This is a genomic window from Streptococcus sp. 9.1(2021) (assembly GCF_030466425.1).
Lineage (GTDB): Bacteria > Bacillota > Bacilli > Lactobacillales > Streptococcaceae > Streptococcus > Streptococcus wuxiensis.
In genome coordinates, this window is record NZ_JAGQFU010000001.1 from 173,015 (window position 1) to 230,685 (window position 57,671).

Below are 57,671 nucleotides of genomic sequence, written 5' to 3' on the forward strand. Positions count from 1 at the left end.
TGGGTGCACACGCTGTTAAACTCCTTAAACAAGGAATCGGTGGTGTTGCTGTCGGTATTCGTAACGAGAAAATGGTTGAAAATCCAATTCTTGGAACTGCAGAAGAGGGAGCTTTGTTTAGCTTAACAGCTGATGGTAAGATTGTTGTTAACAATCCTCATAAAGCTGACCTTGAACTTTCTGACTTGAACAAGAGCTTGTCATAATCAACTTTAACTAATCTGGTAAAATGACCATAAAAGGTCGAATTATATAAAGGAGTCACAAAATCATGAACAAACGTGTAAAAATCGTTGCAACCTTAGGTCCTGCGGTAGAAATCCGTGGTGGTAAAAAATTTGGTGATGATGGATATTGGGGTGAAAAACTTGACGTTGAAGCTTCAGCACAAAACATTGCTCAATTGATCGAAGCTGGAGCAAACACTTTCCGTTTCAACTTCTCACACGGTGACCACCAAGAACAAGGTGACCGTATGGCAACTGTTAAACTCGCAGAAAAACTTGCAGGTAAAAAAGTTGGTTTCCTTCTCGATACTAAAGGTCCAGAAATCCGTACTGAATTGTTCGAAGGGGATGCTAAAGAGTACTCATACAAGACTGGTGAAAAGATCCGTGTTGCTACAAAACAAGGAATCAAATCAACTCGTGAAGTGATTGCTTTGAACGTTGCTGGTGGTCTTGATATCTACGATGATGTTGAAGTTGGTCATCAAGTCTTGGTTGACGATGGTAAATTGGGTCTTCGTATTTTCGCTAAAGACGATGAAACTCGTGAATTTGAAGTAGTCGTTGAAAATGACGGTATCATTGCTAAGCAGAAAGGTGTGAACATCCCTAACACGAAAATTCCTTTCCCAGCACTTGCTGAGCGCGATAACGCTGATATCCGTTTCGGTTTGGAACAAGGTATTAACTTCATCGCGATTTCATTTGTACGTACTGCAAAAGACGTTGAAGAAGTTCGTGCCATCTGTGAAGAAACTGGTAACGGTCACGTTCAATTGTTCGCTAAAATCGAAAACCAACAAGGTATCGATAACTTGGACGAAATCATTGAAGCCGCTGATGGTATCATGATCGCTCGTGGTGACATGGGTATCGAAGTACCATTCGAAATGGTTCCAGTTTACCAAAAAATGATCATCACTAAAGTAAATGCTGCTGGTAAAGTTGTTATCACTGCAACAAACATGCTTGAAACAATGACTGAAAAACCACGTGCAACTCGTTCAGAAGTATCAGACGTATTCAACGCTGTTATCGACGGAACTGACGCTACAATGCTTTCAGGTGAGTCTGCAAATGGTAAATACCCACTTGAGTCAGTTACAACAATGGCTACAATTGACAAGAACGCTCAAACTCTTCTTAACGAATACGGACGTTTGAACTCAGATTCATTTGAACGTAACTCTAAGACAGAAGTTATGGCTTCAGCAGTTAAAGATGCTACAAATTCAATGGACATCAAATTGGTTGTAACTCTTACTAAGACTGGTCACACAGCACGTTTGATCTCTAAATACCGTCCAAATGCTGATATCTTGGCATTGACATTTGACGAATTGACAGAACGTGGATTGATGTTGAACTGGGGTGTTATCCCAATGTTGACAGAAGCTCCATCATCAACTGATGACATGTTTGAAATTGCTGAACGTAAAGCAGTTGAAGCAGGTCTTGTACAATCTGGTGACGATATTGTTATCGTTGCAGGTGTGCCACTTGGTGAAGCAGTTCGTACAAACACAATGCGTATCCGCACTGTACGTTAATCTAACATTAAAAACCTATCATATCAGGCTTTATAGCTTGTATGATAGGTCTTTTTTTGTTTCATAAGGTCCAGACCCTATTCGTTTAAGAAAAGAAAAAACTCTCTGGTTTTCCAGAGAGTGTGAGAGGCATCTCCATGTGAGAAACTGGTTCACACAATTTCTCAAGGTCCGCTCCTGCGTTATGACCTCCTTTGCGCAATTGTAGCTCTTGCTACATATCGACTCATCGCAGACTTTATTGTACTATAGGGGGTAATAGTTTGTCAAGAAAAAAACAGTCCCTAAAAAAGGAACTGATGAATGATGCTAATTGCCGGGATCGAACCGGCGACCTCATCCTTACCATGGATGCGCTCTGCCTACTGAGCTAAATCAGCTTACTTTGAAAGTATACTATAGATTTAAGCTTTTGTCAATATGCTAATTAGTATGCTAACTCATTGGAAAAGCCCAAGTAATAAACTTGGGCTTATGAAAATTAGACTATTGTAATTGCTCTCTCTTTTTATCTGGGTTCCAAACAAAACTTGCAACAAAGGTAAAGAGGATTGTCAGAATTCCGATTATAATTGCTAGAATCAAGGCAGGGATACGGATGAGCCACCACAGTGGATTTGGCTTTTTATTGTTGTGCCACTGTTTTGTTTCCTCATCCAGGCGTTGAAATTCAGATTGGATACGGTCTGCAACCATCTCAATTCCCTCATCATTCATCTTTTTAATATCTGAGATATCAATCGGATTTCCGAAGTTCATATCAATACGTTCACGGCTGACAAGTCCTTTTAGAGTCATAGGGCCAGTATAAGTAACTGGCATGATGCGAACCTTAGCCATCTTCGCGATGAGGGCAACACCACCCTTAACATCGTTAGAATGACGACTACCACTTGGAAACATAATCAGTGAGCGATTGCTCTTTTTTAGAACATTAATTGGATATTTGATAGCAGAAGAACCTGGGTTATCACGGTCGATAGGGAAAGCACCACACATGCGAATCCACCAACCAAAGATGCGATTTGAAAAGAGTTCTTTTTTTGCCATAAAGACAAATTGCTTTGGTTTTGTTGCAAAAGCCATATATACTGGATCCCACCAGGTACGGTGTGGCGCAACAAGGATATAGTTTTCATCTAAACTTGGAATTTTTTCAGTATTGTGAAAGTGAGCATTTCCATTGATTGACCATAGAATCAACATAACCAGCCCACGCAGATAAGTATAAAACATGATGTCTCCTTCAGTTCTCTTTCTTTTATTATACCTTATCATACTAGGACAGGCAAATGTTTTTTGTTTAGGCGGAACAGCTTTTTATATGAAATTAGAAATATTCAAAAAAAAATGATATGATAGAATTTATGGATAAAAATAAAATTATGGGCTTAAGCCAATCAGAAGTTAAAGATCGTCAGAAACAGGGACAGGTCAATGATTTCCAAGCTTCAGCTAGTACGAGTACATGGCAGATTGTGAAGAGAAATGTCTTTACTTTATTCAATGCTTTAAACTTTGCTATTGCCTTAGCGCTCGCCTTTGTTCAAGCTTGGAGCAACCTAGTTTTCTTTGCGGTTATCTGTTTTAATGCATTTTCTGGGATTGTAACCGAGCTACGTGCCAAACATATGGTTGATAAGCTCAATCTCTTGAATAAAGAAAAGATTATCACTATTCGTGATGGACAAGAGATCGCTCTGGATCCTGAGGAGCTTGTTTTGGACGATGTGATTCGCTTGTCAGCAGGGGATCAGATTCCAAGTGATGCCATTGTATTAGAAGGTTTTGCAGAAGTCAATGAAGCTATGTTAACGGGTGAGAGCGACTTGGTGCAAAAAGAAGTAGAAGACTTAATGTTGTCGGGTAGCTTTCTTGCGAGTGGGTCTGTCCTTGCTCAGGTTCATCATGTAGGGGCAGATAATTATGCTGCTAAACTCATGCTTGAAGCTAAGACAGTGAAGCCAATTAACTCTCGTATCATGAAATCGCTAGACCGGTTAGCTGGCTTTACTGGGAAAATCATCATTCCTTTTGGTATTGCTCTCTTGCTTGAAGCCTTGGCCTTAAAAGGTCTGCCACTCAAGTCTTCTGTAGTCAATTCATCTACAGCTCTTTTAGGAATGTTGCCTAAGGGAATCGCCCTTTTGACCATCACTTCTCTCTTAACTGCTGTTATCAAGCTTGGGTTGAAAAAGGTTTTAGTGCAGGAGATGTACTCTGTTGAAACCTTGGCGCGCGTAGATATGCTCTGCTTGGATAAGACAGGGACAATCACCCAAGGGAAGATGCAGGTTGAGACGGTCCTTCCTCTTACTCCAGCTTATAACAAAGATACCATTGCTAAAATACTAACTAGTTATATGGCACACAGTGAGGATAAAAATCCAACTGCCCAAGCTATTCGAAAGCGTTTTGCGGGAGAGGTAGCTTATCAGATGATTTCTAGCCTTCCATTTTCAAGTGATCGAAAATGGGGAGCAATGGAGTTGGAAGGTCTAGGAACTGTTTTCCTAGGCGCACCGGAGATGTTGTTGAATGCTGAAGTTCCTGAAGCTAGAGAAGCTCTTGAACGAGGATCTCGTGTCTTGGTGTTAGCGCTCAGTCAAGAAAAACTTGACCATCACAAGCCACAAAAGCCATCTGATATTCAGGCTTTGGCTTTACTTGAGATTCTAGATCCGATTCGAGAAGGTGCTGCTGAGACGCTAGACTATCTTCGTTCTCAGGAAGTGGGATTGAAAATTATCTCTGGTGATAATCCAGTCACTGTTTCAAGTATTGCCCAAAAAGCAGGTTTTGCAGACTATCAGAGCTATGTAGATTGTTCGAAAATTAATGATGAAGAATTGATAGCCATGGCTGAAGAAACAGCCATTTTCGGACGTGTCTCGCCTCATCAAAAGAAACTCATCATCCAAACTCTGAAAAAAGCGGGACATACTACAGCAATGACAGGGGATGGTGTCAATGATATCCTAGCTCTCCGTGAGGCAGACTGTTCCATTGTTATGGCTGAAGGAGATCCAGCAACTCGTCAGATTGCAAATCTGGTCCTCTTGAATTCAGATTTCAATGATGTTCCTGAGATTCTCTTCGAAGGTCGTCGTGTGGTCAATAATATTGCCCATATTGCTCCGATTTTCTTGATTAAGACAATCTATTCCTTCTTGCTAGCAGTTATCTGTATTGCCAGTGCTTTGTTGGGACGTACTGAATGGATTTTGATTTTCCCATTCATTCCGATTCAGATAACTATGATTGACCAGTTTGTAGAAGGATTCCCACCGTTTGTATTAACTTTTGAACGAAATATCAAACCTGTGGAACAAAACTTCCTCAGAAAATCCATGCTTCGAGCTTTACCAAGTGCCTTGATGGTAGTCTTTAGTGTTCTCTTTGTTAAAATTTTTGGAACCAGTCAAGGCTGGACCGACATTGAAATTTCGACACTTCTGTATTATCTATTGGCATCGATTGGTTTCATGTCTGTAGTTAGAGCTTGCTTGCCATTTAGCTTGTGGCGTGTGCTATTGATTATTTGGTCAGTTGGAGGTTTCCTTGGAACAGCTCTATTCCCAAGAATCCAAAAATTGCTTGAAATTTCAACACTTACAGGTCAAACATTGCCTATCTATGGCATTATGATGCTCGTCTTTATTGTGATGTTCATACTGACAAGCCGTTATCAAGTTAAAAGATAAAGAAAGACTGCAATCCATGATTGCGGTCTTTTTTAGGTGCAGGATAGCCAGATAAAATATGGTATAATAAAGGGAAATAGAGTTTTTGAAAGTGAGAGAAGATGATTTCAAAGAGATTAGAAATGGTGGCCTCTTTTGTCCCCCAAGGAGCCGTTCTGCTAGATGTGGGGAGTGACCATGCTTATTTACCTATTGAACTTGTGAAAGAAGGTCGAATAGATCGTGCTATCGCTGGTGAAGTTGTAGAGGGTCCCTATCAATCTGCAGTTAGAAATGTTGAAAGTCATGGCTTGACTCAGAAAATTCAGGTTCGTTTAGCCAATGGTTTAGCAGCTTTCGAAGAAAGTGACCAGGTCTCTGTTATCACTATTGCAGGAATGGGTGGTCGTTTGATTGCTACGATATTAGAAGAGGGCTTGGACAAACTAGCCAATGTTGAGCGATTGATTCTTCAACCTAATAATCGTGAAGATGAGTTACGTACTTGGTTACAAGAGCATGGATTTCAGATTGTAGCTGAAAGTATTTTAGAGGAAGCTGGAAAATTTTACGAGATTCTAGTTGTGGAAGCTGGAGAAATGAAATTGTCAGCAAGTGACACCCGTTTTGGTCCTTTTCTATCTAAAGAACGTAGCCCAGTATTTGTCCAAAAGTGGCAAAGAGAAACAAGTAAGCTCGAATTTGCCCTTAGTCAAATCCCAGAAAAAAATCATGAAGAACGTCAAGTTTTAGTAGATAAAATTCAAGCAATCAAGGAGGTGCTCCATGAAAGCAAGTGAAGTGATTAAGCGTTATGAAACCTATTGCCCTCAAGAATTTTCTATGGAAGGCGATAATCGTGGACTGCAGATTGGAACTTTGGACAAGGACATCCAAAAAGTCATGGTTGCCCTTGATATACGTGAAGATACAGTGGCAGAAGCTATTGAAAAGGGTGTAGATTTGATTATCGTTAAGCACGCGCCTATCTTCCGTCCGATAAAGAACTTGGTAGCTAGTCGCCCTCAAAATCAGATTTATATTGATCTTATCAAGCATGATATTGCAGTCTACGTCAGCCATACTAACATTGATATCGTTGAAAATGGCCTCAACGACTGGTTCTGCCAGATGTTAGGTGTTGAGGATACAACTTATCTGCAGGAAACAGGTCCTGAACGTGGCATCGGGCGTATTGGCAATATTAGACCTCAAACATTTGAAGAATTTGCTAGTCATCTTAAGGAAGTATTTGGTCTAGATAGCCTTCGTATGGTGTATTATAAAGAGACTGATTTGCAAAAAACAATCTCAAGAGTAGCTATTTGTGGCGGCAGTGGGCAGTCTTTCTACTCTGATGCTTTAGCAAAAGGAGCAGATGTCTATATCACTGGAGATATCTATTATCATACAGCTCAGGATATGTTGTCAGACGGCTTGTTGGCTCTGGATCCAGGTCACTATATTGAAGTTCTCTTTGTTGAAAAAATTGCAGAGTTCCTGAATGAATGGAAGGAAGAGAATGCTTGGTCTCTAGAGGTTATCGCAAGTCAAGCGTCCACCAATCCATTCCATCATATCTAGTTAGAAGGTATAGACAATGAAAAAAGTAGCCATTGTTGGAGCAGGAATTGTAGGGGCCACAGCCGCCTATTATCTCTCTAAAGAAGCTGATGTAAAAGTGACAGTCTATGATCATGGGCTTGGGCAGGCAACAAAGGCAGCAGCTGGTATTATCAGTCCCTGGTTTTCTAAACGACGCAATAAAGCTTGGTACAAGATGGCGCGTTTGGGAGCAGACTTCTATATCGATTTGTTGAATGATTTACAAGAGTCTGGACAGGAGGTTGATTTTTATCAACGCTCGGGAGTCTTTCTCTTGAAAAAAGATGAATCTAAGTTGGAAGAACTCTATAAACTAGCCTTGCAACGTAAAGTTGAATCTCCCTTGATTGGCGAATTAGCCATTTTAGATCAAGCGACTGCAAGTAACTTATTTCCTGGTCTAGAGGGATTTGAACGTTTACTCTATGCTTCTGGTGGAGCTCGAGTAGATGGGCAACTCCTAGTATGTCGTTTACTGGATGCCAGTCAGGTTAAGGTCGTAAAGAAAGAGGTTAGTCTAACCCCTCTATTATCAGGCTATCAGATAGATAATCAAATGTTTGACCAAGTCATCTTATCCACAGGAGCTTGGCTTGGCCACATCTTAGAGCCCTTAGGATATGAGGTAGACGTTCGTCCTCAAAAGGGGCAACTCCGAGATTATCAGGTTGATTCAGACATGGCAAGTTATCCCGTTGTCATGCCGGAAGGTGAGTGGGATTTGATACCATTTCCCGGCGGTAAATTATCTCTAGGAGCTACCCATGAAAATGACATGGGATTTGACCTAGCAGTTGATGAGAATTTGCTCCAACAAATGGCTGAAGCAGCAAGTTCGTTTTATCCTAGCTTAAAAGATGCAATGATAAGTGGTGAACGTGTGGGGATTCGTGCTTATACGAGTGATTTTTCGCCGTTTTTCGGACAAGTGCCAAACTTGTCAGGAGTATTTGTTGCGAGTGGATTAGGATCATCAGGATTGACAACTGGACCCATTATAGGCTATCACCTAGCCCAAATGCTTCAAGGGGAAAGTGGAGTCTTGGATCCAGCGGATTATCCGACTGAAAGATATATTAAAGAGAAATAATCGTAAACTTTTTACCTAGTTTTTACGATAGGATTAGGATAGCAAATGACTTTCCCCATCAAAAATGGTAAAATGAAAAAAATAATTCAAGAATAGAGGAAAAATGATGCAAGAAAAGATTTTGGTAACAGGTGGAGCAGGTTTTATCGGAACTCACACTGTCATTGAACTGGTCCAAGCTGGACATCAAGTTGTCGTGGTGGATAACTTGGTTAACAGTAGCCGTAAAAGTTTAGAAGTAGTGGAAAGAATTACAGGAGTTGAGATTCCTTTTTATGAAGCTGATATCCGAGATACGGATACACTTCGTGACATTTTCAAACACGAAGAGCCAACAGGTGTGATTCATTTTGCGGGTTTGAAGGCAGTTGGTGAGTCAACTCGTATCCCTCTTGCCTACTATGATAACAATATTGCTGGTACAGTTAGCCTTTTGAAGGCAATGGAAGAAAACAACTGTAAGAACATTATCTTCAGTTCATCAGCAACAGTTTATGGAGATCCACATACTGTTCCAATCCTAGAAGATTTCCCACTTTCAGCTACCAACCCTTATGGCCGTACCAAGCTTATGCTGGAAGAAATCTTGACAGATATCCATAAAGCAGATTCAGAGTGGAACGTTGTCTTACTTCGTTACTTCAACCCAATTGGGGCGCATGAGAGTGGTGACCTAGGAGAAAATCCAAACGGCATTCCAAACAACCTTTTGCCGTATGTAACACAAGTCGCAGTTGGTAAGTTAGAACAAGTTCAAGTCTTCGGAGATGACTACGATACTGAAGATGGAACAGGTGTTCGTGACTATATCCACGTCGTTGACTTAGCCAAAGGACACGTTGCCGCCCTTAAGAAGCTTCAAAAAGGCTCAGGACTCAATGTGTATAACCTTGGTACTGGAAAAGGCTACTCAGTTCTTGAAATTATCCAAAATATGGAAAAAGCTGTTGGACGCCCAATTCCATACCGTATCGTTGAACGTCGCCCAGGTGATATCGCAGCCTGCTACTCAGACCCAGCAAAAGCTAAGGAAGAGTTAGGTTGGGAAGCTGGACTTGGTATTACAGAAATGTGTGAAGATGCATGGCGTTGGCAAAGCAAACATCCAAATGGATTTGAAGACTAATCGTTTGATTAAACAAAAAAGAGGAAGTAATTCCTCTTTTTTTATAACTTTATATGTGGTTGAAATAAAAATTTGATTAGTGCTTAAGTGATAGAAAAATGTCTTAAAAGAACAGTTTATTGATTATTGAAATCCTGGAACAAATAAAAGTAAAATTGTATAAAAATAGCTAGCAAAAGACTATAATTTTCTAGAAAAATATGCTAAACTAGAGGGAGTGGAAATTAGAGAACGATGTTCCACCAAATTTTAAGATTCATCTATAATCAGAGCACGAGTAGGGCAATTTTTAACGGCTTCTATAATGTCGTCGTTGCAAGCAATTTCTCGCTCTAATTGCTCAGATTCATCGTAAAAACGGACAATACCATTATCATGGTAATCAAATAATTCTGAATAAGTTTGGCAGAGCCCACAAGCGATGCAACGTTCAGGTATAAGTCTAATCTTCATATTTATATTGTAATAAGAAACTAAAAAAAACTCAAGGAGTAAGGTATGGAAAAGGAACCGTGGCAAGAAGATATTTATGAAAACCAAGAAGAGGAATCAAGAACAGAACGCCGTCAACGAAACAAAAAAGGTTCAGGTGTCGTTGCCAATCGTATTTTAACGGTTCTAGCTATTCTCTTCTTTGTCATTGTTGTTGGGATGGTAGTTGTATTGGTCTACTTGTCATCAGGCGGAAGTGATCGCACTTCAGCTTTGAAAGATTTTTATGATTCTTCAGCTCCAAAAGTAGAAGAAGTTACAACAGTGGCTACTACTGCTCAGTCAACAGAGTCAACAGAAGCAGAGAAAACTCAACAAGAACATACAGAGGCACATACTGATTCTGAAGGAACTATTACAGTCATGGCAGGAGAAGGGGAAGCAGCTATTGCAGCTCGAGCTGGAATCTCTATTGCTCAACTTGAAGCCTTGAATCCTGGTCATATGTCTTCAGGAACTTGGTTTGCAAATCCTGGTGATGTCCTTAAGACAAGATAGGAGTGACAATGAAAACAATTCAGATTGCTATTGATGGGCCAGCTTCCAGTGGTAAGAGTACAGTAGCTAAGATTATTGCTAAGGACTTTGGCTATACTTATCTGGATACAGGCGCTATGTATCGTGCGGCGACTTACATCGCATTGAGAAACCAAATTAGCCCAGATGAGCCATCTCAACTTCTTGAATTATTGGAACAATACCCGATTAGTTTTGGCCGCGCTGAAACAGGAGAACAGCTTGTTTTTGTTGGAGATGTTGATGTAACAAATCCAATCCGTGAAAATGAAGTAACCAACGCTGTTTCTGCCTTTGCGGCGATTCCAGCTGTTCGTGAAAAATTGGTAGCTCTCCAGCAAGAAATTGCCCGACAAGGTGGTATCGTTATGGATGGCCGCGATATTGGAACAGTAGTCTTGCCTCAGGCTGAATTAAAGATTTTTCTAGTAGCATCTGTAGATGAGCGTGCGGAACGTCGTTACAAGGAAAACCTTTCAAAGGGAATCGAAACAGATTTGGAAACTTTGAAAGAAGAGATTGCTGCGCGTGATTATAAAGATAGTCATCGTGAAACTTCACCTCTCAAGCAAGCTGAGGATGCAATCTATTTGGATACGACTGGCCTCTCTATTTTAGAAGTTGTTGAAAAAATTAAATCAGAAGCTCAAAAACATTTATAAGAACTATAGAAACGATGAACTGAATTTCGGTTTGTCGTTTTTTATCATAATTTGTCAAATAGTCTGTTTTAAGGTATAATAGTTGCTGTTGAAGAAAATTTGACATTCAAATAATCATAAATTTTTTTAAGGAGATAAGATGAGTCAATTACCAAATTGCCCAAAATGTAATTCAGAATATGTATATGAAGATGGCGCACTTCTAGTTTGTCCAGAATGTGCTTACGAGTGGAATCCTGCTGAGCAAGCAGAAGTTGAAGAAGGAATTGTTGCTATCGATGCTAATGGAAATAAACTAGCTGATGGAGATACAGTAACCTTGATTAAAGATTTGAAGGTTAAAGGTGCTCCTAAAGACCTCAAACAAGGAACTCGTGTGAAAAACATCCGTATTGTTGAAGGTGACCACAACATTGACTGTAAGATTGATGGTTTTGGTGCTATGAAGCTTAAATCAGAATTTGTGAAGAAGATTTAATCATGATTAAAAATGAAAAAGTAATATTTTATAGTCGTATCTTTTTATTTATAGCAGCCTTTACCGGTGTATACTTGGAGATTACCAAACGCGGTGGTTTAGGGATGTTGCTATACTACACAGTACTTTCTAACCTTTTGGTTGTACTTTTTACAGGTTATCTTTTGTTAAAGATGCGTAGTGGAGGTGATAGTTGGCAGAGTCCTAGTATTCTACGTCTCAAAGGTGGCGTCACTATGAGTATTATGATTACTTGTGTGATCTATCATTTCATGCTAGCTCCCTTGACGACAGATTTTTACCGTTTGGAAAATTTTCTTTGTCATTATATTGTCCCTCTCTGGTTTTTAGCAGATACAATTATTTTTGATAAGAGTCGTCAATATAAGTTAGTTGATCCCATGCTTTGGACTAGCCTTCCTTTGCTTTATATGATTTTTGCCCTTTTAAACGGTTTTGTTTTAAAGATGGATGTCCCTAATGCTAAGGATAGTCCCTTCCCTTATTTCTTTTTGAATGCTACCAAACATGGTTGGGGCTTTGTCTTTAAATGGGCAGCAACTATCTTTGTTGCCTACATGGTTTCAGGATATCTCTTTTATCTTGTGAAAAGTATTAAAAAATCTAAGAAATAAAAGTACCCAATGTGGGTGCTTTTTTTATGATAGAGATAATTGTACCCGGACAAATCGATTTATTTTATCTTGTTATGAAGTCTTTTATACCTTACAATTAAACTGTAGCTACCAATACAACTATTGAGGATGAAAAGAATGACTGAAAATCGTTATGAATTAAATAAGAATTTAGCACAGATGCTTAAAGGTGGCGTCATCATGGATGTTCAAAACCCTGAGCAAGCAAGAATTGCAGAGACTGCAGGTGCGGCAGCAGTTATGGCTTTGGAGCGAATCCCAGCTGATATTCGTGCAGCAGGTGGTGTCTCTCGCATGAGTGATCCAAAGATGATTAAGGAAATCCAAGAAGCAGTCAGCATTCCAGTAATGGCTAAGGTTCGAATTGGGCATTTTGTTGAAGCTCAGATTTTAGAAGCTATCGAGATTGACTATATCGATGAGAGCGAAGTTCTATCTCCAGCTGACGATCGTTTCCATGTGGACAAGAAAGAATTTCAAGTTCCTTTTGTCTGTGGTGCTAAAGACTTAGGTGAAGCCTTACGTCGTATCGCTGAAGGAGCTTCTATGATTCGTACAAAAGGGGAACCAGGAACAGGAGACATTGTTCAGGCGGTTCGTCATATGCGTATGATGAATCAAGAAATTCGCCGCATTCAAAACCTCCGTGAGGACGAGTTATATGTTGCTGCAAAAGAACTCCAAGTACCTGTAGAATTAGTTCAATATGTCCACGAAAATGGGAAATTACCAGTTGTCAACTTTGCAGCTGGAGGGGTTGCAACACCAGCGGACGCTGCTCTTATGATGCAGCTAGGAGCAGAAGGTGTGTTTGTTGGCTCAGGGATTTTCAAATCAGGTGATCCTGTTAAACGTGCAGCAGCAATTGTCAAGGCTGTTACCAATTATCAGAATCCTCTAATTCTGGCTCAAATCTCGGAAGACTTAGGAGAAGCCATGGTTGGTATCAATGAGAATGAAATCCAAATTCTCATGGCGGAGCGAGGAAAATAGATGAAAATCGGAATCTTGGCCTTGCAAGGTGCCTTTGTAGAACACGAGAAAATGCTTGCTCAACTAGGAGTTGAAAGTATTGAACTGCGAAACCTAGAAGATTTTCAGCAACATAGAAGTGACCTGTCGGGGTTAATCTTGCCAGGGGGAGAGTCTACAACTATGGGGAAACTGTTGCGAGATCAGCAGATGCTAGTTCCTCTAAGAGAGGCTATTCTAGGTGGGTTACCGGTCTTTGGAACTTGTGCGGGTTTAATTTTGCTAGCAAAACAAATCACTTCTCAAGAGGAAAGCCATCTAGCGACCATGGACATAGTAGTAGAGCGCAATGCCTATGGACGTCAGCTAGGAAGCTTTTATACAGAAGCTGACTGCAAGGGCGTTGGTAAAATTCCAATGACCTTTATCCGTGGCCCGATTATCAGTAGTGTTGGTGACAGTGTTGATGTTCTAGCGATTGTGAACAATCAAATCGTAGCGGCACAAGAAAAAAATATGCTGGTAACCTCCTTTCATCCTGAATTGACAAATGATCTTCGCCTACATCAGTACTTTATGAATATGTGTAAATAAAAAAAAGAAGTTGGGATTTTTCCCAACTTCTTTTTTACATGTAATAAACAATAGCAATGTATTGGAGAGCAGAGGCTGCTAGAATGAAGAGATGCCAAATCATATGGAAGTATGGTTTCTTTTTAGCGTAGAATCCAGCGCCAACTGTATAGCAAAGGCCACCTGATACCATAAGACTCCAAAACATTGGACTTGTCTGACTGATGATTGCTGGTAAGATAGCCAATACAAGCCACCCCATGATGAGGTAAAGGATGAGACTAAATTTTTCATTGACCTTCTTGGCAAAGATTTTATAAAGAATACCGAAAATAGTTGTCCCCCATTGGATAGCAATAATGAGATAACCAAACCAATTATTCATCAGGGTTAAAACCACCGGGGTATAAGAACCTGCAATCGCAACATAAATCATAGAATGGTCAATAATTCGTAACACATATTTATGAGTTGAACCATAAGCCATAGAATGATAAATAGTTGATGATAAGAACATGAGAAAGAGGCTGATGACGAAGATGGAAACACCGACAGACGATAAAAACCCATGGGTCTCATAACTGTAAGTAGATGAAATGGGAAGTAGGATGAGCATGATAAATGCTCCTACAGCATGGGTGACACTGTTGGCAATTTCTTCTCCAAAACTAAGTCGTTTACTAAGTTTGAAACTAGTATTCATTTGTTTCCTCCTCTTCGATTTCTGTATAGACTAGTGCAAGTGTTTGATGATAGAGTTTGACCGTTTGGCAGCTTGCCTGGATAATGGGATTAGCTGGATCAATATCTTTATTCATATAGTCCACAAAAGCATTGTAAAGTTCTTCTGAATTAGTGTCTGTATGTAGGGTATTAAGGGTTTGAGCAATTTCTTGGATAGAAAAAACAGACTTGAGAGTGGTAATAGCAATCAATCGTGCGATTTGTTTGCGTTGGTATTTTTTCTTTTCAGGTTTACTGATATAACCGTGTTTAACATAGTTGTTCACCATGGATGCTGTCAAACCTTTCTCCTTGTCAGGAGAAGCGGGAGGACAGATTTGATTGACATAAAGCAGAACCTGGTCCAGATAGAGATTGATACTTGGAATTTCTTCCCATTTTGGATAGGAAAAAGTAGTATTCATTTTCAACTCCTTTTTATCTAGTTTTAATAACTAGATTATAAAATATTAGAAATAATAAGTCAAGTTTCAAGTGCTTGTAGAAAGAAATAATTTATGCTATGATGAGAGAAATAGTATGAAAAGAGGATAAATGATGGAGATTCGCTTAGCCTTTCCAAACGAAGTTGACGCAATTATACAAGTGATTGAGGGAGCCAAGCAATGTTTGGCAGAAGCTGGTAGCACTCAGTGGCAAAACGGTTACCCAGATGCAGATACCATTATTGAAGATATCATCTCTGGTCAAGCTTATGTAGCCCTAGACGAAGGTAATCTCTTAGCCTATGCAGCAGTGACTAAGAGCCCAGAAAAAGCTTATGAAGCAATTTATGATGGGAACTGGGAGGGAAATGAAGCAGAATACTTAGTATTTCACCGTATTGCTGTTGCTAGAGACGCGCAAGGTCAAGGTGTTGCTCAGACCTTTTTAGAAGGCTTGGTTGAAGGATTCGATTACCTAGATTTTCGTTCAGATACGCACGCTAAAAACATAGCCATGCAGCATATCTTTGAAAAACTTGGCTTCAAACAGGTTGGTAAAGTTCCAGTAGACGGGGAACGCTTGGCCTATCAAAAATTAAAATCAAATGACTAAGAAGTATGCAAAGATGCTATACAAGTCACCGATTGGCCCCCTATCTCTGGTAGCAGATGACCACTATTTGTTTGGGATATGGATTGAAGAAGAGAGCGATTTTGAGAAGGGATTATCTGAAAATGATGTAACTGTTGTTGAAAGTCATCCCATTTTAAATCAAATTACCTCCTATTTAGAGACTTATTTTAAGGGGCAAGATCAAGACTTATCTGGATTACCTTTAGCTCCTGTCGGTAGTGACTTTGAAAAAAGAGTCTGGAACTACTTGCGAAGAATTCCTTTTGGTCAGACTGTTACTTATGGGCAAATAGCTAAGGACTTGCAGGTGGCTTCTGCTCAAGCAATCGGAGGAGCAGTAGGTCGCAATCCCTGGTCTATCCTTGTACCTTGTCACCGTGTGCTAGGTGCTGGAGGACGTCTGACAGGCTATGCTTGGGGGCTTGAAAAGAAGACTTGGCTCTTGAGGCATGAAGGTGCAAGTTATCAAGAAAATAAAAAATAGAAAGAGAAAAAATGTTAGAATTTATCGAATATCCAAAATGTACAACTTGTAAAAAAGCTAAGAAAGAATTAGATCAACTCGGACTAGAATATAAAGACGTTCATATCGTTGAAGAGACTCCGAGTGAAAAGATCATTTTAAACTGGCTCGAAACTTCGGGATTTGAATTGAAGCAATTTTTCAATACTAGTGGAATCAAATATCGTGAACTCGGATTGAAAGATAAGGTTGGAACATTGTCAAATAAAGAAGCAGCCAAACTCTTGGCCAGTGATGGTATGTTATTGAAACGTCCAATACTAGTTGAAAATGGACTTGTAAAACAAATTGGCTATCGTAAGTCATATAAGGACTTGGATTTGAATTAGTTTTTTTCTATCTCCTTGATAGATAAAATATATAACCTCCCACTTTTAAAGTATGATAAACTAGAAGGTAGATGAAGTCTGATATGCTCGTAGCAAATATTTTTAATTAGAGCATAAGTATGATAGAATGAATCATTATCTTGAGAGGATGTTTCTATGAATGTTACAACGATTTTAGCATCTGATTGGTATCAAAATTTGATGCAATATATCCCAGATGGCAAACTGTTTAGTTGGCGTTCTGTTTTTGATGGGATTCCAAGAATTCTACAGCAATTACCTACAACATTGATGTTAACGGTATTTGGTGCCTTTTTTGGTATCATACTAGCCCTAATCTTTGCTATTGTGAAAATCAACCGAGTTCGGTTTATATACCCAGTACAAGCCTTTTTTGTTAGTTTCCTAAAAGGTACTCCAATTCTAGTTCAACTGATGTTGACCTATTACGGAATTCCATTGGCTCTGAAAGCATTGAATCAACAATGGGGAACTTCTCTAAACATTAATGCAATTCCAGCAGCAACGTTCGCGATTGTGGCATTTGCTTTTAACGAGGCAGCCTATGCTAGTGAAACCATTCGTGCAGCCAGCCTTTCAGTCAATCCTGGGGAGATTGAGGCGGCTCGAAGTCTTGGTATGACACGTGGACAAGTTTATCGTCGAGTCATTATTCCAAATGCGGCGGTTGTAGCAACACCAACCTTGATTAACTCCTTGATTGGCTTGACTAAGGGAACTTCCCTAGCCTTTAGTGCAGGTGTTGTAGAAGTCTTTGCTCAAGCTCAGATTTTGGGTGGTGCAGACTATCGCTACTTTGAACGTTTTATCTCAGTTGCCCTTGTATACTGGGTGGTAAATATCGCTATTGAAAATCTTGGCCGTTTCATTGAAAGAAAAATGGCTATTACAGCACCAGATAATGTTGAGACAGATGTGAAAGGAGAGCTTCGCTAATGATTAAAATTTCAAATTTAAGCAAATCCTTTTCAGGTCAAACCGTTTTGGATCATCTGAATTTAGATATTCAAAAAGGAGAAGTTGTTGCCTTAATTGGTTCTTCAGGAGCTGGGAAATCAACTTTTCTTCGTAGCCTAAATTATTTAGAAACTCCTGATAGTGGAAGTATTCAGATTGATGATTTCAAAGTTGATTTTTCTCAAATTACGCAAGAAGAAATTCTAACTCTTCGTCGTAAACTATCGATGGTTTTCCAACAGTTTAATTTATTTGAGCGTAGAACAGCGTTAGACAATGTTAAAGAAGGCTTGGTGGTAGTTAAAAAACTATCGGATGAAGAAGCGACTGAAATTGCTAAGGAAGAGCTAGCTAAGGTTGGGCTTTCTGATCGTGAACAGCATTATCCGCGTCACTTGTCAGGGGGGCAAAAACAACGGGTAGCTATAGCGCGTGCCCTAGCCATGAAACCAGACGTCTTACTCTTGGATGAACCAACTTCAGCACTGGACCCAGAATTGGTTGGTGAGGTAGAAAGATCGATTGCCAATGCTGCAAAATCAGGTCAAACCATGGTTTTGGTTAGTCATGATATGTCATTTGTTGCTCAAGTGGCTGATAAGGTTTTATTCTTGGATAAAGGAAAGATTATTGAATCTGGAACACCGGATGAGATTATCAACCATCCTAAAGAAGAACGAACAAAAGAGTTCTTTGCTAGTTACAAACGGACCTATATTTGATATAATAGAAGATAAGAAAAACTCAGTTGGCTAAGCTAACTGGGTTTGCTCTTTAAAAATAATAGAAATGAGAGAGAGCATGCTAGTTCAGCTATTTGCTTTGTATTTAGAGAGTTTGGTTTTGACGATTTTACTAGTCTTGGTTGTCTTAGGGATTTGGATTGGTTTAAGAGCTCTATCAGGTGTGGATAAAACTGCCAAGGAGCGTCAGGCTCACCTCTATGATATGATTATGATTGGAGTTCTAACAATTCCAGTATTGTCTTTTGCAACCATGAGCATCTTGTTGGTTCTCAAGGCGTAATAGTTGTCAAATAGGATTTTATCCGTTAGAATAATAATAGTTACAACAAGAAAGAAGGAAATAGAATGTACGATACGATTATTATCGGTGCAGGTCCTGCTGGGATGACTGCAGCCTTGTATGCGGCTCGCAGTAACCTAAAAGTTGCTTTGATTGAAGGTGGCCTTCCTGGTGGTCAGATGAACAATACTTCTGACATTGAAAACTACCCAGGTTATGCTAACATTAGTGGACCTGAGTTAGCAGAAAAGATGTTTGAACCTCTTGAAAATTTAGGGGTTGAGCATCTCTATGGCTTTGTGGAAAATATTGAGGACCACGGTGATATTAAGAAAGTAATCACAGATGGTGAAGAATTTGAAACTCGCACAGTTATCGTAGCGACTGGTTCAAAACATCGCCTCTTAGGAGTTCCAGGAGAAGAAGAACTGAATAGTCGTGGAGTTTCCTACTGTGCGGTTTGTGATGGAGCCTTTTTCCGTGACCAAGATTTGTTGGTTGTAGGTGGTGGTGACTCAGCGGTTGAGGAAGCAATCTTCTTAACACAGTTCGCCAAATCTGTAACCATCGTTCACCGTCGTGATGAACTTCGTGCTCAAAAAGTCTTGCAAGACCGCGCCTTTGCCAATGATAAAATCAACTTCATTTGGGATTCTGTTGTCAAAGAAATCAAGGGTGAAAACCGTGTGGAGTCAATTGTCATTGAAAATGTTAAAACAAATCAAGTGACTGAACATGCCTTTGGTGGAGTGTTTATCTATGTAGGTTTGGATCCTGTTAGCGAATTTACAAAGGATTTACAAATACAAGATGAGTCAGGTTGGATTGTGACAGATACCCATATGAAAACTGCAGTGGATGGTATCTTTGCAGTTGGAGATGTACGTCAGAAAGACCTCCGTCAAATTACAACAGCAGTTGGAGATGGAGCTATTGCAGGCCAAGAAGCCTATAAATATATTACTGAACATAGTTAAAAAGGCGGTGGGACAGAAATCGATAGACAAAGTCTCGATTTCGTAGTCCCAGCCCCGCGAGGATGATTAGGAGCTTTTTGGAGTCTAAAAGACGAACAAAAAGTTCAATCAGCTACCGCGTCAAAGTTTGATTGCTAATAAAAAGTGAGGTCGGGATCTTTTGTCCCAACCTCACTTTTTTATAATCGATTACGGAAGACTTCGTACATAAGAATAGCAGCAGCAACGCTTGCATTGAGACTCTGTACATGTCCATTCATTGGAATAGTGATCATCTCGTCCACTTGCTTTTTGATGTTGCTAGAGATACCCTTGCCTTCATTTCCGATAATGAGGGCGACCTTTCCACTGGTGTTCCATTTATGGCAAGGAGTTCCATTCATATCAGTACCAAAGGTCCAAAAGCCCTCTTCTTTAAGTTTATCCAAAGTTTGGCTGAGATTGGTTACGCGAGCAATGGGGACGTGCTCGATAGCACCTGTTGCTGTTTTTGCAACTACGGGAGTCACCCCAACAGCTCGATGTTTTGGAATAATGACGCCTGAAACATTGGTTGCATCGGCTGTTCTTAGGATAGAACCTAAGTTATGAGGGTCGGTTAGTCCATCGAGGATCAATACTAGTGGGTTTTCTTCTTGACGAGTCTGAGCAAGAATCTGCTCAAGTTCAGTATAGGCAAATTCAGAAACACGTAAAACGAAGCCTTGGTGGACAGCTCCTTCAGTCATCTCGGAAAGTGATTTTTTTGAAGTCCAAGAGATGGATACTTTCTTTTCAGTCGCCAGTTCCTTAACTTTTTCTACATTCTTACCTCGTAAATCATCCTGGAGATAGAGTTTGTTTCCAGTATTTGCTAACAGTGCTTCGGTAACGGCGTGAACGCCATAGACAATATCATTTGTTTTCATGGCTCTATTATAACATAAAACCCCGTCTTTCAACGGGATTTTCTTTATTCCAGAATGAGTAAACCTTCTTTGACTGCGAAAGGATCCTTTTCATTGATACGGTCATAAAACATAACACCATTTAAGTGGTCGATTTCATGTTGTACAACGATGGAGTTGTAGCCTTTTAGCTTGATGCGATGCTTTTCGCCATCTTTGTCAAAGTAGTCGACAGTTACTCGAGCATGGCGGATAACATAACCTGGGACAGTACGATCGACTGATAGGCAACCTTCTCCCTCTCCTAGAGCAGCGTCTTGGACTGAGTGTGAGACAATCTTAGGATTGTACATAACAGCTTGTAAGTCATAGGCTTCTTGAGGTGTTTCACCTTCCTCGGTGATATTAGGAACTAAAACAGCAATGATGCGTTTTGAGATATCTAATTGTGGTGCAGCAAGTCCGACTCCTCCACGTAGACCTAACTTTTCAGCCATAACTGGGTCTTGTGAATGTTTCAAAAATTGCATCATTTTCTCACCAAGGATGATATCTTGATCGCTCAATGGGAAAGTGACTTCCTCGGCAACTGCACGTAGGGTTGGATTGCCCTCGCGGATAATATCTTTCATGTCAATTAAATGTGAAGCTTTTGTAATACGTTCTATAGCAGACATCTTCTCTCCTTCCTTCCATTACAATTCCATGATAACACAAAATAGTTGAGAAAGAAAGTCACAGAAGTTGCTAATAAAGGGAAATAGCTATTTGTCTGTGGTATAATAAGGTAAGGAGAATTGCATCAAAAAGCAAGGAGAAAAGATATGGAAAAACGTAGTAGAAGAAAAAAGCAATCAGGATTACCAGTTGTCAGAGAGTCTATCCAATTTTTCAAAAACTATCGACAGTGGAGTAATAAAACCTTTGTTGTTGTGTTGTTGATTGTTGTTGCGATTTCGATGGCTTTGACTTTATTAGCTCAAGGAATTAAGGGAGTTCCATTGTGGAATAGGAATGCACCTGCAGTGAGTCAGAATTCAGACTCTAAAGTTAAGAATTCCGTAACGGAAGAAGAAACGAGAGTGCGCATCATGGCAAACGGTGACCTCCTCTATCATATTCCGATTTATCGAACTGCCCTAAAGGAAGATGGGACTTATGATTTTCATGAAAACTTTGAGTATGTAAAACCTTGGCTCAAACAAGCAGACCTAGTTATTGGTGATTTTGAAGGAACCGTAAATAAAGACCACTATCTTGCAGGTTATCCTTTGTTTAATGCACCTGGAGAAGTCATGGATGCTATAAAGGATGCTGGTTACCAAGTGTTAGACTTGGCTCATAATCATATCTTAGATTCTCAGATCGAGGGAGTTTTTTCAACTGCTGATGCTATCGAAAAAGCTGGAATGACTCCAATCGGAGTTTACACCCACGAACCAAGAGATAAGGCGCCTATCGTCATCAAGGAAGTCAAGGGCATAAAAGTTGCTCTTCTAGCTTATTCTTATGGCTTTAACGGTATTGAAGAATACATTTCTAAAGAAGACTACGACAATCATCTTTCTGACCTCAATGAAGAGAAAATGAAGGCAGAAATTGAACGAGCTGAAAAAGAAGCAGATATAACGGTTGTTATGCCTCAGATGGGAATTGAGTATCAATTGGAACCAACTGAAGAGCAAAAGGAACTCTACCATAAAATGATCGATTGGGGGGCTGATATTATCTTCGGTGGACACCCTCACGTTGTTGAACCAGCTGAGACAGTTGAAAAAGACGGGGATAAGAAACTCATCATCTATTCTATGGGGAATTTCCTATCAAATCAGCGTATTGAAACCATGCAGGATGAGGAAAATGCCAAATGGACAGAACGTGGCGTTCTCATGGATGTGACCATTAAGAAAAAAGCAGGAAAGACTACAATAGAGACTGCTAAAGCTCATCCTAGCTGGGTTAATAGGACACCAAAAGGAACTTATTCTCCAGAAGGTTATCCACTCTATCTATACCAGACCTATATCTTAGATGATTTCATTGAGGGTGGGAAATATCGTAGCCAGTTAGATGATGAAACCAAAGAACGGATAGACACAGCTTATACGGAAATGAATGAGCATGTAGGTTTGAAATGGTAGCAATGGAGAGCGAGAAGAAACAGATGGACATTAGAGTAATTGCGACGGATATGGATGGAACCTTGTTGGACCCCAAGGGACAACTGGATCTACCTCGTCTAGAAAAAATTTTGGACAAGCTGGACCAATGTGATATTCGTTTTGTCATTGCAACGGGAAATGAAGTTCATCGTATGCGACAATTACTGGGACATTTAGCAGACAGAGTAGTTCTCGTAGTTGCTAACGGTGCTCGGATATTCGAGAACAATGAATTGATTCAAGCACAAACTTGGGATGATGCCATTGTTGATAGGGCTTTAGCTCATTTTAAAGGTAGAGAATGTCAGGATCAGTTTGTCGTAACTGCGATGAATGGTGGTTTTGTAAAGGAAGGCACTGTTTTTACAGAACTAGATAAATTTATGACTCCAGAGATGATTGAGCAGCTCTATCAACGAATGAACTTTGTTGATGAATTTGACCCTAATCTCTTCGGTGGTGTTCTCAAGATGAGTATGGTTGTTGGTGAAGAGCGATTGGATTCGGTTTTACAAGAAATTAATGACCTATTTGATGGGCATGTGCGAGCTGTTTCCAGCGGTTATGGCTGTATTGATATCTTACAAGATGGGATTCATAAAGCGTGGGGGCTAGTAGAATTGCTCAAACGTTGGAACTTAAAACCTGAACAAATTATAGCCTTTGGTGATAGTGAAAATGACATTGAAATGTTAGAGTTAGCAGGAATTTCATACGCTATGGAAAATGCAGAAGAGGCTGTTAAGAGAGTTGCGACAAAAGTAGCTCCAGCCAACAGTCAGGCAGGTGTTTACAAAGTTTTAGAGAACTGGCTAGAAAGAGGAGAATAACTTGGCAGTACAGCTATTAGAAAACTGGCTCTTAAAAGAGCAAGAGAAAATCCAAACCAAGTATCGTGAACTCAATCAAATTTCGGTAATTGAACCAGATATCATCTTTATTGGAGATTCTATTGTGGAGTATTATCCCTTGCAAGAATTATTAGGGACAACAAAGACCATCGTGAATCGAGGTATTAGAGGCTATCAGACCGGACTTTTACTTGATAACCTTGATGCCCACCTCTATGGTGATGCAGTGGATCAAATTGTGCTTTTGATTGGGACCAATGACATTGGAAAAGCTGTTCCAATGAGTCAAGCATTAACAAATCTTGAAAGTGTGATTCAAAGTATTTCTCGTGACTATCCGCTGTCACAGATTAAGCTAGTTTCTATTCTGCCAGTTCATCAAGGGGAAGAATACAAACAGACAGTTTATATTCGTACAAATGAGAAAATCAAGGCCTGGAACCAAGCCTATCAAGATCTAGCTTCTGCCTACATGCAGGTAGAATATGTATCTGTCTTTGAAGAGCTACTCGATCAGGAAGGGCAACTCAAATCAGACTATACAACAGATGGGCTTCACCTCAGCGTTTCTGGCTATCAGGCCCTAACGAAAGCTTTGAAAACTAGTCTTTCCTAGACATCTACTTGTATTTTTGCTTTTTTAACCTAGATAAGGTATAATATCTTTATAGTCTTTGGGGTCGTTACGGATTCGACAGGCATTATGAGGCATATTTTGCGACTCGTGTGGCGACGTAAACGCTCAGTTAAATATAACTGCAAAAAATAACACTTCTTACGCTCTAGCTGCCTAAAAACCAGCAGGCGTGACCCGATTCGGATTGCTCGTGTCTGATGACAGGTCTTAATTTTAGCGAGATACGATCAAACTTTGTCTAGCAGTTTGATAAGAGATTGATAGACTCGCAGTTCCTAGGCTTGAGTTATGTGTCGAGGAGCTGTTAAAACAATACATAACCTATGGTTGTAGACAAATATGTTAGCAGGTGTTTGGACGTGGGTTCGACTCCCACCGGCTCCATTAATAATTTACATTGTTTTGTAAATCTTTCTAAAACGTTGTTTTTACAACGTTTTTTGTTTTATTCTTTAGTATTCCTTGGTATTCTTTTATACAAAAAGGATACAATTTTCAGTTGTATCCTAAATATTAAATCAAGTCCTGAATTTTCTTAAGTTTTTATCATATTTTCTGTTATAATTAAGGTGCCTTAAGAAAAATAATGAAAAAACTAAATGTTTTTCATATAGTTTTCATTTTTTGTGTTATAATTAAGGTGCCTTAAGAAAAATATTAAGGTGCCTTAAGAAAAATATTAAGGTGCCTTAAGAAAAATAATGAAAAAACTAAATGTTTTTCATATAGTTTTTATTGTTTTAATAGTTTAAAGTCAATCTTATTTTTCTCTAATAGAAAATAATGAAAAAGTAGGTTTAGAAAGAGGTAAGTATCTATGTCTTCTCATAAAAAAGTGTCACTCTCTGAGATTAATCAATCTATCGATACTCCAAATAACAATCATTTCTGGCAAAATTTAAAGGCCTTTTTAGGTCCGGGTGCTCTTGTCGCAGTTGGTTATATGGATCCAGGAAACTGGATTACCAGTGTAGTCGGTGGTGCTTCCTATAAGTATAGTCTCTTGTTTGTTATCTTGATTTCATCTCTCATTGCCATGCAACTTCAGCAGATGGCAGGAAAGCTTGGTATTGTAACCCAGATGGACCTGGCTCAAGCAACGGCTCATCATTCACCTAAATGGCTTCGTTATAGTTTATGGGTGATTTTAGAATTGGCTCTGATGGCTACAGACCTGGCAGAAGTACTAGGCTCAGCCATTGCCCTTAATCTTCTCTTTAAGATTCCGATTATGATAGCCATTCTCTTGACAGTTTTGGATGTCTTTCTCTTACTGCTCTTGATGAAATTTGGCTTTAAGAAGATTGAAGCTATCGTTACAACACTCATTTTAACCATTCTAGCAATCTTTACCTATCTTGTAGCTTTGTCACATCCAAGCTTCCAAGGAATCGTTGAGGGTTATCTACCGAATGCAACCTTATTTGAAAGTCCTTTGCCAGGACATGAAAGTCAATTAACCTTAGCACTAGGAATCGTGGGAGCAACTGTTATGCCCCATAATCTTTATTTGCATTCATCCTTGTCACAGACACGAAAAATCAATCACAAGGACAAAAATGATGTTCGAAAAGCCGTGCGCTTTATGACATGGGATTCTAATCTCCAGTTATCCTTGGCCTTTGTCGTTAACTCCCTACTTTTGATCTTAGGGGCGGCCCTCTTCTTCGGACATGCATCTGAAATTTCTGCTTTTTCTCAAATGTATAATGCCTTGCAGGATTCAACCATTGCGGGAGCCATAGCTAGCTCAACCTTGTCAACTTTATTTGCCTTGGCCCTATTAGCCAGTGGTCAAAATTCGACGATTACGGGTACCTTGACTGGACAAATCGTAATGGAAGGCTTCTTGCATATGAGATTGCCACAATGGTTTATTCGTTTGGCGACACGTCTCTTTGCCTTGCTACCTGTTATGATAGTAGCGGTTTTGTTTGGTCATCAGGAAAAAACCTTGGATCAGTTATTGGTCTATTCACAGGTCTTTCTTTCTATCGCTCTTCCATTTTCAATCTTCCCTTTGATTTATCTCACTTCGAAACAATCAGTGATGGGAGAATTTACCAATGCCAAGTGGAATACTATCCTAGGTTATATTGTTTCCATTATCTTGACCATCCTCAATGTGAAATTGTTGTTTGATATCTTCTAAGAAATTCACCCTAGTTTTAGAACCAACATATAAAAAAGATACCCAAGATTTCTTGGGTATCTTTTTTTGATTGTATACGGAAGACATGGGATTCGAACCCACGCACGCTGTTACACGCCTACCGCGTTTCCAACACGGCCTCTTAAGCCTCTTGAGTAATCTTCCAATAGTTACTAACCTAGTCTACCACAAAGCCTACTTTCTTGCAAATTTATTTAAAACTGAAGAAAGTTTGACAGAAAATGAAAGAAAATGATAAAAAATGATTGACTTTAATTCTTTTTGTGATAGAATGATTAATGTAATCGTTAACAGGAGGTGAGTAGATGCTAAAAACCGAGAGGAAAAAGTTAATTTTAGAAGAACTAAGAAAACACAAAGTCGTTTCTCTAGAGAAATTAGTAGGCTTGCTAGATACTTCAGAATCCACAGTTAGACGTGATTTAGATGAATTGGAGTCTGAAAATAAACTTCGTCGAGTGCATGGAGGAGCAGAGTTGCCTCACTCCTTGCAAGAAGAAGAAACCATTCAAGAAAAATCTGTCAAAAACCTTCAAGAGAAAAAGTTGATTGCGCAAAAAGCAGCTTCCCTCATCAAAGAAAAAGATGTTATCTTTGTGGATGCAGGAAGTACGACAGCCTTTCTCATTTCGGAATTGGAGCGAAAAGACATTACAGTGGTAACCAATTCCATTCACCATGCGGTTCAATTAGTGGATAAGCAAATCCCAACAGTCATTATCGGTGGTGGAGTCAAGATGACAACTGATGCCAGTATCGGAGGAGTAGCTCTCAATCAGATTAACCAACTGCACTTTGATCGTGCCTTTATCGGGATGAATGGTGTGGATGAAGGTTATTATACAACTCCGGATATGGAGGAGGGCGCCGTCAAGCGTGCTATCTTAGAAAATGCTAAACAGACATATGTCTTGGCAGATTCATCCAAGATTGGTCAGTCTTGTTTTGCTAAGGTAGCTCCTATAAAACGTGCTATTGTCATTACATGCAAGGGTCATGATCTCTTGCCAGCTATCAAAGAGAAAACGGAGGTAATAGAAGTATGATTTATACAGTCACACTCAATCCATCTATAGACTACATTGTCCGTTTGGACAAAGTGGAAGTTGGTAGTGTCAATCGTATGGATAGTGATGATAAGTTTGCTGGTGGTAAAGGTATCAATGTTAGCCGTGTCTTGAAGCGTTTGGATATTCCAAATACATCGACAGGCTTCATCGGAGGTTTTACTGGAAAATTTATCACAGATACTTTGGCTGAAGAGCAAATTGAGACACGCTTTGTTCAAGTGGCAGAAGATACGCGTATCAATGTCAAAATCAAAGCAGACCAAGAAACTGAAATCAATGGGACAGGTCCTAATGTTGAGCCCGAACAACTTGAAGAGTTAAAAGCCATTCTTTCAAGTCTGACAGCAGAAGATACAGTTGTCTTTGCGGGATCAAGTGCTAAAAACTTAGGCAATGTCATCTATAAGGATTTGATTGCCTTGACGCGTCAGACAGGCGCTCAAGTAGTCTGTGACTTTGAAGGTCAGACCTTGATCGATAGTTTAGATTATCAACCACTTTTGGTCAAACCAAATAATCATGAACTGGGAGCTATCTTTGGAGTCAAGCTTGAAAGCCTTGATGAAATAGAGAAATACGCTCGAGAATTGCTAGCTAAAGGTGCTCAAAACGTGATTATCTCTATGGCTGGTGATGGTGCCCTTCTGGTAACATCAGATGGAGCATACTTTGCTAAACCGATTAAGGGAATCGTGAAAAACTCAGTGGGTGCTGGTGACTCGATGGTTGCTGGATTTACTGGTGAGTTTGTCAAATCAAAAGACGCAGTAGAAGCCTTCAAATGGGGAGTGGCTTGTGGAACAGCAACTACATTTTCAGATGATTTAGCAACTGCAACATTTATTAAAGAAACTTATGAAAAAGTTGAGGTAGAAAAAAGATGAAAATTCAAGATTTATTAAGAAAAGATGTCATGTTGTTAGATTTGCAAGCAACTGAAAAAACAGCAGCTATCGAAGAAATGATTCATAGCCTAGTAGAGCATGGATATGTGACAGATTTTGAAACCTTTAAAGAAGGAATTTTAGCGCGTGAAGCTTTGACTTCTACAGGCTTGGGCGACGGTATCGCTATGCCACACAGCAAAAATGCTGCTGTAAAGGAAGCTACAGTTCTCTTTGCTAAGTCGAACAAGGGTGTTGACTACGAAAGTTTAGACGGACAACCAACTGACCTCTTCTTTATGATTGCTGCTCCAGAAGGTGCCAATGATACTCACTTGGCTGCCTTGGCAGAATTGTCACAATATTTGATGAAAGACGGATTTGCTGATAAACTTCGTCAAGTAACATCAGCTGATCAAGTCATTGAACTCTTTGACCAAGCTTCAGAAAAAGCTCAAGAACCAGTTCAAGCTCCTGCAGATGAATCTGGTGACTTTATCGTAGCAGTTACAGCTTGTACAACAGGGATCGCCCACACATACATGGCCCAAGAAGCTCTTCAAAAAGTGGCTGCGGAAATGGGTGTTGGTATCAAGGTTGAAACCAACGGTGCAAGTGGTGTTGGCAACAAATTAACAGCAGAAGATATCCGCAATGCCAAAGCTGTTATCATCGCTGCAGATAAGGCAGTTGAGATGGACCGTTTTGATGGCAAACCATTGGTGAACCGTCCAGTTGCAGATGGTATTCGTAAGACAGAAGAGTTAATCAACTTGGCTCTTTCTGGTAATGCTGAAGTATATCGTGCTGCTAATGGAGCGCAAGCTGCAACAGCCTCTAATGAAAAACAAAGTCTAGGTGGTGCATTCTACAAGCACTTGATGAGTGGTGTATCACAAATGTTGCCATTCGTTATCGGTGGTGGTATCATGATTGCCCTTGCTTTCTTGATTGACGGTGCTTTGGGTGTGCCTAATGAGAGCCTTGGAAATCTTGGTTCTTACCATGAACTCGCTTCTATGTTCATGAAAATCGGTGGTTCTGCCTTTGGTTTGATGTTGCCAGTATTTGCAGGATATGTTGCCTACTCAATCGCTGAAAAACCAGGTTTGGTAGCCGGTTTCGTAGCTGGTGCTATCGCTAAAGAAGGTTATGCCTTTGGTAAAATTCCTTACGCTCAGGGTGGTGAAGCAACTTCAGCTCTTGCAGGAGTATCATCAGGTTTCCTTGGAGCCCTCGTAGGTGGATTTATCGCAGGTGCCTTGGTGCTCTTGGTTAAGAAATACGTGAAGGTTCCTCGCTCACTTGAAGGTGCTAAATCAATCCTTCTCTTGCCACTTTTTGGAACAATCTTGACAGGTTTTGTCATGTTAGCTGTTAATATCCCAATGGCCGCAATCAATACTGGTATGAACAACTTCCTTGGTGGTCTTGAAGGTGGATCAGCTGTCCTTCTTGGAGTCGTTCTTGGAGGAATGATGGCTGTCGACATGGGTGGACCTGTCAATAAAGCAGCCTACGTCTTTGGTACTGGTACTCTTGCTGCAACAGTGGCAACAGGTGGTTCAGTAGCCATGGCAGCAGTTATGGCTGGAGGAATGGTTCCACCACTTGCAATCTTTGTGGCAACACTTCTCTTCAAGAATAAATTTACCAAAGAAGAACGTAACTCTGGTTTGACGAACATCGTTATGGGCTTGTCATTCATCACTGAAGGAGCGATTCCATTTGGTGCGGCAGACCCAGCTCGTGCTATCCCAAGCTTCATCCTTGGTTCAGCGGTAGCAGGTGGACTCGTTGGTCTTGCAAATATCAAACTCATGGCTCCTCACGGAGGAATCTTCGTTATCGCCCTTACTTCAAATGCTCTTCTTTACCTTGTCTTTGTCTTGGTAGGAGCAATTGTCAGTGGTGTAGTTTACGGATACCTTCGTAAACCATTAGAAAAATAACCACAAACAAATTCAAATGACTGAACACGAAAGTGGGCAGTCATTTTTTTAACCCCTCGAAAAGTTCATGAAATATGATATAATAGAAGCATGGCAAACAAGAATACAACTAAAACAAGACGAAGACAGTCTAAAGCAGAATTGGAAAGAAAACAAGCGATTCAACGAATGCTGATTTCTTTAGCTTTGGCTATCTGTTTAATTTTTGCAGCTCTAAAATGGGGAGCTGTCGGAATCACTGTTTATAATCTGATTCGCTTACTCGTAGGGAGTTTAGCATACTTAGCTATTTTCTCTCTTTTAATCTATCTATTCTTTTTTAAATGGATTCATAAACAAGAAGGCTTGCTAGCAGGTTTCTTCTTTATTTTTGCAGGCTTACTCCTCATCTTTCAAGCTTATCTTGTCTGGAAGCTTAGCATGGCAAATGCTATTTTTCAAGGAACGATTGGACAAATCTTTAAAGATTTAACCAGTTTTCAAGTAACCAGTTTTGCAGGGGGAGGCTTGTTAGGGGTAGGTCTCTACATTCCGGTAGCCTTTTTGTTCTCAAACATCGGTACCTATTTTATCGGGGCAATCTTAATCCTAATCGGAGCTCTTTTAATGAGTCCATGGTCTATCTATGATATTGCTGATTTTCTTTCAGCTCGATTTGCTATCTGGATGGAGCGCCGTGAACAGAAAAAACAAGAGCGTTTTATCAAGCGTGAAGAGGAAAAGGCACGAAGAGAAGCAGAAGAGCAAGAAAGACTTGAAAAAGAAAGAGAAGAGCAGGCTTTGCTTGACATGCAGCCTGTAGATATGGAAACTGGAGAAATCTTATCAGACCAACCACTGCAAGAATTTCCTCCACTTCCAGAGGAGGAATGGGTAGAACCTGAGATTATTCTCCCGCAAGCTGATTTTGATTACCCTGAAGAAGGAGACTATCCAGAGGAAGAAGTTTTCTCTGAAGAAGATGATGATGACGAAGAGGTTGAAGTAGATTTTTCTGCTAAAAAGGCCCTGGAGTATAAGCTTCCAAGCTTACAACTCTTTGCACCAGATAAACCAAAAGATCAGTCAAAAGAAAAGAAAATCGTTCGAGAAAATATTAAAATTTTGGAAGAGACCTTCGCAAGTTTTGGTATTAAAGTGACTGTAGAAAGAGCGGAAATCGGTCCGTCGGTGACCAAGTATGAGGTTAAACCTGCAGTTGGTGTCCGTGTCAACCGTATTTCAAACCTAGCAGACGATTTAGCTTTGGCTTTGGCAGCTAAAGATGTCCGTATCGAAGCACCGATTCCAGGGAAATCCTTGGTAGGTATCGAAGTTCCTAACTCAGAAATTGCAACTGTGTCCTTCCGTGAGCTTTGGGAACAATCACAAACAAAACCTGAAAATCTTTTAGAAATTCCTCTTGGGAAAGCAGTCAATGGTACGGCTCGTAGTTTTGATTTGGCAAAAATGCCTCACTTGCTAGTGGCCGGTTCTACAGGTTCTGGTAAATCCGTTGCAGTTAATGGAATCATCGCAAGTATTTTAATGAAGGCCCGCCCTGACCAGGTTAAGTTTATGATGGTGGATCCAAAGATGGTTGAGCTTTCAGTCTACAACGATATCCCTCATCTCTTGATTCCAGTTGTGACCAACCCTCGTAAGGCCAGCAAAGCCCTTCAAAAAGTCGTTGATGAAATGGAAAACCGCTACGAACTTTTCGCCAAAGTCGGAGTTCGAAATATTGCCGGTTTCAATGCTAAAGTTGAGGAATTTAACGCTCAATCAGAGTACAAACAAGTGCCTCTACCTTTAATCGTCGTGATTGTGGATGAGTTGGCTGACCTCATGATGGTTGCTAGCAAGGAAGTAGAAGATGCCATTATCCGACTTGGACAGAAGGCGCGTGCGGCTGGTATTCACATGATTCTTGCAACCCAGCGTCCTTCAGTGGATGTTATCTCTGGTTTGATTAAGGCCAATGTACCATCACGTGTAGCCTTCGCGGTTTCTTCAGGAACGGATTCACGTACGATTTTGGATGAAAATGGTGCGGAGAAATTACTCGGTCGAGGGGATATGCTCTTTAAGCCAATTGATGAAAACCATCCTGTTCGTCTCCAAGGCTCCTTTATCTCTGATGATGATGTGGAACGTATCGTAAACTTCATTAAGGCTCAAGCTGATGCTGATTATGATGAAAGCTTTGACCCAGGAGAAGTATCTGAGACAGAAGGTGATTTTGGCTCTAGCGATGATGGTGGAGATCCACTTTTCGAAGAAGCCAAGGCACTTGTTATTGAAACTCAAAAAGCAAGTGCATCCATGATTCAGCGCCGTCTATCTGTTGGTTTTAACCGAGCCACTCGATTGATGGAAGAATTAGAGATGGCTGGAGTTATTGGTCCTGCTGAAGGGACAAAACCTCGAAAAGTCTTACAACAATAATTGTTTGAAAATAGAATAAAAATTCAAGAAATTACCTTTCGAAAATGGGGATAATCTACTCTAATTTTTCGAAGGTGATTTCTTTTTTTATGCCTATGATTATAGGTATTCTTGTAGTAAAAAAACTTTCAGTTTGGTTCGGGTTTTAGATTTTACTTTTACTAATTTTAACTAATAAAGTATTGATTTTTAAACTGGTTTTTGATATATTAAAATGGTATAAGAAATATTTATATGTTTAAAAAATAAGCGAAAAAAATGAAGGGGGTTATTTTTTTAAGACGAAATGCAAACGCTTACTTTTTAAGCAGGAAGGAATAAAAAATTATGGATAAAAGGTTATTTGAAAAACGTTGTAAATATAGTATTCGGAAATTTTCATTAGGTGTTGCTTCTGTAATTATTGGTGCTACATTCTTTGGAACAAGTACTGTTTTGGCAGATACAGCCCAAACTGGTTCTACTGCAAATATGCCAGCTGATTTAGTCGCAGCTCTGGCAAATGCAAAAGATGATAATGGACATGATTTTGAAGCACCAAAACCTGGAGAAAATCAAGGGTCTCCAGAAGTTACCGAAGGACCAAAAACTGAGGAAGAATTACTAGCGAAAGAAAAAGAAGCTGCAGCAACTTCAGCAACTGAAAATGAACTTCCTAAAGATTTACGCGAAAAACTCGATAAGGCTGAAGATAGTGGCCATACTGCTTCGAAAGAAGACTTAGCAAAAGAAGATAAAAGTTTAGTTCCAGAAGATGTCGCTAAAACAAAAAACGGTGAATTGAATTACGGTGCAACTGTTGAAATTAAGAGCGATGCTGGGACTGGTAGTGGGATTGTGATAGGAGAAAATCTTGTTTTATCCGTATCTCATAACTTTATCAAGGATGTTCCGGATGGTAATAATCGTAAGGTAGCAGACAACATCGAAAGTGATAAAGATGTGTATACAGTTTCTTATGAAGGTGCACCAGACGTTAAGTTTAGTAAAAATGATGTAAAACACTGGGACCGTGAAGGTTTCCTAAAAGGTTATAAAAATGACTTAGCCATTATCAAACTTCGCAGTCCACTTGCAAATGCTCCAGTTGAAGTTGCAGATAAACCATCAACTATCAAGACAGGAGATAAGGTACATGTATTTGGCTATCCAAAAGGAGAGCTTGATCCAATCCTTAATACCACTGTCGAAGATATTAATGACCATGGTGAGGGCGTTCGTGGAATTAGTTACCAAGGAAGTGAACCTGGTGCCAGTGGTGGCGGAATCTTTGATGAAAATGGAAAATTAATTGGGATTCATCAAAACGGTGTATCTGGTAAACGTAGTGGTGGTATTCTTTTCTCACCTGCCCAATTAGAGTGGATTCAAAATTATATCAAAGGTATTGAAACAACTAAACCAGCGGGTCTAGATGCACTTGATAAACAAGTAGAAGATAAAGAAGAAAAACCAAAAGAGGACAAACCTCAGGAAGAAAAACCAGTTGAAAACAAACCAGCTGAGAATAAACCAGCTGAAGCAGCAACGGGAGAAACTAGCGGCGCTACTGCCGAAGTGAAAAAAGAGTGGGACTCAGTAAGCCGTGTGAAAGGGAATGTTGAAGTCGTTGAAGAAGGCGGAGTACGCTACAACAAATTAACTTCAACAACAGCTAACGACAATGGAGCAAACGAAGCTTTATTTGAAAAAGCTGGATTACAGGCGGATGCGGAAGGAAATGTAAGCGTTGACTTAACGTTCAAGGCAAACACTCCTCCAGCTGAAACACGCTTTGGGGTATATCTAAAATATAAAGATAATGATAACAACATCTTTGTTGGGTATGACAAGGGCGGTTGGTTCTGGCAATACAAAGGACCAAATGTAAACACTTGGTATAGTAAGACTCGTGTAGAAGCACCAAATGTAGGTGAAGAAAACCACCTATCTATCGTTTACAAAAAAGACGGTCAATTAAATGCTACAAATAATGGACAAAATTTATTTAGCACAGAAGTTGTTCCAGAAGCTGTCAAGAACGCTTTAGCTGATGTGAATAAAGTTTACCTCAAAGCTGGTACTTACGGTACAGAATTATCTTCTGTATCGATCAAAGCGGATAACCAAGATAACATCAAACCTGAAGAAGAAACTCCAGCTGTGGATGATGGATTACGTCGCAATGACCAAGATGTTCACTATGAAACTTTACAATCAGAACAATTAAAAGCGATTATCGACACAGCGTTTCCACGTGTTAAAGAATATGAATTAGATGGAAAAACGTTAACAGGTCAAGTTCAAAAATTAGATAAAATGTCAATCAACGGTGTATTAGTCACTCCAGAAGTTCAATACCGTAAGATTGATGACACTACTGCAGAATATGTAATGAAAGTAAGAAACGATGATGAATTCATCAACGCTGAAATCACTGTAAAATTACAATTAGTCGGCAACGAAATGCACTTCGATGTGACAAAAGTAGTGAACAAAAACAATGTCGAAATGGGTAAACCAGTCGACAATGTTCGCAAATTAATCCAAACCATTGAATTCCCAGGAAACACACTTGTTTCTGTTGGTTCTAACAAACAAGGTGCAAAATTCGACGGAGCTCAAATGTCTACAAACACACATAACCGTGGAGACTATCATTTAGACTTGAAAGAAGGCAAGATGAATGAATATGCTTACGGCTTCATGTATGGATTTGTTTCTTCTAATGAATTAGCAGCATCTGTTTGGAGTAACTCTCAATTTACTTATAGAGGAAATGACTTTGCACGTTTAACAACAGCGTTAGAACGTGTTGAAGGCGTAAACTACTTAGGTATCCAAAGCTCACCTTACTGGTACCAACGTGCTTATAAGAACTTAGTATTCCCAGAATACACATTAGAATTACCAAGTTCTAAAGTAGTCATCACAAAAGACTTAAACAAAGATAATGTGGTGGACTGGCAAGATGGTGCGATTGCATATCGTAATATCATGAACAATCCTAAAGGGGCAGAATCTGTTCCAGATTTAGTAGCGTATCGTATTGCGATGAACTTCGCATCTCAAGCGCAAAACCCATTCTTAATGACATTAGATGGTATTAAGAAGATTAACTTACACACAGATGGTTTAGGACAATCAATCCTACTTAAAGGATATGGTAGTGAAGGTCACGACTCAGGTCACTTAAACTATGCGGATATCGGTAAGAGAATCGGTGGCGTTGAAGACTTCAAGAAATTATTAGCAAAATCAAAAGAATATGGAGCTAAAATCGGTATTCACGTTAATGCTTCTGAAACATATCCTGAATCTAAATACTTCAGCGAAGCGATTTTACGTAGAAACTCTGACGGGACATATATGTACGGTTGGAACTGGTTAGACCAAGGTATCAACATCGATGCAGAATATGACTTAGCTCATGGACGTTTGGATCGTTGGAAAGAGTTAAGAGAAAAACTAGGTGCTGACTTAGACTTCATCTATGTGGACGTTTGGGGTAACGGACAATCAGGAGATAACACTGCTTGGCCAACTCACGTACTTGCTAAAGAATTAAACTCTCAAGGCTGGCGTATGGCTATCGAGTGGGGCTTCGGTGCGGAATATGACTCAACATTCCAACACTGGGCAGCTGACTTAACTTACGGTGGATATTCACTGAAGGGTATTAACTCAAACATCACTCGATTCATTCGTAACCACCAAAAAGACTCATGGGTGGGTGACTATCCAAGCTACGGTGGTGCCGCTAACTATCCATTACTTGGTGGATATAACATGAAAGACTTCGAAGGGTGGCAAGGCCGAAGCGACTACGAAGGATATATTCGTAACCTCTTCGAAAACAACATCATGACGAAGTACTTCCAACACTACAAAGTTTCTAAATGGGTGAACGGTGACCCAGTTGCGATGAGCGACAACGGTCAAAACTACAAGTGGACTCCAGAGATGGAAGTACATTTAACAAATGACAATGGGGACGAAGTGAAAATTGTTCGTCAATCAAACGACCCTAATAGCCCAGATTACCGTAAACGTGTCACAACATTAAACGGTCGTGTCATCGAAAATGGTAGAAGCTACTTAGTACCATGGAACTGGGATGAAAATGGTAAAGCTTTAACAGGCGACAAAGAAAAGATGTACTTCTACACAACTGAAGGTGGAACAACTGAATGGACTCTTCCAGAAGATTGGACTGGAGATAAAGTATACCTTTACCGTTTAACAGACCAAGGTAAGAAAGATGTTGTAGAATTAACAGTCGGCGCAGACCGTAAGATTCAAATTACTGGAGATGCGAACCAACCATATGTACTTTACAAAGCTCCTCAAGGCAAAAAGACAATGGTATGGAGTGAAGGTCTACACATCTATGACCAAGGATTCAACAGCGGAACATTAGATCATTGGGAAAAAACGGGTGACAGCGAACACGCTGAAATCGTGAAATCTCAAGGGGCTAACGAAATGTTACGTATTCAAGGAAACACTGAACGTGTGACATTGAAACAACGCTTAACAGACTTGAAACCAAATACAAGATATGCTGTTTATGTAGGTGTAGATAACCGAAGTGATGCACGTGCAGATATCACAATCCGTGTAGGCGACAAAGTGATTTCTAACTACACTAACAAATCAATCGCGAAGAACTATGTACAAGCACATGCGCATAACACACTTTCGAAGAACGCGACAGTGGACAATACAAGTTACTTCCAAAACATGTATGTATACTTCACAACCGGCGAAGATGTTTCTAACGTGACATTAGAACTTGGACGTGATGCGGATGCAGCAGCAACTTACTTCGATGAAATTCGTGTATTTGAAAATCAATCTGTAATGTACAACGAAAAACACGATACAGGAAATGGTAAATTCAAACAAGACTTTGAAGAAGTGCCTCAAGGTATCTTCCCATTCGTAGTCGGCGATGTTGAAGGCGTACAAGATAACCGTACTCACTTATCTGAGAAACACGAACCATATACTCAACGTGGATGGAATGGTAAGAAAGTCAACGATGTTATCGAAGGCAATTGGTCATTGAAGACGAACGGTTTATCAGGTTATGACAAACTCGTTTACCAAACAATTCCACAAAACTTCCGCTTCGAAGAAGGTAAGACTTATAAAGTAACCTTCGAGTATGAAGCAGGTTCAAATGGAGCATACTCATTCGTTATCGGTAATGGCGAAAATTCTCGTCGTAGCAAATTAACGAAATACGACTTAGAAAACACTTGGGAAAAATCATCAACTCCTAAGAAAGTAAGCTTCTATGTTACTGGTGAAAAAGGTGGAAACACTTGGATTGGTATTTACTCAAATGCGCGTGGTGCCGATACTAAAGGAGATACAGATAACAACGAAATCAACTTCAAAGGTTATAAAGACTTTATGTTAGATAACCTTGAAATTGAAGAAATTAAGTTAACTGGTAAGATGATCATCGATGAAGCATACGAAAAGAATACTCCAATCGTAAATGGCAACTACAAACAAGATTCATTAAATGCATATAAAGACGCTGTAGCAGCTTTATTAGAAGCAGACGATGATATTAGTGTGGATGACGCTAAAGCTCTTGTAGAACGCGTTAACGAGGCTAAAGAAAAACTTGCGGTGAAACGTAGCGCTCCAGATTGGGATGATATTCATGATCTTGATGCTCCTTATGAAGAAGCAGATAATGTATGGTATGCATTTGATGGAAATACAAATACTTTATGGCATACACCTTATGGAGTGAATAGCTTAGGAAAACCATTAACAGTAGAGTTCAATAATCCGATGGAATCAACTCGCTTTGAATATGTTCCTCGCCCTTCAGGTCCAAACGGACGTGTGATGAGCGGTAGCCTTACAGTGATTGATGAAAAAGGACAAGAACATAACTTTAGCTTTACTGGATGGGAAAATAATGCGAAAACAAAAGTGATTAACTTCGATGCTCCAATCAAAGTGAAGAAAGCAATCTTTACTGGTAACGAAACATACGGTGATCCTGGACATATTTCAGCAGCGGAATTACGCTTCGTCCTTCCAGTTGAAGAGGATAAACCATTAGATGAAGCTGCATACAATGCTGAAGTAGAACGTGTTCGTAAGATCGATCGTCAAGATGCGAAAGAATACTTGGCGGCTGTTGAAGCTTACAAGAATGGTCTTGCAGAACATAACTTATTAACTCCAAACGGACTTAATAAATTGGTAGAAGGCTTGAAAGAAATTAAAGAAACTGAAGAGCCAACTCCAGATCCGAAACCAACTCCAGATCCAGAGCCAACTCCAGATCCGAAACCAACTCCAGAACCAAAACCAACCCCAGATCCAGAGCCAACTCCAGATCCGAAACCAACTCCAGATCCGAAACCAACTCCAGATCCAGAGCCGACTCCAGATCCAGAACCAACTCCAGATCCGAAACCAACTCCAGATCCGAAACCAACCCCAGATCCAGAGCCAACTCCAGATCCAAAACCAACCCCAGATCCAGAGCCAACTCCAGATCCGAAACCAACTCCAGATCCGAAACCAACTCCAGATCCGAAACCAACTCCAGATCCAGAACCAACTCCAGAACCTGAAGTTCTTTCAAGTAAGGGAGAACAGCAACCACCAGTAGTTGAAATTCCTGAATTTACAGGTGGAGTTAATGCTGCAGAAGCGGCTGTTTATGACATTCCAGAGTTCAAGGGTGGCGTTAATTGGGTTGAAGCAGCTAAGAATGATGTTCCAGAGTTCAAGGGTGGAGCTAATTGGGTTGAAGCAGCTAAGAATGATGTTCCAGAGTTCAAGGGTGGAGCTAATTGGGTTGAAGCAGCTAAGAATGATGTTCCAGAGTTCAAAGGTGGCGTTAATTGGGTTGAAGCAGCTAAGAATGATGTTCCTGAGTATAAAGAAACATTAGGTGCAGGAGACAATCAGACAAGTCCAGTTGCAGAAGAACTTGATCAGAAACCAGCTCTTACACCAACACCTGCTATGCAAGCGGCACAAAAAGAAACAGAACAGCCTAAACTTCCTGAAACAGGTGAAGGCACAACTGAACACCTCTTCCTAGCTGGTCTTACATTAGCAATGTCTGCTCTATTTCTTCAAAAAAGAAAAGAAGATTAAAATATAATTGAGTTTTATACTATGAAAACTCAAACTCCTAACTTATTGTAATGGAGAAAACCAAACACCTAGAGAGGACCTCTTGGTCCTCCCTTTTTAAAAGGGAAATGATAACGCTTACCCAATTTAAGCGTGGGAAAGGAAATAAAGAAAATGGGAAAACATTTTTTTGAGAGACGGTGTCATTACAGTATACGTAAGTTTGCAATAGGCGCTGCTTCTGTCATGATTGGTGCAAGCATTTTTGGTGCTGGTATGGTTCAAGCAGCAGAAACAGAAGGGCCTGCAGAGACAGAAGGCACGGTGACACAGGTTCAGCCCCTAGATAAGTTACCAGCGGATATAGCAGCAGCTATTGAAAAAGCTGAATCAGCAAAACCAACTGATCCTACTGAAACGAATCCGACTGATGCGGAAGCTCAGCCTGAAAATACTGGAGAAGTAGCTCCAAAACCAGCTGAAACTCCAGTTCCTAAGGAAGAAGCAACACCAAAACCAGCTGAGACTCCAAAAGAAGAAGCAGCACCAGTAGCTAAACCAGCAGAAAAGCCAGTTACTAAAGATTTGGTTGAAACTCCAGATGTCAATCATTTGGAAAAGGCTACTGCGACAGCATCAAACCATGAAGCGAACACACCATTTACAGCTGAGAAGGCGATTGATGGAAATCCAGATACTCGTTGGGCAACTGACCGTGATGTTGTGAAACCAACAATCGAATTTAAGCTTGAAAAGACAACCTTAATCAAGCATGTGGAAATCGATTGGGACCGTCGTGTTCGTGGTGAACAAAATGATCCAAATATCAAATCTTGGAATCTCTATTATGCAGGTCAAGACGAAGTCAATGGATCAGGTCCTGGAGAATGGAAGTTGGCTCATCAACGAACAGGAACTCCAGTTCTAGATGAAAAAGTTGACTTAAAAGAAGCCGTTCAAGCTAAGTATCTTAAACTTGAAATTACAGATTATCAAGCCGGTACTATGCAATGGAAAAATGTGGGTATTCAAGAAATTCGTGCCTACTCAAATATTCCAGACACAAGCAAACCAACAGATATTCGTCAAGTTACAGAAATAGCGGTTGCTGAAGACGGAAAATCACTTGTATTGCCTAAATTACCTGGTCAAGTTAGCTTGATTGGAAGCAATAAGCAAGGTGTTATCGACCTAAATAATAAAATCTACACACCGCTGACAGAACAACATGTCAAAGTGATGGTCCAACAAACCAATGATAACCATACCTTCACAAAAGAATTTGAAGTTGTCATTAAAGGCTTGCACGCTGATGAAGGCGTTGGGACCAAGCCTGCAGTTGCCCCAGCAGTTCAACAATGGTACGGCACTGAAGGTAAAACTTCTATTACTTCAGAAACTATCATTTCCGTTGGGAATTCTGGGTTTGACAAGGAAGCTAAGTTCTACCAAACTGACCTTGAAAATCGTGGTTTGGAAGTCGCAACTGGTGGTCAAGAAGCACAAAAACGTATTGAGTTTAAAAAGGTTGAAGACAAGGGTTATGGCAAAGAAGGCTATGGTATCACCATTAAAGATGGAGTTATCACTGTAGAAGCTGCGACCAATGCTGGTGCCTTTTATGCAACTCGTACCCTCCTTCAATTGGGAGAAAATAACTTGCAAAACGGTGAAATCCGTGATTTCCCAAGCTTCAGTCACCGCGGTTTTATGCTAGATACAGGTCGTAAGTTCATTCCTTATGATACGCTTGTAGATATCATGCTTAACATGGCCTACTACAAGATGAACGACTTGCAATTGCACTTGAATGACAACTATATCTTCCTGAATAAACACGTGGAAGGTAAACACCTCAGCCAGCAGGGAGAACTGGATTATGTACTGAAAAATGCTAAGACAGGTTTCCGTGTAGAAACAGATGTTGTTGGTGATAATGGTGAAAAATTAACCTCAAAAGAACATTACACAAAAGACGAATTGCAACAGATTATTAGCTTGGCTAAAGACTTGCATATCAATCTTGTTCCTGAAATTGACACACCAGGTCACGCATTGTCCTTTGTCAAAGTTCGTCCAGATTTGATGTATAAAGGACCACTGAGCGCTAACAAGCATAATGTAGAGCGTGTGGCAATGCTAGACTTGGATAACAAGTACGAAGAAACACTTGCTTTTGTTAAATCTGTTTATGACAAGTTACTAGTTGGTGAAAATGCGCCACTTCGAGGTGTTTCTACAGTTCACATCGGTACAGATGAGTACTATGGAAGTCCTGAAAATTATCGACGCTATGTCCATGATATGATTCAATACATCAAAGACAAAGGCTTAACACCACGTATTTGGGGTTCACTCACTGCGAAACCAGGGAAAACACCAGTAGATTGGAATGGTGTAGAAGTGGATATCTGGAGCCTTGGATGGCAAAATCCACAGGCAGCGATTGCTAAGGGTGCTAAAATTATCAATATCTTGGATGTACCAACCTATAGTGTTCCAAACGGAAGTAACAGTCAGGGACCTTATAGCGACTACGCTAACTATGAATTGCAATACAATAGCTGGGCACCAAATGACTTTACTGCTCGAAGAGGGCCACGCTTAGAAGCCTCAAATCCAAATATCATCGGTGGTGGTCATGCAGTCTGGAATGACAATATTGACCTGCATGAAACAGGACTTACTTCTTTTGATATCTTTAAACGCTTCTTCAAGAGTATGCAATCAACTGCAGAACGCACTTGGGGTTCAGATCGTGCAGCTAAGACCTATGCAGACCGTATCCAACCAACAAGTGTCTACGCACCACGTTCAAATCCAGAAAAAACAATAGAAGATAGTGACCTATTCACCATTAAACCAGAGACTATCAAGGAATATCTTGCTAAGAATGTGAAGAAAACAGACGCAGGTTTGAACTTCGAAAAAGATTCTAGCATTGAAGGTTTGGTTGGTGATGTTGGTCCGAGCCATGTTTTGAAATTGGATGTGACAGTGACTGGTGATGGAGAGCAGGTCTTCTCTACAAGTGGGGACAACCAACTTTATCTTGCAGACAAGGATGGCTATCTTGCTTATACCTTCGAGCAATTCCATATTCAATTTAACAAGAAACTTGAGAAGAACAAACGTTATCAAATTTCTGTCGTAACAAAACCTCAAGTGACCGAAGTTTATGTAGATGGCGAAAAAGTTGAACGCATTGCAAACCCAGCTCATCCTAACTTGACACACAACAGTTTGGTACTACCTCTTGAAACAATCGGTGGCTTTAAAGGAATCTTGCATAGTGCAGAGTTGTCAAATGAAGCATTTGTGAACCCACGTTTGATTCCAACGGATCACTTCACAGTTTCTGCAACTAGTCAGGAAACACCAGGAACAGAGAGTGAAGGACCAGTTGAAAAAGCTTTCGATAATGATCCAAATACCTTCTGGCATTCTAAATGGACTGGAGACCGTGCTCCTTATACCGTTGCTATGAATTTGAAGGCTCCTGAAAAAGTCAATGGTTTGACTTATCTTCCACGTCCAGGTGGTGGTAACGGAGTCGTGACATCTTATGAAATCTATGCTCAAAAAGATGGTCAAATGGTTAAAGTTGCATCAGGTACTTGGGAAAATAATGCTAAAGAGAAGACTGTTAGCTTTAATGCAATTGAAACCAATAAGGTAGAATTTAAAGTTCTGTCAGGTGTCGCAGGATTTGGTAGTGCTGCAGAAATTCAACTGCTCAAGCCACTTTCTGATAGTGAATCAGAAGAACCAGTTGCTCCAGAAAAACCAGTAACTCCTGAGAAACCAGTGACCCCAGAAAAACCAAAAGTTGAAGAAGTAAGTGATGGTACAACTGAACTTCCGGATAGCTTTGTAGCTACAAAAGCAGCCAGTGATGATGTGATTGCTGCTGCAGCACAAAGTCAAGACTATCTCAAGAAAGAATACAAGGTATTCCCAACACCACAAAAAGTTACTTACGGTGAAGGTGTCACTAAACTTCAAAAACAAGTTAATCTTGTTATGGGAGACCATCTAGATATTTACACTCGCAACCGATTGAAGAGTGTTCTACAAGATCATCAAATCTCATACACAAGCAGTCAAGCAGCAGTAGCAGGTGCTACAAATATCTATCTTGGTGTTCATGGTCAACATTCACAGGCTGAAAAAGAAATATCTGGTATTTCTCAAGGACTCTTTGATAAGATTGATGCTTATGCTTTGTCAATCAAGAACAATACAATCTCTATCGTCGGTAAGGATACAGATGCTGTTTTCTATGGATTGACAACTTTGAAACACATGCTTAATGAAAGTGAAGCTCCAGTTTTACGTAATGTAACTGTTGAAGACTACGCTGAAATTAAGAATCGTGGTTTTATCGAAGGTTACTATGGAAATCCATGGAGCAATGCTGATCGTGCTGAATTGATGCGCTATGGTGGTGACTTGAAGTTGACTCAATACTTCTTTGCTCCAAAAGACGATCCATACCACAACAAGAAATGGCGTGAACTTTATCCAGAAGAAAAATTAGCTGAAATCCGTGAATTGGCGCGTGTCGGAAACCAAAACAAGACTCGTTATGTTTGGACCATCCACCCATTCATGAACAACCGTATCCGTTTTGGCAACGATGCTGATTACCAAAAAGACCTTGAAACCATTAAGGCTAAATTCACTCAATTGATGGATGTCGGTGTCCGTGAGTTCGGTATTTTGGCCGATGATGCTCCAAGTCCAGTTGGTGGCTACAATAGCTACAACCGCTTGATGAAGGACATGACAGATTGGTTGACTGAAAAACAAGCAACTTATGTTGGCCTTCGTAAGGAAATGATCTTCGTTCCAGGTCAATATTGGGGTAATGGTCGTGAAGATGAGTTGAAATCTCTAAATGAAAACCTTCCAACTTCAACTTCTATGACTCTTACTGGTGGTAAGATTTGGGGTGAAGTATCAGAAAACTTCCTATCTAACCTTAAGAATAATCTGTCTGCAGGAGGTAAGACCTACCGCCCAGTTTCTCTATGGATTAACTGGCCTGTTACAGATAACTCTAAACAACACTTGATTTTGGGTGGCGGTGAGAAATTCCTTCATCCAAATGTGGACCCAAGTCTCCTTTCAGGTATCATGCTGAATCCAATGCAACAATCTGAGCCTTCTAAGATTGCCCTCTTCTCTGCAGCTCAGTACGCATGGAAACAATGGAAATCTGAAGACGAAGCTAAGAAAATCAATGATATCGCCTTCAACTTTGTTGAAACTGGTAAGTTTACAGATAGTGAAACATCTGTTGCCTTCCGTGAACTTGGTAAGCACATGATTAACCAAAATATGGATAGTCGTGTTGTCAAGTTGGAAGAATCTGTTGAACTGGCACCGAAACTAGATGCCTTTATGGCTAAGCTAAAAGCTGGTCAAGATGTTAGCGCAGAGCGTGCAGAATTGCGTGCAGAATTTGCCAAATTGAAAGCAGCAGCCCAACTTTATAAAGCGTCTGGCGATAAGAAGATGGTTGCTCAAATCCACTATTGGTTGGATAACACTATTGACCAAATGGACGCCTTGGATGCCTTCCTTGATGGTACAGAAGCTATCGAGAAGAATGATTCTTCAAAACTTTGGGATAGTTATTACAAGGGCTTGAAGCTTTATGAACAGTCTCAAACTTATACTTTCCATTATGTAGATCATGATGAAAGAGCTGAGTTGGGTGTTCAACATATCCGTCCATTCTTGCTTGGCCTTCGTGAAGTCTTGGCAACTGAAGTTCAAAAAGCCTTGCATCCAGACCAAGTTATTAGTACCTTTATTACAAACCGTACAGGTGTCGAAGGTGGACTTGCTGAAGTCACTGACGGTGATTTAGGAACCCATGCCCTTATCAAATCACCAAACAGTATCCAGACTGGTGATTACATTGGTTTGAAATTTAATAAGGTTGTTCCAATCCAAAGCTTGACATTCGCTATGGGAACTCAAGCAAATTCACATGATACCTTTAACGATGCTAAGGTTGAGTACCTCAATGAAAATGATGAGTGGGTAACACTTTCAGAACCAAGCTACACTGGTAATGAGCCTCTTCTTAAATTTGAAAATCTCAATATCAATGCTAAAGCTGTTCGAATGATTGCAACTTCTGATCGTGAGAACACTTGGTTTGCTGTACGAGAAATCGCTGTGAACCGTCCTGTAGAAGTAAGTCGTCCTAAACAGGCAGCTACAGTGACCATCAGTCCAAATCTTATGTATAAGTACAATACGACAGTTGCTCAGATTACAGATGGTCGTGACAATACAGAAGCCATGCTGGCAAATGCTGATCGAACAGATACAACTCCAGTCGGTGGTTGGGTTCAACTAGACTTGGGTGGAGTCAAACCTGTAACTAAGGTGCGCCTCGTTCAAGGATCAGGAGATAAATTGGCAGAAGGTGTTCTTGAGTATTCTACAGATGGAAATTCATGGCAAGAATTGGATCGTTTGACTGGTGAACAAACCAAAGAAATTGAAACTCCAATTTCAGCTCGCTACATCCGTGTTCGTAACACCAAGAATATCAATCTATGGTGGCGTATCGCTGACTTCTCAGTTGAAACACGTGCTGGCAATAGCGAGATGACAGATACTAATGTTGAAAGTTTGAAATCAACTCCAGTATATGACAGTCTCGGTCGTTATGACATGCAAATTCCAAGTGGAACTAAGCTTCCAGCTCATAGCTACTTGGGTATGAAGCTAGACCGTCTACACCAGGCTGAAAGCATTCAGGCTATTGGTATTGGAAATCCAGCCCTTGACTTGGAATTCTCTCCAAATGCACAAGAATGGTATCCAGCTAGCCAAGTAACTGATAAATCCTTGGTACGTTATGCTCGTTTGATTAATAAGACTGACCAAGAACAAGCAGTGACAGCGACATCTCTACTCATTAAGACAAAAGAAGTGGAGCCAACTAAGCTTGATTCTACATCAATGGGAATTGATGCCTACTATGGTGCAAATGATGTTCGCAAGATCAAGAATTTGGATCAGTTGTTTGATGGTGTTTACAACAACTTTGTAGAGTTCTCTGACTATGCACGTAAAGATGGTCATATTACCTTGAAACTTGGTAGTGAACGTGAAATCAAGAAGATTAGAGCCTATATCCAAGATGGTACGAAGAACTATCTTCGTGATGGTAAGATTCAGGTTAGCCAAGACGGCAAGACATGGACAGATGTTGTGACAGTAGGTGATGGTGTCGCTAATGAAATGCGTGATGATTCATTGACAGATGGATGGACACATGATTCTAAGATGCCTGGAAATCGCTACATCGAAGGTGAACTTGCAAGCCCAGTTAAAGCTAACTATCTCCGTGTTCTCTTCACTGCTAATTACGATGCTCGTTTTGTTGGATTTACTGAGTTAGTTATCAATGACGGCGAATTTGTGAAACCTATCAACGACCCAACTGTTCAAGGAAACGGTGGAGAAAGTAGAGGCAACCTTTACACAAATCTTGTAGATGGCAAAGTCTTGACAAGCTATAAGGCTGAGAAAGACCAAGGTGAGTTGGTTTACCACTTGTCAGAACCAACAGACGCTAACCACATCCGACTTGTTTCTAGTCTGCCTCAAGGAGTAGCAGCGCGTCTACTTGCTCGCACTCTGAAAACAGACAGAGACGGTGCTTGGACAGATTTGGGAGCAATTACTTCAAGCTTCCAAACATTTGCAGTCAGAGATAAGGCTCCGTTACTTGATGTTAAACTCATTTGGGAGGGTGGGAAACCAGAGTTCTATGAAATGACGACTTACTATCAAGAACTTTCAGAAGAACCTGAGCAACCAACTCCAGATCCAGAGCCAACTCCAAATCCAGAGCCAACTCCAGATCCAGAGCCAACTCCAGATCCAGAGCCAACTCCAGATCCGAAACCAACTCCAGATCCAGAGCCAACTCCAGATCCAGAACCAACTCCAGATCCAGAGCCAACTCCAGATCCAGAACCAACACCAGATCCAGAGCCAACTCCGGATCCAGAACCAACTCCAGATCCAGAACCAACTCCAGATCCAGAGCCAACTCCAGATCCAGAACCAACTCCAGATCCGAAACCAACTCCAGATCCAAAACCAACTCCAGATCCGAAACCAACTCCAGAACCTGAAGTCCTTTCAAGTAAGGGAGATCAGCAACCACCAGTAGTTGAAATTCCTGAATTTACAGGTGGAGTTAATGCTGCAGAAGCGGCTGTTTATGACATTCCAGAGTTCAAGGGCGGCGTCAATTGGGTTGAAGCGGACAAGAATGAGCTTCCAGAATTCAAGGGTGGCGTTAATTGGGTTGAAGCGGACAAGAATGAGCTTCCAGAATTCAAGGGTGGCGTTAATTGGGTTGAAGCAGCTAAGAATGAGGTTCCAGAATATAAAGAGCCTGTTGCAAACTCAGTTACACCAATCGCGGATCACAAGCAACCTTCAAGTTCAACAAACCAAAAACAAGAACCAGAAGGACCAAATGCACCAGCGACTGATGCTAAAGGTCAACTTCCAGCAACTGGTGAGCAAGATTCAGTAGGCTTAGCCTTCCTAGCTAGTCTTGGATTGGTTCTCTCTGCAACCTTTATCAAAAAAGGGAAAGAAGACTAAGTACGAATCTTCATTCGATGCAGAATATCTTGTTTTAAAAAAGAAAAACCAGGGACATTAGTTCCTGGTTTTTTATGATCAAAATGAAAAAACTAGCAAATAAAAAACCAACGAATGAATCGTTGGTCTAGGGGGAATTTAGGATGCTCCGTTATTAGCGCTAACTCCTGCTTCAGTAGTTGGAGTATTTGATGAAGAATCAGATTGCTCATTTTTTTGAGAATTGTCATCTGATTTTGTATCTTCCTTCTTGCTAGGTGTTTGAACTTCTTCTTTTTGAGTTGTTTCTTGATTATTAGACTGACTTTGTGCAGGTGCATTGGATTCAGCGGGAGCTTCCTTTTGAACTTCCTTGATAATGGTTGTTTGTGTAGTCGTATCTTTATGATCCTTGTTTTTATCCAAAGCATTCATGATAGTGATACTAGCTGTAATCAAACCAAGGATACTGGCTAAAGTTGCAATTGTTTTTTGAAAGACGGTAAAGCCTTTTTTGATATGTTCAGTTTTAGGTTTTGATTTTCTGCGATAGTTAGACATAATTTCTCTCCTTTACCATGATTCATTATACCCAAAATCTTTAAAAAAAACTTAAATGAACCTGAACGGCATTTCTTGTCGCCTGAACTGTTTCGTGTTACAATAGAAGGAGTGATTTTAGAAAGCGTGAGAAACAATGATTTACTTTGATAATTCGGCTACGACCAAGCCTTATCCTGAAGTACTTGAAACTTACATGCAGGTGTCTGCAAAAATTATTGGTAACCCATCGAGCCTTCATCGTTTGGGTGATCAGTCTACCAGAATTTTAGAAGCTTCTCGTCAGCAGATTGCAGATTTAATTGGTAAGAAAAGCGAAGAAATCTTCTTTACCTCTGGTGGTACCGAAGGAGATAACTGGGTTATCAAAGGTGTAGCTTTTGAAAAAGCTCAGTTTGGTAAACACATCATCGTGTCAGAAATTGAGCATCCAGCGGTTAAGGAGTCTGCTCTTTGGCTTCAGACTCAAGGATTTGAGGTGGATTTTGCACCAGTAGATGAAAAAGGATTTGTAGATGTAGCTGCTTTAGAAAATCTACTTCGTCCTGATACAACGCTAGTCTCTATCATGGCAGTCAACAATGAAATCGGCTCAATCCAGCCTATTGAAGCTATTTCAGAACTTTTGGCAGATAAGCCAACGATTTCCTTCCATGTTGATGCGGTTCAAGCTTTAGCTAAGATTCCGACAGAAAAGTATTTGACTGACCGAGTGGATTTTGCGACCTTCTCTAGTCATAAATTCCACGGAGTTCGTGGTGTTGGATTTGTCTATATCAAGTCTGGCAAGAAAATCACCCCCCTATTAACTGGCGGTGGCCAAGAGCGTGACTATCGTTCAACAACTGAAAATGTGGCTGGTATTGCTGCGACAGCCAAGGCCTTACGTTTGGCCATGGAAAAACTGGATTTGTTTACAAGCAAAACAAGTCAGATGAAGGCAGTCATCCGTCAAGCTCTACTCGAATATCCAGATGTTTTTGTTTTCTCAGGTGAGGAAGACTTTGCGCCTCATATTCTGACTTTTGGGATTAAGGGTGTCCGTGGGGAAGTCATCGTTCATGCATTTGAAGACTATGATATTTTCATTTCCACAACCTCTGCTTGCTCGTCAAAGGCAGGAAAACCTGCTGGTACCTTGATTGCCATGGGGGTTGAAAAAGATAAGGCCCAGTCAGCAGTACGCCTTAGCTTAGACCTAGAAAATGACATGAGTCAAGTTGAGCAATTTTTGACCAAACTAAAATTAATTTACAATCAAACTAGAAAAGTAAGATAGGAGCATTCATGCAATATTCAGAAATTATGATTCGCTACGGGGAACTTTCAACCAAAGGTAAAAACCGTATGCGTTTCATCAATAAACTACGTAATAATATCTCAGATGTTTTATCTATCTATCCTCAAGTCAAGGTAACTGCTGATCGCGACCGTGCCCATGCTTATCTTAATGGAGCCGACTATGCAGCAGTAGCTGAGTCTCTCAAACAGGTTTTTGGGATTCAAAACTTTTCTCCAGTATATAAGGTTGAAAAATCTGTAGAAGTTCTTGAATCTGCTGTCCAAGAGTTTATGCAGGACATCTATAAGGAAGGCATGACCTTTAAGATCTCTAGCAAACGTAGTGATCACAACTTTGAACTGGATAGTCGTGAACTCAACCAAGTTCTTGGTGGTGCTGTTTTTGAAGCCATTCCAAATATACAAGCCCAGATGAAAAATCCCGATATCAATCTGCAAGTGGAGATTCGTGAAGAGGCGGCTTATCTTTCCTATGAGACCATTCGTGGGGCTGGTGGTTTGCCAGTTGGCACTTCTGGGAAAGGTATGCTCATGTTGTCAGGGGGGATTGACTCTCCTGTAGCAGGTTATCTTGCTTTGAAACGTGGAGTAGATATCGAGGTTGTTCACTTTGCTAGTCCACCATATACTAGTCCAGGTGCCCTCAAGAAAGCTCAGGATTTAACCCGTAAATTGACTAAGTTCGGTGGGAATATCCAGTTTATCGAAGTGCCATTCACGGAGATTCAAGAAGAGATTAAGGCAAAGGCTCCAGAAGCTTATCTCATGACTCTGACTCGCCGCTTTATGATGCGCATTACAGACCGTATCCGTGAAGTGAGAAATGGTTTGGTCATCATCAATGGTGAAAGTCTTGGTCAGGTGGCAAGCCAAACCCTAGAAAGTATGCAGGCTATCAATGCCGTAACCAATACACCAATTATCCGTCCAGTTGTGACCATGGACAAGTTGGAAATCATAGATATCGCTCAGGAAATTGATACCTTTGAAATTTCTATCCAACCTTTTGAAGACTGCTGTACGATTTTTGCGCCTGATCGTCCGAAGACAAATCCTAAAATTAAGAATGCTGAACAGTATGAAACACGTATGGATGTTGAAGGATTGGTTGAGCGAGCAGTAGCAGGAATTATGATTACTGAAATTACCCCTCAAGCTGAGAAAGATGCGGTTGATGAGTTAATTGATGACCTCCTTTAATCAGAAAAACCAGAGGAAAAAATAAAATAAGTAAAAAAAGTTAGTTTATTGTCCTAAATTTGGACGGGAACTGACTTTTTTTCTATTTTTATGATATAATTAGGTAAAATTTTGAATATAGAGAGTTTTCTGACAATGAATCAATCCTACTTTTACCTGAAAATGCGAGAGCATAAACTCAAGGTTCCATACACAGGCAAGGACCGCCGTGTACGTGTTCTCCTCCCGAAAAACTACGAGAAAGACACGGATCGCACTTATCCGGTTGTTTATTTTCATGATGGTCAAAATGTCTTTTACAGTAAAGAATCCTATGTCGGTCATTCATGGAAGATCATTCCTACCATTAAACGGAATCCAGATATCAGCCGTATGATTGTAGTGGCTATTGATAATGATGGTCTAGGACGGATGAATGAGTATGCGGCATGGAAATTCCAGGAGTCTAATATTCCCGGTCAACAGTTTGGTGGTAAGGGAGTCGAGTACGCTGAGTTTGTCATGGAAGTGGTCAAACCCTTTATCGATGAAAACTATCGTACAAAATCAGACCGCAAGCACACTGCTATGGTTGGGTCTTCTCTAGGCGGCAATATTACTCAGTTTATTGGCTTGGAGTATCAGGATCAGATTGGGTGTTTGGGAGTGTTCTCATCAGCCAACTGGCTTCACCAAGAGGCCTTTGATCGCTATATGGAGCGTAAAAAACTATTACCTGACCAGCGTGTCTTCATCTATGTTGGAACGGAAGAGGCGGATGACACGGATAAGACCCTTATGGCTGGTAATATTAAGCAGGCCTATATTGACTCTTCTCTTAGCTATTATCATGATTTGATAGCAGGAGGAGTTGAGTTGGAAAATCTCTCTCTCAAGGTTCAGGCTGGAGCCATTCACCATGAAGTGCCATGGTCAGAAAATCTTCCAGCTTGCCTACGCTTTTTTGCAGAAAATTGGTAATTAGTATAAAGGAGACAGGATATGCATATTGAACATCTTAGCCACTGGAGTGGTCATCTTAACCGTGAAATGTATGTCAATCGATACGGACATGGAGGCATCCCAGTTGTTGTCTTTGCTTCTTCTGGTGGTAGCCACAATGAATACTATGATTTTGGGATGATTGATGCTTGTGCATCCTTTATTGAAGAAGGCCGTGTTCAGTTCTTTACCCTTTCAAGTGTAGATAGTGAGAGCTGGCTTGCGACTTGGAAAAATAGTCATGATCAAGCTGAGATGCACCGTGCCTATGAACGATATGTGATTGAAGAAGCTATTCCTTTTATCAAGCACAAGACAGGCTGGTTTGACGGTATGATGACAACAGGGTGCTCTATGGGAGCCTATCACGCTTTGAATTTCTTCCTCCAGCATCCAGATGTCTTTACCAAGGTTATCGCCCTCAGTGGTGTCTATGATGCTCGTTTCTTTGTTGGAGATTACTACAACGATGATGCTATCTATCAAAATTCACCAGTAGACTATATCTGGAATCAAAATGATGGTTGGTTTATCGATCGTTACCGTCAGGCTGAGATTGTCATCTGTACAGGACTAGGTGCTTGGGAACAGGATGGCCTGCCTTCTTACTACAAGTTAAAAGAAGCCTTTGACCAAAAACAAATTCCTGCCTGGTTTGCAGAATGGGGGCACGATGTTGCCCATGACTGGGAATGGTGGCGCAAACAAATGCCTTATTTCCTCGGTCATATGAGTCTATAAAAGGAGTTGCTTATGAATTATCTTGTAATTTCACCCTATTACCCACAAAATTTTCAGCAATTTAGTATTGAGCTAGCCAATAAAGGAATCACAGTTCTAGGGATTGGGCAAGAACCCTACGAACAACTAGATGAACCATTACGCAATAGCTTGACGGAGTACTTCCGAGTTGATAATCTTGAAAATATCGATGAGGTTAAACGAGCAGTTGCCTTTCTTTTCTATAAGCATGGTCCAATTGACCGCATCGAATCTCATAATGAATACTGGCTAGAGTTGGATGCTGCTCTTCGTGAACAGTTCAATGTTTTTGGTGCCAAACCAGAAGACCTCAAGAAGACCAAGTTCAAGTCTGAAATGAAAAAACTCTTCCAAAAAACTGGAGTTCCAGTTGTGCCAGGTGCTGTCATTGAAACAGAAGCAGATGTTGACAAAGCTGTGAAAGAAATCGGTCTTCCCATGATTGCCAAACCTGATAATGGAGTTGGTGCAGCAGCAACCTTCAAACTTGAAACAGAAGATGATGTAAACCACTTTAAGGCTGAATGGGACCATTCAACAGTTTATTTCTTTGAAAAATTTGTTACCTCTAGTGAAATCTGTACCTTCGATGGTTTGGTGGATAGAGATGGGAATATTGTCTTTTCAACTACCTTTGACTATGCACATACACCCCTTGATCTCATGATTTACAAGATGGACAATTCTTATTATGTTCTTAAAGATATGGATCCGAAACTTGGCAAGTATGGTGAGGCTATCGTCAAGGAATTTGGTATGAAAGAACGTTTCTTCCATATCGAGTTCTTCCGTGAGGGTGATGATTATATTGCCATCGAGTACAATAACCGTCCTGCAGGTGGCTTTACCATTGATGTCTATAACTATGCTCATTCTTTAGATTTGTACAAGGGCTATGCTGCTATCGTTGCAGGTGAACCCTTCCCAGAGTCTCCGTTTGAAACCCAGTATTGCTTGGCAACATCTCGTCGCGCCAATGCCAACTATGTTTATTCAGAAGAAGATTTGCTGGCTAAATATGGAAACCAGTTCAAGGTCAAGAAAATTATGCCAGCAGCCTTTGCTGAATTGCAAGGAGACTATCTCTATATGCTAACGACACCAAGTCGTGAAGAAATGGAACAGATGATTAAGGACTTTGGTCAGCGCCAAGAATAATTAAAATTTGGACTTAACAAAGGACGTTTGTTAGGTCTTTTTTGTAGACTTGAAATAAAAGCGTTTTCCCCTTGGATTCTTTTAGAAAATCTGTTGCTAAAAGGTTTAAAAATTGATAGAATAGGGATTGTCTAAAAAATATTAAGGAGAATCTATCAATGGATTTCACATGGGCAGTCAAATATGCCACTGAATTTTTGGGAACAGCCATCTTGATTATCTTGGGAAATGGTGCAGTTGCCAACGTTGAACTTAAAGGTACGAAAGGTCACCAAAGTGGCTGGCTCGTTATCGCTGTTGGTTACGGTATGGGGGTTATGATCCCTGCTTTGATGTTTGGTAACGTTTCTGGTAACCACATCAACCCAGCCTTCACTCTTGGACTTGCAGTTAGCGGTCTCTTCCCTTGGGCACAAGTACCATTTTACATCATCGCACAAGTTTTGGGAGCAATCTTCGGACAAGCCTTGGTTGTTGCGACTCACCGTCCATACTACTTGAAGACGGAAAATCCAAATAACATCTTGGGATCTTTCTCAACGATTTCAAGTTTGGACCACGGTACAAAAGAATCACGTTATGCAGCAACTGTGAATGGATTTATCAATGAGTTTATTGGATCATTTGTTCTTTTCTTTGCAGCTCTTGGTTTGACAAAGAACTTCTTTGGTGCTGAATTGGTTGCTAAAGCACAAGCGTTGGTTAACGAACAAGTGGCACAAGCGACTGCTCAAGGTCAAACAATTCCTCAAGAACAAGTCACTGCATATCTTGAACAAGCAAAAACTCAAGTAGCTCCATTCTTGTCACCAGGTCTTGGTATCGCACACTTGGCACTTGGTTTCCTAGTAATGGCCTTGGTTACATCACTTGGTGGACCTTCAGGACCTGGTTTGAACCCAGCTCGTGACCTTGGACCACGTCTTCTTCACGCAGTACTTCCTAAATCAATCCTTGGTGAACACAAGGGTGATTCAAAATGGTGGTATGCTTGGGTACCAGTAGTAGCACCGATTGCTGCTGCTATTGCCGCTGTAGCACTCTTCAAATTACTTTACCTATAATATTTAAAAACTGGGTTTTCCCAGTTTTTTCTTTTTTGTACAGATGTGTCTTTTAGAATTAAAGGGTGAAATCGTCAGACTTTTTTCATTTTAAATCAAAAGATGTAAATATGGCAAAAATATGGTAAAATAGAGTATTAAGTAAACGTTAAAAAGGAATATTATGCGTAAAGAAATTGCACCTGAATTATACAATTACAATAAATTCCCTGGTCCAGAATTTCATCTATCTGGAGATAAAGTCGAGGCTGAAGGTTTCACCTTCAACTTGGTTGAAAATAGTAAGGAAGCCTTTGATGCAACAGCTTTTACTCAACGCTTTTCGGAAGTTCTAAACAAGTATGATTATATTGTAGGAGACTGGAGTAATGAACAGTTGCGCTTGCGAGGATTCTACAAAAATGAGCGAGCTGAAGAATCTCTCGAGAAAATCAGTCGTTTACAAGATTACCTACTCGAGTATTGTAGCTATGGTTGTGCCTATTTTGTTTTAGAAAACGAGACACCGAAACGAGCACCATTTGACCAAAAAATGCGCAAGAAAGAAGAGAAAGACAACCGTAAAGGGAAAAAGTCTTCTCAAAATAAGAAAAAAAATCATACAGACAAGAGAAATAGACGTCGCCGTAAAGAACAGAAACCTCAGAATGAAGAAAAGGGACAACGTCATTTCGTCATCCGTAAGAAAGACTAGAAAATAAGGAGAAAAGATGAAACCGTCGATTTATAGTTTAACTCGTCAAGGAATGCAAGAATGGGTCTTAGAGCAAGGAGAAAAGAAATTCCGAGCGGATCAAATCTGGGAATGGCTTTACCGTAAACGTGTTCAGACATTTGAAGAAATGACTAACTTGTCTAAGGATTTGATTGCCAAACTCAACGAGCAGTTTGTAGTCAATCCCTTGAAACAACGTATCGTTCAAGAGTCAGCCGATGGTACTGTGAAGTACCTCTTTGAGTTGCCAGACGGTATGTTGATTGAGACGGTGCTTATGCGCCAACACTACGGTTTATCAGTCTGTGTCACTACTCAGGTAGGATGTAATATCGGTTGTACCTTCTGTGCGTCAGGTTTGATCAAGAAGCAACGGGACCTCAATAACGGGGAAATTGTGGCTCAAATTATGCTTGTTCAAAAATATTTTGACGAACGTGGACAAGATGAACGTGTTAGCCATATCGTTGTTATGGGTATTGGAGAACCATTTGATAACTACAATAATGTTTTGAACTTTATCCGTACCATCAATGACGATAAGGGAATGGCAATTGGTGCTCGTCATATCACCGTATCAACCTCTGGCTTGGCTCATAAGATTCGTGAGTTTGCCAATGAAGGAGTCCAGGTCAACCTTGCTGTTTCTCTTCATGCTCCAAACAATGAACTGCGTTCAAGCATTATGAAGATTAACCGTGCCTTTCCAATTGAAAAACTCTTTGCAGCGATTGAATACTACATCGAAACAACCAACCGCCGTGTAACTTTTGAGTATATCATGCTTAATGAAGTCAATGACGGAGTCGAACAAGCACTTGAGTTGGCAGAATTGCTCAAGAATATTAAGAAATTGTCATATGTCAACTTGATTCCTTACAACCCTGTTAGTGAGCATGACCAATATAGTCGTAGTCCTAAAGAGCGCGTGATGGCTTTCTATGATACCCTTAAGAAAAAAGGAATCAACTGTGTCGTTCGTCAGGAACACGGAACTGATATCGATGCAGCATGTGGACAATTGCGTTCAAATACCATGAAGCGTGACCGCCAAAAAGCAGTAGCTGAAGTAAATCCATAAGATGAAACGAAAAAAATTACTAAGCTTGGGAGTTGTGCTATACAGTCTTTGTATCGTCTGTTTTTGCTTTACTCCCCAGCCTCAACTTCCTACAGGAGTGGAAACTCCAGGTATTCAAACTATTGGACGCCTGGTTTTTCTTTTGACGCCTTTTAACTCTTTTTGGAAACTGGGTGAAGTGACTAGCCTTCTGCAATTATTCTGGATATTTTTGCAAAATGCCTTAAATATCCTCTTGCTCTTCCCGCTGATTTTCCAACTTCTCTATCTCATGCCTGGTCTAAGAAATACTAAGAAAGTGATTTGGTTCAGTTTTTTACTAAGTTTAGGAATCGAATGTACACAATTAGTTTTAGATTTTTTCTTTGATTTTAATCGGGTCTTTGAGATTGATGATTTGTGGACCAATACTTTGGGTGGCTACCTAGCCTGGGTCCTTTATAAACTACTACATAAAAACAAGATAAGGAATTAAAATGAGTATCTTAGAAGTAAAAAATTTAAGTCACGGTTTTGGTGACCGTGCGATTTTTGAAGACGTGTCCTTCCGACTCCTAAAAGGGGAACACATCGGACTAGTTGGTGCTAACGGTGAAGGGAAATCAACCTTCATGAGCATTGTGACTGGTAAGTTGGTACCTGATGAAGGTAAGGTGGAATGGTCCAAATATGTGACAGCAGGATACCTGGACCAGCATGCAGTTCTCAAAGAAGGTCAAACTGTGCGTGATGTTTTGCGTACAGCCTTTGACGAATTATTCAAAGCCGAAGCTCGGATCAATGACCTTTATATGGAAATGGCAGAA

General features: G+C 40.3%; 47 protein-coding genes, 2 tRNA genes and 1 other RNA gene (2 of these 50 running past the window's edge). 41 read left to right on the forward strand and 9 right to left on the reverse strand.

Going from position 1 to position 57,671, the window contains the following annotated elements; genetic code table 11:
* Both pfkA and pyk read left to right on the forward strand, forming a co-directional pair.
* Positions 1–206, forward strand: the end of a protein-coding gene (gene pfkA / locus KBU52_RS00845) for a 6-phosphofructokinase (RefSeq protein WP_004253883.1). Its footprint begins 802 nt before the window's first position; only the last 206 of its 1,008 coding nucleotides appear in the window; its start codon lies off the left edge, out of view; the stop codon is at positions 204–206.
* A 65-nt stretch (positions 207–271) separates the two neighbouring features.
* Positions 272–1,777 carry a pyruvate kinase gene (gene pyk / locus KBU52_RS00850; RefSeq protein WP_254724005.1) on the forward strand — a complete coding sequence of 502 codons (1,506 nt, stop codon included), beginning with the start codon at positions 272–274 and terminating at the stop codon, positions 1,775–1,777.
* A 307-nt stretch (positions 1,778–2,084) separates the two neighbouring features.
* On the opposite strand, the gene KBU52_RS00855 is transcribed toward pyk, so the two are convergent.
* Together KBU52_RS00855 and KBU52_RS00860 are read right to left on the reverse strand one after the other, a co-directional pair.
* A tRNA-Thr gene (locus tag KBU52_RS00855) sits at positions 2,085–2,157 on the reverse strand.
* Positions 2,158–2,263: 106 nt separating this feature from the next.
* On the reverse strand, positions 2,264–3,013 hold the full coding sequence (locus tag KBU52_RS00860) for a 1-acyl-sn-glycerol-3-phosphate acyltransferase (RefSeq protein WP_006152498.1): 750 nt from the start codon (positions 3,011–3,013) through the stop codon (positions 2,264–2,266).
* A gap of 131 nt (positions 3,014–3,144) precedes the next feature.
* Here KBU52_RS00860 and KBU52_RS00865 point away from each other — a divergent pair, with 131 nt between their 5' ends.
* The 5 genes from KBU52_RS00865 (at position 3,145) to galE (ending at position 9,281) form a co-directional block, all read left to right on the forward strand.
* Positions 3,145–5,481: a cation-translocating P-type ATPase gene (locus KBU52_RS00865; protein WP_254724006.1), complete on the forward strand. Its 2,337-nt coding sequence runs from the start codon at positions 3,145–3,147 to the stop codon at positions 5,479–5,481.
* 101 nt (positions 5,482–5,582) lie between these two features.
* Positions 5,583–6,260: a tRNA (adenine(22)-N(1))-methyltransferase TrmK gene (locus tag KBU52_RS00870; RefSeq protein ID WP_254724007.1), complete on the forward strand. Its 678-nt coding sequence runs from the start codon at positions 5,583–5,585 to the stop codon at positions 6,258–6,260.
* Positions 6,247–7,044, forward strand: a complete 798-nt coding sequence (locus KBU52_RS00875; RefSeq protein ID WP_254724008.1) for a Nif3-like dinuclear metal center hexameric protein — start codon at positions 6,247–6,249, stop codon at positions 7,042–7,044. Before KBU52_RS00870 ends, KBU52_RS00875 begins: the two co-directional genes overlap by 14 nt.
* A gap of 16 nt (positions 7,045–7,060) precedes the next feature.
* A complete protein-coding gene (locus tag KBU52_RS00880; RefSeq protein ID WP_254724009.1) occupies positions 7,061–8,155 on the forward strand; it encodes an FAD-binding oxidoreductase in 1,095 nt (364 codons plus the stop codon).
* Between the two features lie 106 nt (positions 8,156–8,261).
* Positions 8,262–9,281, forward strand: a complete 1,020-nt coding sequence (gene galE, locus KBU52_RS00885) for a UDP-glucose 4-epimerase GalE (RefSeq protein WP_006152548.1) — start codon at positions 8,262–8,264, stop codon at positions 9,279–9,281.
* Between the two features lie 249 nt (positions 9,282–9,530).
* On the opposite strand, the gene KBU52_RS00890 is transcribed toward galE, so the two are convergent.
* Positions 9,531–9,734 carry a ferredoxin gene (locus KBU52_RS00890; RefSeq protein ID WP_254724010.1) on the reverse strand — a complete coding sequence of 68 codons (204 nt, stop codon included), beginning with the start codon at positions 9,732–9,734 and terminating at the stop codon, positions 9,531–9,533.
* 45 nt (positions 9,735–9,779) lie between these two features.
* Here KBU52_RS00890 and KBU52_RS00895 point away from each other — a divergent pair, with 45 nt between their 5' ends.
* From KBU52_RS00895 to pdxT, 6 genes are all read left to right on the forward strand, one after another.
* The gene (locus KBU52_RS00895) at positions 9,780–10,271 is read left to right on the forward strand and encodes an SAG1386/EF1546 family surface-associated protein (RefSeq protein WP_254724011.1); all 492 of its coding nucleotides are present in this window, start codon (positions 9,780–9,782) and stop codon (positions 10,269–10,271) included.
* An 8-nt stretch (positions 10,272–10,279) separates the two neighbouring features.
* Positions 10,280–10,951 (forward strand): (d)CMP kinase, encoded by a 672-nt coding sequence (gene cmk, locus KBU52_RS00900; RefSeq protein ID WP_006152522.1) that lies wholly within the window; start codon positions 10,280–10,282, stop codon positions 10,949–10,951.
* A 139-nt stretch (positions 10,952–11,090) separates the two neighbouring features.
* Positions 11,091–11,429 (forward strand): zinc ribbon domain-containing protein YjdM, encoded by a 339-nt coding sequence (locus KBU52_RS00905; RefSeq protein WP_004253903.1) that lies wholly within the window; start codon positions 11,091–11,093, stop codon positions 11,427–11,429.
* Between the two features lie 2 nt (positions 11,430–11,431).
* Complete coding sequence (locus KBU52_RS00910) at positions 11,432–12,064, forward strand: Pr6Pr family membrane protein (RefSeq protein ID WP_254724012.1); 633 nt, start codon at positions 11,432–11,434, stop codon at positions 12,062–12,064.
* Between the two features lie 138 nt (positions 12,065–12,202).
* The gene (pdxS, locus tag KBU52_RS00915; protein WP_254724013.1) at positions 12,203–13,078 is read left to right on the forward strand and encodes a pyridoxal 5'-phosphate synthase lyase subunit PdxS; all 876 of its coding nucleotides are present in this window, start codon (positions 12,203–12,205) and stop codon (positions 13,076–13,078) included.
* Complete coding sequence (gene pdxT / locus KBU52_RS00920; RefSeq protein ID WP_254724014.1) at positions 13,079–13,651, forward strand: pyridoxal 5'-phosphate synthase glutaminase subunit PdxT; 573 nt, start codon at positions 13,079–13,081, stop codon at positions 13,649–13,651.
* 34 nt (positions 13,652–13,685) lie between these two features.
* Here pdxT and KBU52_RS00925 read toward each other — a convergent pair whose 3' ends face one another.
* Together KBU52_RS00925 and KBU52_RS00930 are read right to left on the reverse strand one after the other, a co-directional pair.
* Positions 13,686–14,333, reverse strand: coding sequence for a hemolysin III family protein (locus KBU52_RS00925; RefSeq protein WP_254724015.1), 648 nt, complete (start codon positions 14,331–14,333; stop codon positions 13,686–13,688).
* Positions 14,323–14,778, reverse strand: coding sequence for a DUF1836 domain-containing protein (locus KBU52_RS00930; RefSeq protein ID WP_254724016.1), 456 nt, complete (start codon positions 14,776–14,778; stop codon positions 14,323–14,325). The genes KBU52_RS00925 and KBU52_RS00930 overlap by 11 nt, the downstream gene beginning before the upstream one ends.
* A gap of 133 nt (positions 14,779–14,911) precedes the next feature.
* Between KBU52_RS00930 and KBU52_RS00935 the strand changes: the two genes are divergently transcribed.
* The 7 genes from KBU52_RS00935 (at position 14,912) to trxB (ending at position 19,266) form a co-directional block, all read left to right on the forward strand.
* Positions 14,912–15,412 carry a GNAT family N-acetyltransferase gene (locus KBU52_RS00935; protein ID WP_254724599.1) on the forward strand — a complete coding sequence of 167 codons (501 nt, stop codon included), beginning with the start codon at positions 14,912–14,914 and terminating at the stop codon, positions 15,410–15,412.
* A 13-nt stretch (positions 15,413–15,425) separates the two neighbouring features.
* A complete protein-coding gene (locus KBU52_RS00940) occupies positions 15,426–15,917 on the forward strand; it encodes a methylated-DNA--[protein]-cysteine S-methyltransferase (RefSeq protein ID WP_254724600.1) in 492 nt (163 codons plus the stop codon).
* Positions 15,918–15,928: 11 nt separating this feature from the next.
* On the forward strand, positions 15,929–16,285 hold the full coding sequence (locus KBU52_RS00945; protein ID WP_254724017.1) for a Spx/MgsR family RNA polymerase-binding regulatory protein: 357 nt from the start codon (positions 15,929–15,931) through the stop codon (positions 16,283–16,285).
* Positions 16,286–16,441: 156 nt separating this feature from the next.
* Positions 16,442–17,242 (forward strand): amino acid ABC transporter permease, encoded by an 801-nt coding sequence (locus KBU52_RS00950; RefSeq protein WP_254724018.1) that lies wholly within the window; start codon positions 16,442–16,444, stop codon positions 17,240–17,242.
* Complete coding sequence (locus KBU52_RS00955; protein WP_004253930.1) at positions 17,242–17,985, forward strand: amino acid ABC transporter ATP-binding protein; 744 nt, start codon at positions 17,242–17,244, stop codon at positions 17,983–17,985. Before KBU52_RS00950 ends, KBU52_RS00955 begins: the two co-directional genes overlap by 1 nt.
* Before the next feature lie 79 nt (positions 17,986–18,064).
* Positions 18,065–18,289, forward strand: coding sequence for a DUF4059 family protein (locus KBU52_RS00960; RefSeq protein WP_006152536.1), 225 nt, complete (start codon positions 18,065–18,067; stop codon positions 18,287–18,289).
* Positions 18,290–18,354: 65 nt separating this feature from the next.
* Positions 18,355–19,266: a thioredoxin-disulfide reductase gene (gene trxB / locus KBU52_RS00965; protein ID WP_254724019.1), complete on the forward strand. Its 912-nt coding sequence runs from the start codon at positions 18,355–18,357 to the stop codon at positions 19,264–19,266.
* 179 nt (positions 19,267–19,445) lie between these two features.
* Here the strand turns inward: trxB and rlmB are convergent, their stop codons facing one another.
* Together rlmB and def are read right to left on the reverse strand one after the other, a co-directional pair.
* Positions 19,446–20,174, reverse strand: a complete 729-nt coding sequence (gene rlmB / locus KBU52_RS00970) for a 23S rRNA (guanosine(2251)-2'-O)-methyltransferase RlmB (RefSeq protein WP_247913009.1) — start codon at positions 20,172–20,174, stop codon at positions 19,446–19,448.
* A gap of 44 nt (positions 20,175–20,218) precedes the next feature.
* Positions 20,219–20,830 carry a peptide deformylase gene (gene def / locus KBU52_RS00975; RefSeq protein ID WP_254724020.1) on the reverse strand — a complete coding sequence of 204 codons (612 nt, stop codon included), beginning with the start codon at positions 20,828–20,830 and terminating at the stop codon, positions 20,219–20,221.
* A 147-nt stretch (positions 20,831–20,977) separates the two neighbouring features.
* Between def and KBU52_RS00980 the strand changes: the two genes are divergently transcribed.
* The 5 genes from KBU52_RS00980 (at position 20,978) to KBU52_RS01000 (ending at position 25,955) form a co-directional block, all read left to right on the forward strand.
* Positions 20,978–22,294, forward strand: a complete 1,317-nt coding sequence (locus KBU52_RS00980; RefSeq protein ID WP_254724021.1) for a CapA family protein — start codon at positions 20,978–20,980, stop codon at positions 22,292–22,294.
* A gap of 23 nt (positions 22,295–22,317) precedes the next feature.
* Entirely contained in the window at positions 22,318–23,145 is an 828-nt protein-coding gene (locus KBU52_RS00985) for an HAD family hydrolase (RefSeq protein ID WP_254724022.1), read from the forward strand.
* 1 nt (position 23,146) lies between these two features.
* Entirely contained in the window at positions 23,147–23,782 is a 636-nt protein-coding gene (locus tag KBU52_RS00990) for an SGNH/GDSL hydrolase family protein (RefSeq protein ID WP_254724023.1), read from the forward strand.
* Between the two features lie 60 nt (positions 23,783–23,842).
* Positions 23,843–24,190: a transfer-messenger RNA gene (ssrA, locus tag KBU52_RS00995) on the forward strand.
* 430 nt (positions 24,191–24,620) lie between these two features.
* The gene (locus tag KBU52_RS01000) at positions 24,621–25,955 is read left to right on the forward strand and encodes an Nramp family divalent metal transporter (RefSeq protein WP_254724024.1); all 1,335 of its coding nucleotides are present in this window, start codon (positions 24,621–24,623) and stop codon (positions 25,953–25,955) included.
* A gap of 77 nt (positions 25,956–26,032) precedes the next feature.
* On the opposite strand, the gene KBU52_RS01005 is transcribed toward KBU52_RS01000, so the two are convergent.
* A tRNA-Ser gene (locus tag KBU52_RS01005) sits at positions 26,033–26,120 on the reverse strand.
* 161 nt (positions 26,121–26,281) lie between these two features.
* On the opposite strand from KBU52_RS01005, the gene KBU52_RS01010 reads away from it, so the two are divergent.
* From KBU52_RS01010 to KBU52_RS01035, 6 genes are all read left to right on the forward strand, one after another.
* Complete coding sequence (locus KBU52_RS01010) at positions 26,282–27,022, forward strand: DeoR/GlpR family DNA-binding transcription regulator (RefSeq protein ID WP_254724025.1); 741 nt, start codon at positions 26,282–26,284, stop codon at positions 27,020–27,022.
* Positions 27,019–27,930: a 1-phosphofructokinase gene (gene pfkB / locus KBU52_RS01015; protein WP_254724026.1), complete on the forward strand. Its 912-nt coding sequence runs from the start codon at positions 27,019–27,021 to the stop codon at positions 27,928–27,930. Before KBU52_RS01010 ends, pfkB begins: the two co-directional genes overlap by 4 nt.
* Complete coding sequence (locus KBU52_RS01020) at positions 27,927–29,882, forward strand: fructose-specific PTS transporter subunit EIIC (protein WP_254724027.1); 1,956 nt, start codon at positions 27,927–27,929, stop codon at positions 29,880–29,882. The genes pfkB and KBU52_RS01020 overlap by 4 nt, the downstream gene beginning before the upstream one ends.
* A 90-nt stretch (positions 29,883–29,972) precedes the next feature.
* On the forward strand, positions 29,973–32,309 hold the full coding sequence (locus KBU52_RS01025; protein ID WP_254724028.1) for a DNA translocase FtsK: 2,337 nt from the start codon (positions 29,973–29,975) through the stop codon (positions 32,307–32,309).
* A gap of 327 nt (positions 32,310–32,636) precedes the next feature.
* Positions 32,637–39,431 (forward strand): SpGH101 family endo-alpha-N-acetylgalactosaminidase, encoded by a 6,795-nt coding sequence (locus tag KBU52_RS01030; protein ID WP_254724029.1) that lies wholly within the window; start codon positions 32,637–32,639, stop codon positions 39,429–39,431.
* 153 nt (positions 39,432–39,584) lie between these two features.
* A complete protein-coding gene (locus KBU52_RS01035) occupies positions 39,585–48,062 on the forward strand; it encodes an SIALI-17 repeat-containing surface protein (protein ID WP_254724030.1) in 8,478 nt (2,825 codons plus the stop codon).
* Positions 48,063–48,200: 138 nt separating this feature from the next.
* On the opposite strand, the gene KBU52_RS01040 is transcribed toward KBU52_RS01035, so the two are convergent.
* Complete coding sequence (locus KBU52_RS01040) at positions 48,201–48,602, reverse strand: DUF6556 family protein (RefSeq protein WP_195184245.1); 402 nt, start codon at positions 48,600–48,602, stop codon at positions 48,201–48,203.
* 136 nt (positions 48,603–48,738) lie between these two features.
* Here KBU52_RS01040 and KBU52_RS01045 point away from each other — a divergent pair, with 136 nt between their 5' ends.
* From KBU52_RS01045 to KBU52_RS01090, 10 genes are all read left to right on the forward strand, one after another.
* Positions 48,739–49,881 (forward strand): cysteine desulfurase family protein, encoded by a 1,143-nt coding sequence (locus KBU52_RS01045; RefSeq protein ID WP_254724031.1) that lies wholly within the window; start codon positions 48,739–48,741, stop codon positions 49,879–49,881.
* An 8-nt stretch (positions 49,882–49,889) separates the two neighbouring features.
* Positions 49,890–51,104, forward strand: a complete 1,215-nt coding sequence (gene thiI / locus KBU52_RS01050) for a tRNA uracil 4-sulfurtransferase ThiI (RefSeq protein WP_254724032.1) — start codon at positions 49,890–49,892, stop codon at positions 51,102–51,104.
* 135 nt (positions 51,105–51,239) lie between these two features.
* A complete protein-coding gene (locus KBU52_RS01055; protein WP_223332790.1) occupies positions 51,240–52,064 on the forward strand; it encodes an alpha/beta hydrolase in 825 nt (274 codons plus the stop codon).
* A 21-nt stretch (positions 52,065–52,085) separates the two neighbouring features.
* The gene (locus KBU52_RS01060; RefSeq protein ID WP_075567841.1) at positions 52,086–52,826 is read left to right on the forward strand and encodes an esterase family protein; all 741 of its coding nucleotides are present in this window, start codon (positions 52,086–52,088) and stop codon (positions 52,824–52,826) included.
* A gap of 12 nt (positions 52,827–52,838) precedes the next feature.
* Positions 52,839–54,005, forward strand: coding sequence for an acetyl-CoA carboxylase biotin carboxylase subunit family protein (locus KBU52_RS01065; RefSeq protein WP_254724033.1), 1,167 nt, complete (start codon positions 52,839–52,841; stop codon positions 54,003–54,005).
* 158 nt (positions 54,006–54,163) lie between these two features.
* Complete coding sequence (gene gla, locus KBU52_RS01070; RefSeq protein ID WP_254724034.1) at positions 54,164–55,069, forward strand: aquaglyceroporin Gla; 906 nt, start codon at positions 54,164–54,166, stop codon at positions 55,067–55,069.
* 163 nt (positions 55,070–55,232) lie between these two features.
* On the forward strand, positions 55,233–55,763 hold the full coding sequence (locus KBU52_RS01075) for a YutD family protein (RefSeq protein WP_254724035.1): 531 nt from the start codon (positions 55,233–55,235) through the stop codon (positions 55,761–55,763).
* A gap of 16 nt (positions 55,764–55,779) precedes the next feature.
* Positions 55,780–56,865: a 23S rRNA (adenine(2503)-C(2))-methyltransferase RlmN gene (gene rlmN, locus KBU52_RS01080; RefSeq protein ID WP_006153426.1), complete on the forward strand. Its 1,086-nt coding sequence runs from the start codon at positions 55,780–55,782 to the stop codon at positions 56,863–56,865.
* A 1-nt stretch (position 56,866) separates the two neighbouring features.
* Positions 56,867–57,340 (forward strand): VanZ family protein, encoded by a 474-nt coding sequence (locus KBU52_RS01085; RefSeq protein WP_254724036.1) that lies wholly within the window; start codon positions 56,867–56,869, stop codon positions 57,338–57,340.
* Between the two features lies 1 nt (position 57,341).
* A protein-coding gene (locus tag KBU52_RS01090; protein ID WP_074324219.1) for an ABC-F family ATP-binding cassette domain-containing protein crosses the window boundary here: on the forward strand, positions 57,342–57,671 show its start. 1,212 nt of this gene lie beyond the right edge of the window; the window shows 330 of its 1,542 coding nt (coding positions 1–330); it begins with the start codon at positions 57,342–57,344; its stop codon lies beyond the right edge, outside the window.

Coding starts and splice junctions, on each gene's coding strand:
- pyk (WP_254724005.1), top strand. CDS start 272: ATGAACAAACGTGTAAAAATCGTTGCAACCTTAGGTCCTGCGGTAGAA.
- KBU52_RS00860 (WP_006152498.1), bottom strand. CDS start 3,013: ATGTTTTATACTTATCTGCGTGGGCTGGTTATGTTGATTCTATGGTCA.
- KBU52_RS00865 (WP_254724006.1), top strand. CDS start 3,145: ATGGATAAAAATAAAATTATGGGCTTAAGCCAATCAGAAGTTAAAGAT.
- KBU52_RS00870 (WP_254724007.1), top strand. CDS start 5,583: ATGATTTCAAAGAGATTAGAAATGGTGGCCTCTTTTGTCCCCCAAGGA.
- KBU52_RS00875 (WP_254724008.1), top strand. CDS start 6,247: ATGAAAGCAAGTGAAGTGATTAAGCGTTATGAAACCTATTGCCCTCAA.
- KBU52_RS00880 (WP_254724009.1), top strand. CDS start 7,061: ATGAAAAAAGTAGCCATTGTTGGAGCAGGAATTGTAGGGGCCACAGCC.
- galE (WP_006152548.1), top strand. CDS start 8,262: ATGCAAGAAAAGATTTTGGTAACAGGTGGAGCAGGTTTTATCGGAACT.
- KBU52_RS00890 (WP_254724010.1), bottom strand. CDS start 9,734: ATGAAGATTAGACTTATACCTGAACGTTGCATCGCTTGTGGGCTCTGC.
- KBU52_RS00895 (WP_254724011.1), top strand. CDS start 9,780: ATGGAAAAGGAACCGTGGCAAGAAGATATTTATGAAAACCAAGAAGAG.
- cmk (WP_006152522.1), top strand. CDS start 10,280: ATGAAAACAATTCAGATTGCTATTGATGGGCCAGCTTCCAGTGGTAAG.
- KBU52_RS00905 (WP_004253903.1), top strand. CDS start 11,091: ATGAGTCAATTACCAAATTGCCCAAAATGTAATTCAGAATATGTATAT.
- KBU52_RS00910 (WP_254724012.1), top strand. CDS start 11,432: ATGATTAAAAATGAAAAAGTAATATTTTATAGTCGTATCTTTTTATTT.
- pdxS (WP_254724013.1), top strand. CDS start 12,203: ATGACTGAAAATCGTTATGAATTAAATAAGAATTTAGCACAGATGCTT.
- pdxT (WP_254724014.1), top strand. CDS start 13,079: ATGAAAATCGGAATCTTGGCCTTGCAAGGTGCCTTTGTAGAACACGAG.
- KBU52_RS00925 (WP_254724015.1), bottom strand. CDS start 14,333: ATGAATACTAGTTTCAAACTTAGTAAACGACTTAGTTTTGGAGAAGAA.
- KBU52_RS00930 (WP_254724016.1), bottom strand. CDS start 14,778: ATGAATACTACTTTTTCCTATCCAAAATGGGAAGAAATTCCAAGTATC.
- KBU52_RS00935 (WP_254724599.1), top strand. CDS start 14,912: ATGGAGATTCGCTTAGCCTTTCCAAACGAAGTTGACGCAATTATACAA.
- KBU52_RS00940 (WP_254724600.1), top strand. CDS start 15,426: ATGCTATACAAGTCACCGATTGGCCCCCTATCTCTGGTAGCAGATGAC.
- KBU52_RS00945 (WP_254724017.1), top strand. CDS start 15,929: ATGTTAGAATTTATCGAATATCCAAAATGTACAACTTGTAAAAAAGCT.
- KBU52_RS00950 (WP_254724018.1), top strand. CDS start 16,442: ATGAATGTTACAACGATTTTAGCATCTGATTGGTATCAAAATTTGATG.
- KBU52_RS00955 (WP_004253930.1), top strand. CDS start 17,242: ATGATTAAAATTTCAAATTTAAGCAAATCCTTTTCAGGTCAAACCGTT.
- KBU52_RS00960 (WP_006152536.1), top strand. CDS start 18,065: ATGCTAGTTCAGCTATTTGCTTTGTATTTAGAGAGTTTGGTTTTGACG.
- trxB (WP_254724019.1), top strand. CDS start 18,355: ATGTACGATACGATTATTATCGGTGCAGGTCCTGCTGGGATGACTGCA.
- rlmB (WP_247913009.1), bottom strand. CDS start 20,174: ATGAAAACAAATGATATTGTCTATGGCGTTCACGCCGTTACCGAAGCA.
- def (WP_254724020.1), bottom strand. CDS start 20,830: ATGTCTGCTATAGAACGTATTACAAAAGCTTCACATTTAATTGACATG.
- KBU52_RS00980 (WP_254724021.1), top strand. CDS start 20,978: ATGGAAAAACGTAGTAGAAGAAAAAAGCAATCAGGATTACCAGTTGTC.
- KBU52_RS00985 (WP_254724022.1), top strand. CDS start 22,318: ATGGACATTAGAGTAATTGCGACGGATATGGATGGAACCTTGTTGGAC.
- KBU52_RS01000 (WP_254724024.1), top strand. CDS start 24,621: ATGTCTTCTCATAAAAAAGTGTCACTCTCTGAGATTAATCAATCTATC.
- KBU52_RS01010 (WP_254724025.1), top strand. CDS start 26,282: ATGCTAAAAACCGAGAGGAAAAAGTTAATTTTAGAAGAACTAAGAAAA.
- pfkB (WP_254724026.1), top strand. CDS start 27,019: ATGATTTATACAGTCACACTCAATCCATCTATAGACTACATTGTCCGT.
- KBU52_RS01020 (WP_254724027.1), top strand. CDS start 27,927: ATGAAAATTCAAGATTTATTAAGAAAAGATGTCATGTTGTTAGATTTG.
- KBU52_RS01025 (WP_254724028.1), top strand. CDS start 29,973: ATGGCAAACAAGAATACAACTAAAACAAGACGAAGACAGTCTAAAGCA.
- KBU52_RS01030 (WP_254724029.1), top strand. CDS start 32,637: ATGGATAAAAGGTTATTTGAAAAACGTTGTAAATATAGTATTCGGAAA.
- KBU52_RS01035 (WP_254724030.1), top strand. CDS start 39,585: ATGGGAAAACATTTTTTTGAGAGACGGTGTCATTACAGTATACGTAAG.
- KBU52_RS01040 (WP_195184245.1), bottom strand. CDS start 48,602: ATGTCTAACTATCGCAGAAAATCAAAACCTAAAACTGAACATATCAAA.
- KBU52_RS01045 (WP_254724031.1), top strand. CDS start 48,739: ATGATTTACTTTGATAATTCGGCTACGACCAAGCCTTATCCTGAAGTA.
- thiI (WP_254724032.1), top strand. CDS start 49,890: ATGCAATATTCAGAAATTATGATTCGCTACGGGGAACTTTCAACCAAA.
- KBU52_RS01055 (WP_223332790.1), top strand. CDS start 51,240: ATGAATCAATCCTACTTTTACCTGAAAATGCGAGAGCATAAACTCAAG.
- KBU52_RS01060 (WP_075567841.1), top strand. CDS start 52,086: ATGCATATTGAACATCTTAGCCACTGGAGTGGTCATCTTAACCGTGAA.
- KBU52_RS01065 (WP_254724033.1), top strand. CDS start 52,839: ATGAATTATCTTGTAATTTCACCCTATTACCCACAAAATTTTCAGCAA.
- gla (WP_254724034.1), top strand. CDS start 54,164: ATGGATTTCACATGGGCAGTCAAATATGCCACTGAATTTTTGGGAACA.
- KBU52_RS01075 (WP_254724035.1), top strand. CDS start 55,233: ATGCGTAAAGAAATTGCACCTGAATTATACAATTACAATAAATTCCCT.
- rlmN (WP_006153426.1), top strand. CDS start 55,780: ATGAAACCGTCGATTTATAGTTTAACTCGTCAAGGAATGCAAGAATGG.
- KBU52_RS01085 (WP_254724036.1), top strand. CDS start 56,867: ATGAAACGAAAAAAATTACTAAGCTTGGGAGTTGTGCTATACAGTCTT.